At 47.4% G+C, this 57671-nt stretch carries 48 protein-coding genes (2 of these 48 cut by a window edge); 27 read left to right on the forward strand and 21 right to left on the reverse strand.

The window, feature by feature from the left end; all coding sequences use genetic code 11:
• The 3 genes in view from leuB to leuD are tightly spaced (each overlapping or abutting the next) and all read left to right on the forward strand, a layout consistent with a single transcriptional unit that may run on beyond the window.
• Positions 1 to 380: the end of a 3-isopropylmalate dehydrogenase gene (gene leuB, locus JAO78_RS05850; RefSeq protein ID WP_226750429.1), read on the forward strand. Its footprint begins 697 nt before the window's first position; the window shows 380 of its 1077 coding nt (coding positions 698–1077); its start codon lies beyond the left edge, outside the window; its stop codon occupies positions 378 to 380.
• On the forward strand, positions 380 to 1786 hold the full coding sequence (leuC, locus tag JAO78_RS05855; RefSeq protein ID WP_226750430.1) for a 3-isopropylmalate dehydratase large subunit: 1407 nt from the start codon (positions 380 to 382) through the stop codon (positions 1784 to 1786). The genes leuB and leuC overlap by 1 nt, the downstream gene beginning before the upstream one ends.
• Positions 1783 to 2385 carry a 3-isopropylmalate dehydratase small subunit gene (gene leuD, locus JAO78_RS05860; protein WP_226750431.1) on the forward strand — a complete coding sequence of 201 codons (603 nt, stop codon included), beginning with the start codon at positions 1783 to 1785 and terminating at the stop codon, positions 2383 to 2385. The genes leuC and leuD overlap by 4 nt, the downstream gene beginning before the upstream one ends.
• 45 nt (positions 2386 to 2430) lie before the next feature.
• Here the strand turns inward: leuD and JAO78_RS05865 are convergent, their stop codons facing one another.
• The gene (locus tag JAO78_RS05865) at positions 2431 to 3396 is read right to left on the reverse strand and encodes an aq_1923 C-terminal domain (RefSeq protein WP_226750432.1); all 966 of its coding nucleotides are present in this window, start codon (positions 3394 to 3396) and stop codon (positions 2431 to 2433) included.
• Between the two features lie 196 nt (positions 3397 to 3592).
• Between JAO78_RS05865 and JAO78_RS05870 the strand changes: the two genes are divergently transcribed.
• The 7 genes from JAO78_RS05870 to JAO78_RS05900 all read left to right on the forward strand — a co-directional run bounded on the left by JAO78_RS05870 (position 3593) and on the right by JAO78_RS05900 (position 12878).
• Positions 3593 to 4225: a trimeric intracellular cation channel family protein gene (locus JAO78_RS05870; protein WP_226750713.1), complete on the forward strand. Its 633-nt coding sequence runs from the start codon at positions 3593 to 3595 to the stop codon at positions 4223 to 4225.
• A gap of 128 nt (positions 4226 to 4353) precedes the next feature.
• Entirely contained in the window at positions 4354 to 5724 is a 1371-nt protein-coding gene (locus JAO78_RS05875) for a class II fumarate hydratase (RefSeq protein WP_226750433.1), read from the forward strand.
• Between the two features lie 227 nt (positions 5725 to 5951).
• The gene (locus tag JAO78_RS05880; RefSeq protein ID WP_439647503.1) at positions 5952 to 6401 is read left to right on the forward strand and encodes an IMPACT family protein; all 450 of its coding nucleotides are present in this window, start codon (positions 5952 to 5954) and stop codon (positions 6399 to 6401) included.
• Between the two features lie 90 nt (positions 6402 to 6491).
• Positions 6492 to 10157, forward strand: a complete 3666-nt coding sequence (locus JAO78_RS05885) for an ATP-binding protein (protein ID WP_226750434.1) — start codon at positions 6492 to 6494, stop codon at positions 10155 to 10157.
• Positions 10157 to 10777, forward strand: coding sequence for a hypothetical protein (locus JAO78_RS05890; protein ID WP_226750435.1), 621 nt, complete (start codon positions 10157 to 10159; stop codon positions 10775 to 10777). The genes JAO78_RS05885 and JAO78_RS05890 overlap by 1 nt, the downstream gene beginning before the upstream one ends.
• Complete coding sequence (locus JAO78_RS05895) at positions 10777 to 12018, forward strand: hypothetical protein (protein ID WP_226750436.1); 1242 nt, start codon at positions 10777 to 10779, stop codon at positions 12016 to 12018. The genes JAO78_RS05890 and JAO78_RS05895 overlap by 1 nt, the downstream gene beginning before the upstream one ends.
• Positions 12018 to 12878 (forward strand): DUF7281 domain-containing protein, encoded by an 861-nt coding sequence (locus JAO78_RS05900; RefSeq protein WP_226750437.1) that lies wholly within the window; start codon positions 12018 to 12020, stop codon positions 12876 to 12878. The genes JAO78_RS05895 and JAO78_RS05900 overlap by 1 nt, the downstream gene beginning before the upstream one ends.
• Positions 12879 to 12915: 37 nt before the next feature.
• Here JAO78_RS05900 and JAO78_RS05905 read toward each other — a convergent pair whose 3' ends face one another.
• Entirely contained in the window at positions 12916 to 13194 is a 279-nt protein-coding gene (locus JAO78_RS05905) for a superinfection immunity protein (RefSeq protein ID WP_226750438.1), read from the reverse strand.
• A gap of 11 nt (positions 13195 to 13205) precedes the next feature.
• Positions 13206 to 14660, reverse strand: coding sequence for an amidohydrolase family protein (locus JAO78_RS05910; RefSeq protein ID WP_226750439.1), 1455 nt, complete (start codon positions 14658 to 14660; stop codon positions 13206 to 13208).
• A 205-nt stretch (positions 14661 to 14865) separates the two neighbouring features.
• Between JAO78_RS05910 and JAO78_RS05915 the strand changes: the two genes are divergently transcribed.
• The 4 genes from JAO78_RS05915 to glpD all read left to right on the forward strand — a co-directional run bounded on the left by JAO78_RS05915 (position 14866) and on the right by glpD (position 19192).
• Positions 14866 to 15369, forward strand: a complete 504-nt coding sequence (locus JAO78_RS05915; RefSeq protein ID WP_226750440.1) for an RNA polymerase sigma factor — start codon at positions 14866 to 14868, stop codon at positions 15367 to 15369.
• Positions 15353 to 15934: a hypothetical protein gene (locus JAO78_RS05920; RefSeq protein ID WP_226750441.1), complete on the forward strand. Its 582-nt coding sequence runs from the start codon at positions 15353 to 15355 to the stop codon at positions 15932 to 15934. The genes JAO78_RS05915 and JAO78_RS05920 overlap by 17 nt, the downstream gene beginning before the upstream one ends.
• A gap of 195 nt (positions 15935 to 16129) precedes the next feature.
• Positions 16130 to 17626, forward strand: coding sequence for a glycerol kinase GlpK (gene glpK, locus JAO78_RS05925; RefSeq protein ID WP_226750442.1), 1497 nt, complete (start codon positions 16130 to 16132; stop codon positions 17624 to 17626).
• A 78-nt stretch (positions 17627 to 17704) separates the two neighbouring features.
• The gene (gene glpD / locus JAO78_RS05930) at positions 17705 to 19192 is read left to right on the forward strand and encodes a glycerol-3-phosphate dehydrogenase (RefSeq protein WP_226750715.1); all 1488 of its coding nucleotides are present in this window, start codon (positions 17705 to 17707) and stop codon (positions 19190 to 19192) included.
• A gap of 16 nt (positions 19193 to 19208) precedes the next feature.
• Here glpD and JAO78_RS05935 read toward each other — a convergent pair whose 3' ends face one another.
• On the reverse strand, positions 19209 to 19760 hold the full coding sequence (locus tag JAO78_RS05935; protein ID WP_226750443.1) for a histidine phosphatase family protein: 552 nt from the start codon (positions 19758 to 19760) through the stop codon (positions 19209 to 19211).
• A 236-nt stretch (positions 19761 to 19996) separates the two neighbouring features.
• Between JAO78_RS05935 and JAO78_RS05940 the strand changes: the two genes are divergently transcribed.
• Positions 19997 to 22660, forward strand: coding sequence for a M14 family zinc carboxypeptidase (locus JAO78_RS05940; RefSeq protein ID WP_226750444.1), 2664 nt, complete (start codon positions 19997 to 19999; stop codon positions 22658 to 22660).
• A 66-nt stretch (positions 22661 to 22726) separates the two neighbouring features.
• Here the strand turns inward: JAO78_RS05940 and JAO78_RS05945 are convergent, their stop codons facing one another.
• The gene (locus JAO78_RS05945) at positions 22727 to 23422 is read right to left on the reverse strand and encodes a DUF4097 family beta strand repeat-containing protein (protein ID WP_226750445.1); all 696 of its coding nucleotides are present in this window, start codon (positions 23420 to 23422) and stop codon (positions 22727 to 22729) included.
• Positions 23423 to 23846: 424 nt separating this feature from the next.
• On the opposite strand from JAO78_RS05945, the gene JAO78_RS05950 reads away from it, so the two are divergent.
• The gene (locus tag JAO78_RS05950; protein ID WP_226750446.1) at positions 23847 to 24581 is read left to right on the forward strand and encodes a PEP-CTERM sorting domain-containing protein; all 735 of its coding nucleotides are present in this window, start codon (positions 23847 to 23849) and stop codon (positions 24579 to 24581) included.
• A 378-nt stretch (positions 24582 to 24959) separates the two neighbouring features.
• On the opposite strand, the gene JAO78_RS05955 is transcribed toward JAO78_RS05950, so the two are convergent.
• Positions 24960 to 25550 (reverse strand): hypothetical protein, encoded by a 591-nt coding sequence (locus JAO78_RS05955; RefSeq protein WP_226750447.1) that lies wholly within the window; start codon positions 25548 to 25550, stop codon positions 24960 to 24962.
• 345 nt (positions 25551 to 25895) lie between these two features.
• Between JAO78_RS05955 and JAO78_RS05960 the strand changes: the two genes are divergently transcribed.
• Positions 25896 to 26414: a DUF7482 domain-containing protein gene (locus JAO78_RS05960; protein ID WP_226750448.1), complete on the forward strand. Its 519-nt coding sequence runs from the start codon at positions 25896 to 25898 to the stop codon at positions 26412 to 26414.
• A gap of 107 nt (positions 26415 to 26521) precedes the next feature.
• On the opposite strand, the gene JAO78_RS05965 is transcribed toward JAO78_RS05960, so the two are convergent.
• Positions 26522 to 26752 carry a hypothetical protein gene (locus JAO78_RS05965; RefSeq protein ID WP_226750449.1) on the reverse strand — a complete coding sequence of 77 codons (231 nt, stop codon included), beginning with the start codon at positions 26750 to 26752 and terminating at the stop codon, positions 26522 to 26524.
• 279 nt (positions 26753 to 27031) lie between these two features.
• Between JAO78_RS05965 and JAO78_RS05970 the strand changes: the two genes are divergently transcribed.
• The 4 genes from JAO78_RS05970 (at position 27032) to JAO78_RS05985 (ending at position 30959) form a co-directional block, all read left to right on the forward strand.
• A complete protein-coding gene (locus JAO78_RS05970) occupies positions 27032 to 27844 on the forward strand; it encodes a PEP-CTERM sorting domain-containing protein (protein WP_226750450.1) in 813 nt (270 codons plus the stop codon).
• Positions 27845 to 28769: 925 nt separating this feature from the next.
• The gene (locus JAO78_RS05975) at positions 28770 to 29399 is read left to right on the forward strand and encodes a hypothetical protein (protein ID WP_226750451.1); all 630 of its coding nucleotides are present in this window, start codon (positions 28770 to 28772) and stop codon (positions 29397 to 29399) included.
• Between the two features lie 240 nt (positions 29400 to 29639).
• Entirely contained in the window at positions 29640 to 30434 is a 795-nt protein-coding gene (locus JAO78_RS05980; protein WP_226750452.1) for a hypothetical protein, read from the forward strand.
• Between the two features lie 153 nt (positions 30435 to 30587).
• Positions 30588 to 30959 carry a c-type cytochrome gene (locus JAO78_RS05985; RefSeq protein WP_226750453.1) on the forward strand — a complete coding sequence of 124 codons (372 nt, stop codon included), beginning with the start codon at positions 30588 to 30590 and terminating at the stop codon, positions 30957 to 30959.
• 3 nt (positions 30960 to 30962) lie between these two features.
• On the opposite strand, the gene JAO78_RS05990 is transcribed toward JAO78_RS05985, so the two are convergent.
• From JAO78_RS05990 to JAO78_RS06005, 4 genes are all read right to left on the reverse strand, one after another.
• Positions 30963 to 34181, reverse strand: coding sequence for a DEAD/DEAH box helicase (locus JAO78_RS05990; protein WP_226750454.1), 3219 nt, complete (start codon positions 34179 to 34181; stop codon positions 30963 to 30965).
• A 163-nt stretch (positions 34182 to 34344) separates the two neighbouring features.
• Positions 34345 to 35994: a type IV pilus assembly protein FimV gene (locus JAO78_RS05995; RefSeq protein ID WP_226750455.1), complete on the reverse strand. Its 1650-nt coding sequence runs from the start codon at positions 35992 to 35994 to the stop codon at positions 34345 to 34347.
• Positions 35995 to 36043: 49 nt separating this feature from the next.
• Positions 36044 to 36847, reverse strand: coding sequence for an outer membrane lipoprotein-sorting protein (locus tag JAO78_RS06000; protein WP_226750456.1), 804 nt, complete (start codon positions 36845 to 36847; stop codon positions 36044 to 36046).
• The gene (locus JAO78_RS06005) at positions 36837 to 39131 is read right to left on the reverse strand and encodes an efflux RND transporter permease subunit (RefSeq protein ID WP_226750457.1); all 2295 of its coding nucleotides are present in this window, start codon (positions 39129 to 39131) and stop codon (positions 36837 to 36839) included. The genes JAO78_RS06000 and JAO78_RS06005 overlap by 11 nt, the downstream gene beginning before the upstream one ends.
• Positions 39132 to 39297: 166 nt before the next feature.
• Here JAO78_RS06005 and JAO78_RS06010 point away from each other — a divergent pair, with 166 nt between their 5' ends.
• A complete protein-coding gene (locus JAO78_RS06010; protein ID WP_226750458.1) occupies positions 39298 to 40800 on the forward strand; it encodes a YifB family Mg chelatase-like AAA ATPase in 1503 nt (500 codons plus the stop codon).
• Positions 40801 to 40836: 36 nt separating this feature from the next.
• On the opposite strand, the gene pyrC is transcribed toward JAO78_RS06010, so the two are convergent.
• Positions 40837 to 41868, reverse strand: a complete 1032-nt coding sequence (gene pyrC / locus JAO78_RS06015) for a dihydroorotase (protein ID WP_226750459.1) — start codon at positions 41866 to 41868, stop codon at positions 40837 to 40839.
• 167 nt (positions 41869 to 42035) lie between these two features.
• Here pyrC and JAO78_RS06020 point away from each other — a divergent pair, with 167 nt between their 5' ends.
• A complete protein-coding gene (locus tag JAO78_RS06020) occupies positions 42036 to 42188 on the forward strand; it encodes a hypothetical protein (RefSeq protein WP_226750460.1) in 153 nt (50 codons plus the stop codon).
• On the opposite strand, the gene JAO78_RS06025 is transcribed toward JAO78_RS06020, so the two are convergent.
• The gene (locus tag JAO78_RS06025; RefSeq protein WP_226750461.1) at positions 42185 to 43369 is read right to left on the reverse strand and encodes a multidrug effflux MFS transporter; all 1185 of its coding nucleotides are present in this window, start codon (positions 43367 to 43369) and stop codon (positions 42185 to 42187) included. The genes JAO78_RS06020 and JAO78_RS06025 overlap by 4 nt on opposite strands.
• Positions 43370 to 43582: 213 nt before the next feature.
• On the opposite strand from JAO78_RS06025, the gene JAO78_RS06030 reads away from it, so the two are divergent.
• Positions 43583 to 44614 carry a LacI family DNA-binding transcriptional regulator gene (locus JAO78_RS06030; RefSeq protein WP_226750462.1) on the forward strand — a complete coding sequence of 344 codons (1032 nt, stop codon included), beginning with the start codon at positions 43583 to 43585 and terminating at the stop codon, positions 44612 to 44614.
• Here the strand turns inward: JAO78_RS06030 and dauA are convergent.
• From dauA to JAO78_RS06045, 3 genes are all read right to left on the reverse strand, one after another.
• Positions 44587 to 46347, reverse strand: coding sequence for a C4-dicarboxylic acid transporter DauA (dauA, locus tag JAO78_RS06035; protein WP_226750463.1), 1761 nt, complete (start codon positions 46345 to 46347; stop codon positions 44587 to 44589). The two genes, JAO78_RS06030 and dauA, sit on opposite strands and share 28 nt — an antisense overlap.
• Positions 46348 to 46526: 179 nt before the next feature.
• Positions 46527 to 47060 (reverse strand): cytochrome b, encoded by a 534-nt coding sequence (locus JAO78_RS06040; protein ID WP_226750464.1) that lies wholly within the window; start codon positions 47058 to 47060, stop codon positions 46527 to 46529.
• The gene (locus JAO78_RS06045; protein WP_226750465.1) at positions 47053 to 48054 is read right to left on the reverse strand and encodes a catalase family peroxidase; all 1002 of its coding nucleotides are present in this window, start codon (positions 48052 to 48054) and stop codon (positions 47053 to 47055) included. Before JAO78_RS06045 ends, JAO78_RS06040 begins: the two co-directional genes overlap by 8 nt.
• Positions 48055 to 48140: 86 nt before the next feature.
• On the opposite strand from JAO78_RS06045, the gene JAO78_RS06050 reads away from it, so the two are divergent.
• Positions 48141 to 48635: a MarR family winged helix-turn-helix transcriptional regulator gene (locus tag JAO78_RS06050; protein WP_226750466.1), complete on the forward strand. Its 495-nt coding sequence runs from the start codon at positions 48141 to 48143 to the stop codon at positions 48633 to 48635.
• A gap of 102 nt (positions 48636 to 48737) precedes the next feature.
• On the opposite strand, the gene JAO78_RS06055 is transcribed toward JAO78_RS06050, so the two are convergent.
• From JAO78_RS06055 to JAO78_RS06070, 4 genes are all read right to left on the reverse strand, one after another.
• Positions 48738 to 50012: a hypothetical protein gene (locus tag JAO78_RS06055; protein WP_226750467.1), complete on the reverse strand. Its 1275-nt coding sequence runs from the start codon at positions 50010 to 50012 to the stop codon at positions 48738 to 48740.
• Positions 50013 to 50366: 354 nt separating this feature from the next.
• Positions 50367 to 52082 carry an alpha-amylase family glycosyl hydrolase gene (locus JAO78_RS06060; RefSeq protein WP_226750468.1) on the reverse strand — a complete coding sequence of 572 codons (1716 nt, stop codon included), beginning with the start codon at positions 52080 to 52082 and terminating at the stop codon, positions 50367 to 50369.
• 3 nt (positions 52083 to 52085) lie between these two features.
• On the reverse strand, positions 52086 to 53582 hold the full coding sequence (locus JAO78_RS06065; RefSeq protein WP_226750469.1) for an MFS transporter: 1497 nt from the start codon (positions 53580 to 53582) through the stop codon (positions 52086 to 52088).
• A 171-nt stretch (positions 53583 to 53753) separates the two neighbouring features.
• A complete protein-coding gene (locus JAO78_RS06070; protein ID WP_226750470.1) occupies positions 53754 to 54611 on the reverse strand; it encodes a LysR substrate-binding domain-containing protein in 858 nt (285 codons plus the stop codon).
• A 96-nt stretch (positions 54612 to 54707) separates the two neighbouring features.
• Between JAO78_RS06070 and JAO78_RS06075 the strand changes: the two genes are divergently transcribed.
• Both JAO78_RS06075 and JAO78_RS06080 read left to right on the forward strand, forming a co-directional pair.
• Positions 54708 to 55712 carry a TDT family transporter gene (locus JAO78_RS06075; RefSeq protein WP_226750471.1) on the forward strand — a complete coding sequence of 335 codons (1005 nt, stop codon included), beginning with the start codon at positions 54708 to 54710 and terminating at the stop codon, positions 55710 to 55712.
• Between the two features lie 51 nt (positions 55713 to 55763).
• Positions 55764 to 56564 carry a sulfite exporter TauE/SafE family protein gene (locus JAO78_RS06080; RefSeq protein WP_226750472.1) on the forward strand — a complete coding sequence of 267 codons (801 nt, stop codon included), beginning with the start codon at positions 55764 to 55766 and terminating at the stop codon, positions 56562 to 56564.
• Positions 56565 to 56606: 42 nt separating this feature from the next.
• On the opposite strand, the gene JAO78_RS06085 is transcribed toward JAO78_RS06080, so the two are convergent.
• Positions 56607 to 57671: the 3' portion of a glycoside hydrolase family 13 protein gene (locus JAO78_RS06085; protein ID WP_226750473.1), read on the reverse strand. Its footprint extends 798 nt past the window's final position; only the last 1065 of its 1863 coding nucleotides appear in the window; the start codon falls outside the window, past its right edge — the gene reads right to left on this strand; it ends in the stop codon at positions 56607 to 56609.

The following is a 57671-nucleotide window of genomic DNA, read 5'->3' on the forward strand; positions in this document are numbered from 1 at the left end:
AACAATTTGACGTGATGCTGTGCGACAACTTGTTTGGCGATATTTTATCGGACGAAATTGCGGCCATTGCCGGTTCATTGGGTCTATTACCCTCTGCCAGCTTAAACGGCAGTGGTTTCGGTTTATATGAGCCCGCGGGCGGCAGCGCCCCAGATATTGCCGGCAAAGGTATTGCTAACCCTATCGCACAAATTCTCAGTGTCGCCTTAATGCTGCGTTACAGCTTTGCGGAAGAAGCCGCGGCGCAAGCTATTGAGAAAGCAGTGCAGTCTTGCTTAGAGCAACACATTGTTACCCGCGATATTAACCCGAAATCGACTTATGGAACGGCCGCCGTTGGCGCTGCCATTGTTGCCACTTTACGCCAGGAGAACAACTGATGGGCCAAACGCTATATCAGAAGATTTATCAAAGCCATGTTGTGGGTAAAATTAATGCCAGCACCGATTTATTGTATGTCGATCGGCATTTAATCCACGAAGTGACCTCACCTCAAGCTTTCTCCGGTTTAAAATTGGCTGGGCGTCATGTTCGACGTACCGATCTGACTTTTGCTACCATGGATCACAACGTATCCACGCAAAAGCGCAGTTTAGATGCCGCCGGTGAAACCTCGCGCAAACAACTTGAAGCGCTAGCCGAAAACTGTGCCGAAAACCAGATCCCGATTTTGGATTTAACCCATCCTGATCAAGGCATTGTGCATGTCATTGGCCCTGAGCAAGGCTTAACGCAGCCGGGTATGATCATTGTGTGTGGCGACTCGCACACTTCAACGCATGGCGCTTTTGGTGCCTTAGCCTTTGGCATCGGTACTTCAGAAGTGGAACATGTGTTAGCCACACAAACACTGCCACAACAACAAGCTAAAACCCTGAAAGTCGAGATCAATGGTCAATTATCTGCGCATGTCACTGCAAAAGACGTCGCCTTAGCGGTCATTGGTAAGCTCGGCACTGCCGGGGGTAATGGTTATGTTGCCGAATTTACTGGCGATACCATTAGCGCTATGAGCATGGAAAGCCGTATGACACTGTGCAATATGAGCATTGAGATGGGCGCAAAAGCCGGCTTGATCGCACCAGATGACGTTACTTTTGCTTATTTAAAAGATAAAGCCAATGCGCCTCAAGGTGAACATTGGCCTGCCGCTGTCAGTTATTGGCAAAGCCTGCATTCAGATAGCGATGCCGTGTTTGATCACACCGTGCAAATTAATGCTGCCGATATCACACCGCAAGTGACTTGGGGCACCAACCCTGAGCAAGTCATTTCCGTAGATACGCCTGTGCCTGCCCCAGAAAGCTTTGCGGACGAAACGAAACGTGATGCCGCAGCACGAGCGCTGCAGTATATGGGGTTAAGTGCCGGTCAAAAATTAACGGATTGCCAAGTGGATGTGGTGTTTATTGGTAGCTGTACCAACAGCCGCATTGAGGATTTACGTGCCGCTGCCAGTGTGATTAAGGGCAAAACCGTTGCAGCGGGCGTGCGCGCTTTAGTCGTACCTGGCTCAGGTATTGTGAAACGCCAAGCCGAAGCTGAAGGCTTAGCCGATATCTTTAAAGCTGCTGGTTTTGAATGGCGTGAACCCGGTTGCTCTATGTGCTTAGGCATGAATGACGATCGCGTAGAAGCCGGTCAACGTTGTGCTTCTACGAGCAACCGTAATTTTGAAGGCCGCCAAGGTCGTGGCGCACGCACCCATTTAGTTAGCCCTGCCATGGCAGCGGCCGCGGCGATTGCCGGTAAATTTGTTAATATCACACAAGGAGACTGGGCATGAGTCAGATTTTTAAAGCCGGGTTAGTCTGCCCATTAGATAAAAACAATGTGGATACGGATCAGATCATCCCAAAACAGTTTTTAACCTCAGTCAGCCGTGATGGTTTTGCCGAAGCGCTATTTTATGATTGGCGCTATGTGGCAGACGGCGTCCCGAATACCGACTTTGTGCTGAACTTCCCACAATACCAAGGCGCGTCTATTTTGTTAACCCGAGCAAACTTTGGCTGTGGTTCAAGCCGCGAACATGCGCCTTGGGCACTGCAACAGTATGGTTTTCAAGTGATTATCGCCGAGAGCTTTGCCGATATTTTCTTTAATAACAGCGTGAATAACGGCATGTTATTAATTCAGTTAAGCAAAACCAATATTGAACTGCTGTTTAAACGCTGCGCCCAAGGGCCGCAACAATGGCAGATCGATTTAGCTAGCCAAGAAATTATGTTTGGTAATAACGCCGCAATGGGATTTAGTATTGATCCTGATATTAAACAACGCTTATTAAGTGGCTTAGACTTTATCGGCTCCAGCGAACAACTCGCTGCAGAAATTTCTGCCTTTGAAGCGCAGCGCAAAGCCCGTTTACCCTGGTTAGGCTAAAACGGTATTGGTCACAAGCAGCTCACCATAACGCTGCTTGTGACACTATTCTGGATTGACCTGTAATAGCATATTGCCAAACTCTAACATCTGCTCAGCGCTTTGCACCTGCTCTGGCCACTCACCTTGCTGTAACTGCACAAAACTTAACGGTTGTTCTAATTTAAATTGAAAGGTTAACGTGCGCGGATCGGCCAAAAAAACTAATAGCGGCTGGCTAATGGCACTCGGTAAGCTGGGATGCTGCGTTAAAAACTGCTCTAACTGCCCTTTTAACGCTTCCACTTGCGCCGTTTGCTCAGTTTGACGAAGCGCCTGATACAAGGCTTGTAAAAAACCCGCATTAACGATACTTAACTGCCCCTCTGCCACTAAACCTTCGGTTAAGGCTTGTGTCAGCTGCTGACTATAAGCATCCGACTGACTAAATACTTGCTGCGTTTCAGCGTCCATCGCAGTCCACTGTTTGGCAAACTGCCAAAAACGCTGCATCTTTTGCATCTGCAATTGAAAATTTACCGAGAGGCCCTCACCGATATACAATTGCTGCGTTAAACGCAAATTGCCGCTTTTCCCCGAGTAATGATATTGATAATCCGTATTGATTAATAAGCCTTTGGCGAGTTTAGCCAACTCGGGCGGCAAAAACACCTGCATCCCGTCAGAGAGTTTTAATCCCACAATCGATACCTGACCATTATCGGCTAAGGTACCCGGCTCAAAGCCACGTACTTTTAGCTGCGCAACTTCCGCCAAAACACCGACGGCCGCCACATCAACTTGAACACCTTCAATCCGGTAATCATCTTGCCAATAATTGGCTTTAATTCGCTGATAGCTCAAACTTAGCCTAGGCATCAAGCCAGCAGACGCCATTTCAGCATAAGATTGGTTAATATAGTCAATTTGCTGGCCAATGATCTTAGCCGCTTTGTAATTGACATACTGATAGATAGCCACGCAAACCACTGCGGCTAAGCCAATGCCCAATAACAGTTTACTCTTTCGCATACTCAAACCAACCCCAAAAAAATCTTGCCTACCATAGGCGATGTGCCGCGAAAAGTCATGCGCTTTGTCGACACAGGTTCGACCTTTATGTATTTGTTAGATTAACACGCTGCGATCTGCTGCAAAGGATGTTGCCACAGCACCATCAATGTTAAAATACGTGCCGCAGGCCATACCAGACAGGACGGATAACGCAGTGACAGACTATTTCCATTGGTTCGATTTATTAGGCATCGCTGTATTTGCTGTATCGGGTACTTTGGCAGCATGGCGTAATCACATGGATGGCTTCGGCGTGATTGTATTAGCCACCGTTACCGCCATTGGCGGCGGAACACTGCGCGATCTCATTTTAGACGTGCCCGTGATCTGGATGAACAACAACAGCTACTTTTTTGCCATCTTTGCCGCAGCTGGCGCCACCATCTTACTGGTACGTAATCGTCTGACCATTCCCAATAATACGTTACAAATTGCCGATGCCATTGGGCTGGCTTTTTTTGTGATTATGGGTACGCAAAAAGCGTTGGATCACGGCACCTCGACCATGGTGGCCATTATGCTCGGCACCATGAGCGGCGTGTGTGGTGGCATGATCCGGGATGTACTATGCCGGGAGATCCCGATGGTGTTTCGCGGCGAGCTGTATGCTTTTACCTGTATTTTTGGTGGTGCGGTGTATACCAGCCTATTGGCGCTGCATATCGCCCCTATTTATGCCATGCTCGCCGGCATGGCAAGCCTGCTATTACTGCGCTTAGCCGCCATTAAATGGCAACTGACCATTCCGGTATTTAGCCGCAACTCTCAGGAATTGAACGAGCCTTAACCTGATTATTACAGCGCTTCCCAAACGCCTGAGGTATCACGCTTGTGCTAAACCCTACTCAGGCCAACCTGGCATCTTCAGCACACTACAGCTAGGCTAAAAGGCATCCTTGATAAACAGGAGTGACTATGTCTACCCGCACCGAACGCGATTCCATGGGCGAGTTACAAGTGCCAAGCAGCGCGCTTTACCAAGCGCAAACACAACGCGCCGTGCAAAACTTTCAAATCAGTCCAAAAACGCTGCCGCTCAGATTTATTCAAGCGTTGCTGCAAATTAAACAAGCCGCAGCCCACAGCAATGCCCAATTGGGATTGTTAAACACCGCTCAGGCCAATGCCATTGTCAAGGCGGCTGGAAAGCTACTCAGTAACACTGATTTAAGCCAGTTCCCCGTCAGTGTCTATCAAACCGGCTCGGGCACCAGTAGCAATATGAACGTGAATGAAGTGCTGGCGACCTTGGCGAGCCAATTAGCTGGTGAGCACATTCATCCCAATGATCAGGTCAATTTAGGCCAAAGCAGTAACGACACTATCCCCACGGCGATACAATTGAGTAGCTTATTGGCGTTAGAGCAGCAGCTATTTCCAGCAATACAGACCTTAAAACAGGCAATTAACACAAAATCTGCAGAGATAGGTCATATTGTTAAAACCGGTCGCACCCATTTAATGGATGCCATGCCGGTGACCTTTGCGCAAGTGCTCGGCGGCTGGCACAGTCAGCTAAGTCATGCGCAAACCCAGTTACAGCAGCAAGTGCCGCTGCTAAGCCAATTAGCGCAAGGCGGCACCGCCGTGGGTTCAGGTATTAATGCGCATAAAGATTTCGCAGTATTGTTTGCACAACAACTCAGCCAACAAACCGGCTTACACTTAACGCCCAGCGCTAATTTCTTTTTTAATTTAAGCTCGCAAGATGGTGCGCTCGCCTTATCAGGCAGTTTAAAAACGTTGGCCGCAGCGCTGTTAAAAATTGCCAATGATTTACGTTGGATGAATTCTGGCCCGTTAGCGGGCTTAAGCGAAATTAGTTTAGCGGCGTTGCAACCGGGTTCGTCGATTATGCCGGGTAAAGTCAACCCGGTGATCCCCGAAGCGGTGGCGATGGCTTCTGTGCAAGTGTTTGCCTGTGATACCGCCATTAGCATGGCGGCGCAATCGGGTAATTTTGAGTTAAACGTGATGCTGCCACTGGTGGCCGATAATCTCTTAGAAGCCATCAGTTTACTCAGTGGCAGTTGCCAAGCATTGGCCACACAAGCCATAGCGGATTTTACGGTTAATGAGCAGCATATTGCGCAAACGGTGGCGAAAAACCCGATCTTGGTGACCGCACTCAACAGTAAAATTGGCTATGACCAAGCCGCTGCGATTGCCAAACAGGCTTATCAGCAGCAACGCCCCATTATTGATGTGGCGGCGGAACTGACTGAGTTAAGCAGGGATGAGCTGAAGGAGCTATTAGATCCAAAGCAATTAACGGGAGAATCGTAGCAACAAGATCCGATATAATCTTTTCACCTGAGCACAAGAAGTTAGCTTAAGCAAACATGACCACCTACACTACCCTGGCCGCGCCGGTTGAGCATCGGCTCACTGAAAAGAACAGTGATTTTCTGACCTTTTTGCAGCCGGTCACTGATCGTGAGCAGGCCTAGCAGTGGCTGCAGCATTATCGTGAACGCTACAAAGATGCTAATCACGTATGCTGGGCATATATTATAGGCAATACTCGCCAGCCTTTAACCCAAGCCTTTAGCGATGATGGTGAGCCCAGCGGCACCGCCGGTAAACCGATGTTGCATGTACTAACTGAGCGCGAATTGGGGAATACGCTTGCTGTGGTCGTGCGTTATTTTGGTGGGGTGAAACTGGGTGCGGGTGGCCTGGTGCGCGCTTACTCAGCTGCAGTGTCGCAAGCCACAGCGTTGGCAAGCTTCACCACGATAAGCCCACAGCGCGAACTGACACTTAGCCTAGCCTTTGCCGATGAAGCAAGGCTGCGACAACTGTTGCAACAATGCGCCGGCGAAGTGCTCACACAGCACTACTCGCACCAAGTTGAGCTTAGTGTGCGCCTACCTGAGCCGGCTGTAAGCGATTTTATCGAGCAAATGAATAATGTGACTGCAGGTCAGGCACAGATCCTGTCGCCACTTGGCACGAATTGAAACTGGTATTTAGCCCTATTCCGTGGATAATAAGCCGCAATAACTTGCAGATAGCGGCGCAGTATTCTCGCGCCGCCGACAGGATGCGCTATGTCTCAATTACTTCGTATTGTGTTAATCCATACCCACCTGCCCGGTGTGGTCGAATTACAGTTGGATCAACACACCAATATTTGTGGTACCAATGCCTCAGGCAAAACCACCTTACAACGCTTAGTGCCGGTATTTTATGGTGAGCAACCCAACCGCGTAGTACCGAAAACCCGTAAAAAATTCGATGAGTTTTACCTGCCGTTTTCTAACAGCTACTTAATTTATGAATATCAGCGCGAGAGCGGTGATATTTGCCAAGTGGTACTGACCCGAAAAAGCGAAGGCGGTGTTGACTATCGCTTAGTGGCCGCGGCTTATCAAAGCGACTTTTACCTAACTCAAAGCGATGAAGGCGTAAAAGCACTCAGTTACAGCGATTGGGCCAGCGCCATGCGTGCTCGGCCGGATGTGCAAGTGTCAGCCAAAATCAGTGCCACCAGCGAGTACCGCAGTATTATTCAAAATGATGCGGCGGCATTGCGTGGTAACAACGCCGATAGCGTAAAGCTAAGGCGCTTAGCTGCCACCTTTAGTTTGGTTAGCAGTGGCCATAAATTGCGCCACATTGAAAAGCTGGTGAGTGCCGTGCATGCCAAAGAAGGCAAAATGGATACACTAAAAGCCATGCTAGCCGCCATTTTTGAGGAAGATGGCGTCACCTTACCTACCACTAAGGTTAAAAACACCAAGGCGCGCGAGTGGATCCAACAAATGCGTCAGTCGATGCGGTTGGACAAGCTACAACAAGATTTTGAGCGCTTAAAGCAATTAGCACTGCAGTTAGATGGCGCCGAAGGGCAGCTCAGTGCATTGTTACCGCTGTTACAACAAGATGAGCAACAGCAGAAACTGCGTAAGGCCGATGCCGAACAGCAGGTTAATCAGTTACGGGGTGAACTGCTGTTATTAAAAGAACACTTTAATGCACAGCAACTTGAGCACAATGGCAAACTGAGTAAAACCGAAGCCGATTTGCATGAAACCAGTGCGCGTTTAGATCAGTTACAACAGCGTTTCGATGATTATGACGCCAAAGATATGCCTAAGCTGCAACGTGATACTGATGCCCTACCCCTGTGGCGCGACACCTTGCAAGAAGTGGTCGAGCAGTATCAATTAATGGTGGAACAGCATGGTGATTTAGAACGGCAATTAGAACAGCGCAAAGCCAAACTGGCCGAAGCATTTAATCGCTTAAGTGAGCAGCATCGTGCCAAAGCACGGCAATTACAGCAGCAAAAAGACCAGACTCGGGAGCAGCAAGAAAACAAACTGGCGCTACTCGAGCAAAGCTTTCAAAGCCGCCTACAACAAGCCCAACAACAATTTGCTGAACAACTAACGCAACTGAGCAGTACCATTGCAGTACTTCAAAGCCAGTTAAATACTTCCCCCCTCACCGAAGTTGAACACGATGAATTGCGTGCGGCCGAACTGCGTTTAGAACAAGCCCAGCAGCAAGCCCAGCAACAAGCTCGGCAACTCCAGCAGTTGCAACAACAGCATCAAAAGGCTCGGCAAGAGCGTGAACAGGCTAATCAGCAGTTAGAGCAAAGCCGCAAGGGGCTGCATAGCGCCGAGCAACAATTACAGCAACTCAACCGACAACTGACGCCGGAACAAGGTAGTTTGCGCCACTACTTGCGCTTGCACTATAACGGCTGGGAGCAAAAGCTAGGCAAGGTGATCGATGAGCGCTTACTAGAACGCCAAGACTTACAGCCGCATTTGGCGGAATTGAGCGACAGCCTCTATGGTTTAAAGGTCGATCTCAGCGCCATTGATACCCCTGATTATGCGCAAGATGAAGCGGCCATTCGCCACCATATTCAAACGGCGGAGCAACAGCTACAACAAGCCCAGGCCAGCAAACTGCAAGCCGAAAAGCTATTAAAAGAGCGTTTCGAACAGGCCGAGTTGTGTCGTGCTCAAGTGGAGCAAGCCGAGTGGCAACTCACTCAATCTGAGCAAAACATTGACTATGCCCGTGACGCTCGCAATCGTTTACAAGCACAGCAACGCGAATTAACCAAACAACGGCAAAGCAGTGTGCGCGATACGTTGCAGAGCCAGCAGCAACAACTGGAAAAATTAAAGCAGCAGCAACAAGCTGATTTAGGCGCGCTAAAAGAAGATCATCAAAGCCAAAAGCTTGAATTAAAAACCGACTGGCAAGCAGAGTTATACGTTTTTGATGAACAAATTGACGAATTAGAGCGTCAACTTGAGCACAAACGCGACGATAACAAAAACCAAATTAAAGATCTGCAACAAGCCTTTAATGAAGAGTTATCGGCAAAAGGCATTGATCCGCGTCGTTTAACTGAGCTGAAGCAAAAACAAGATCAGCTAAAAACTGACATCAAAGCCACAGAGAATCGTCATGATGAACTGAATAATTGGCAAAAATTTATGGCGCTGGATTGGCAACAATTGCGGCCCCAGTTGCTCGCTCAAGAAACCGAATTAAAACAACAACAACGCAGCGGTAAACAAGCTTTAGAGCAGTTAAAAGCAGAATACAGTGCTCGCCAAAAGCAGCTGGAAGAACAAAAACGCCAGCAACAAGAGTTGATGAGCCAAGCAGAGCAGTTACTTAACCAATTAAAACCGGTACTCACTAAACTGCAAGAACTGCATTTAGCCAGTATTACCCCTTCATCCATGGCACCGTCTGCCGACAGTGTTGAGCGCTTAGCTCGCGCCAATGAAGCCTTAGAGCAGCGAAGCAAATTGGATAGCGCTTTAAAATTTGCCTTCGAGCAATTTGAAACCGTGCTGAGCAAAGATGCTGGCCCAGAGTTTTTAGACCGGCTCGAGCATGAAAAACGCAAATTGCCGGATTACGCCGGTAAACGCCAACAACTGCCTATTTTGCAAAACCTGCTAGAAATCTTAAAAGGCGCGCAACAGCAGTTACTTGAAATGGGCGAGAACATTGGCGGCGATTTAAAGAAATTCTTCACGGTGTTTAGTGATATTAACCGCCGTATTGCGCTGCAAAGCCGCCGTTTAAGTGAAGCGGTGGCGGATGATCTGGTACTAGAAGGTATTAGCCGCTCTGAAGTACGTATTTTATCAACCATTGACGAGTTGGGCTTTTGGCAGCCATTGAAACAGTTCGCCAAATTGTATGATGATTGGGCGGCGTCAGGTAAGGCTTTGCCATCAGAACATTATTTGAATGCCTTAGCTGATGTGGTCGATTTACTGCGCGCTGACGAGCAATACAGCATCGAATCGCTGCTCAGGTTAGAGCTACATTTAAGCGAAGGGGGCTCGGAATTAGTCATTAAAAACGATCGGCAACTGCTTGAATCGTCTAGTCATGGTATGGCTTACCTGATTTTATGTAAGTACTTATTAGCGTTCACCCGTCTCTTACGTGGCGAAGCTAAAGTGATGATCCACTGGCCTATTGATGAAATTGGCACCTTGGCCTATCACAACGTCGAAAAACTGTTTGCGGCCTGTAGCAGCAACGATATTGTCATTGTGGGTGCTTTCCCTAATCCAGAATCCGACGTGTTAATGCTGTTTCAACATCGCTATTTAATTGAGCCGAGCCAACAAGATCCAAGCCAGCGCCAGCTTAAACGCATTCAGCCGAAAGTCAGTCGTTTAGCCGAGCGATTAGCCCAGAAACAGCAGGAGGTAAGCTAATGTTACAACATGGACCTTTATTAGAGCGCCTGCTGGCCGGTGATTTTATTTGTCAGATCACTGATGAAGATGCTTATCGACATTTAAGCCAGGAACAAACGCAGCAAGAGATTAATCATTATTTGCGCCCACTGAATCGCCGCTTAGTCAGTAACGATGATCACAGTGTGTATTTCTTGGGGTTTCATGAGCTAACTAAAGAGGCACGTGAACACTTAAGCAGCCAATTTTCTTTAACCGTACAATCTTTGCTGCCGTTATTAGAGTGGCTACAACTGGTGCAAGAAACCTTAGGCCGCGACAGTGCGCTGACCGCCGGTGATACAATTAAATTGCAAGAGTTTGTGCTGCGCACCGAAGATAACCAAAGCTTGCGCCAGCGTTTAAATACGCTTGCCAGCGATCGCTTTTTCAATAGCCAAAGCGAGCAGTTAGATAACCAGGTTAAACTGATTTTCCGCCGCTTAAAAGAGCACGGTTACTTATTACAACCTCACGCTGAACGCCAATACTATGTGGTTACCGGTAAAATTGATTACCTTATTGATCTCATTCGTTTTATCCGCGATGAAGAGCATTTACCGGTTGATGACACCCCCACTCAAGAGGCGCTGATCTAATGGCGCCTTTAGAACCGGCAATCGCCTCGAACCTATTTAGCATCGGCGCTGAACGTTTAGCGTTATTGGGCAAGCATCATAAAGCCTTGATGCAAGGTTATGTCGATGGCTTTATTGACGAAAGTGCTTTTAGCGAAGGGGCGTTAAAAAAACTGATTGCCGCGCGCATCTTATGGCGCCCAGATGAACAGCAACCGTTGGCGCTACGGCCATTAGTTAGTGAATTAATTGCCAGTATGGTGGCTGATGAAAACCGCCGTCAGATCAATGCCGACGTTGCTGAAAAGCTAGAGCAGATCCGCAACCGAGTACAAGCCTATCGTGATGCCCAGTTTAAAGGCGATTACAGCGTGGCCGAGCTACAACTGCAACGCTTAACCGAACATGTGCATGACTTAAGTGGCCAGTTTGAAGAAGCCATCGACAGCTTATGGCATCGGCTTAACAGCGACTTTGGCTTTGTCAGTAGCCTCGATGATAAAATTCGTGAAAACGAACGCGCGCAAAAACAATTACGCCGCTTGCTCGATGGTTTAGATTTACTCGACTTTCACGAACTGATTGAGTTGTCGGAAGGGAATAATCACCTGCGAAAACTGCTGGTCAGTCAATTGCAAAACCAACTCAGCTCGCATCACAGCAGCTTGTTAGAAGTACAAAAACGCTTGGTCGAATTGCTGGCAAAATTCCGCCAACAGCAAGCACGCTCGTTGTTAATTGCCAATATGGCCGCGTTTTTACGGCAGCACCCTAAATATCAGCCTGCTGATTATCCTCATCGCAGTGACGTGCCTAGCTTGTTTAACCAAGCTGCCAGTATTAAACCGCAAGCCGCCATTGCGCTAGATAAGGCCACAGAGCGACAAGTGCTGGCAGAATTAGTCAGAGCGCTACCACGCCCAAGCAGCGTGATCATAACCGATACACAAAGCGCCAGCTTTAGCTTGCTGCTGCAAGACGAAGAAATTGCTGCGCGTCAGCAAGCGCTAAAAACGGATGTTGAAAACTTCTATCTGAGGGTGATTGATCAAGGCGGCAAGATCAGTGCCTTAGATTATCTGAGCACTCAGCAATTAAGCTGGGATAGCGAGATCTGGCTGTATCAGATCATAGCCGAATATCAGGCGTTACCGCTAGATGAAAAACAGATGTTTAGCATCACACGCGAAGAAGCCCCAGCCAGTGCCTTTAACGGCCTGTTGCTGATCCGCGATATTAATATTGGTTTAAAGGCAGCCTAATGCAGGCGGCACTCGGCTTACAGGCGCTGAACTGGCTGGCACAGCTAGAGCAGCGCCTTAAGCGCGATGGTCAGGTTGCCATTAGCAGCAAGGGCAAAGTCGCTCGACAGGTTATTGCTTGGTGTATCGAGCAACAGTTACTGCCAAGCCACAGCGCCAACTTACCCGTTGTGCAGTTTACTCTGCCGCTATTGGCACACATTGCCGAAGCACAATTGCAATTACAGCAAGTCTGTTTTCGCGCTAAGGTCTGTGAGCAAGATCGGCTGCAGCAAGCTCAGTACGCTAACCAAGAGCTGAAAAGTGCCGGGGCAAGCCCGCGACAAAACAGAGTATTGCTGAGGCTGAATACTGCCATCTCGCAAACGGGGTTAACCATAGCAACCGTTGATCTTGATTGGCGTGAGCTGCAGCTAAGCGAGTATGACGCCTTAGTCATCGTCGAAAACCTCGATTGTTTTTATCAGCTCACGCGCTTTCGCTTACACCACCGCTACCCAAACCCGTTGGTGATCTATCGGGGCGATAGCCACTATAGTACCGGTGGCAAAGCCCTGAACGACGCATGGCAACACACCGGTAAACCTAGCCTGTATTTTGGTGATGCCGATTTAGCGGGGTTAGCTATTGCCTTTAGTCTGCACTGCCAAAGCATCCTGTTACCTGAGTTTGCACAGTTTAAACAATGTGCTAGCTTCGACATGCAGGCTGATCAGCAACTAAAGTATCAAGATCAGCTGTTACGCGTAGAGGTTCATTCTGCATTTAAACCCTATCAACAACTTATTTGTCAGCAATTAAAGGGCTTGCGCCAGCAGCAAATGCAAGGCTTGGCGCTTTATGCCATTAACTTGCGCTAACACAGCGGCTTTATCGTCAGCCGCTGTGTCACTTGGTTTATGACTCGACTTTACTCACAGGGGCTAACTTTGCTTTTGCGGCGAGCTTATGACTCAGTTTGCCCGTTACCGCCCAAGCGAGCAGAGCAAACCACGCTATCCAAGACATGCCTGCCGGAATGTTTAACAGCGCAATCTTACCCAAATGCTGCCGATTAAAGATGGCCGCTAACACGCTGGGTAAAAACCAGACGGCCAGAAACACCAAACCAAAACCCACTAACCCAAGGGTGTTCATTTGTTGTAGTTCAGCGATGAAGGCATTAATGGTATCCATGATGGGGCTCCTTACTTGGTGGTGGTGTTAGCCGCAATGCCGGCTGTGGGTAAAAATGGGTTAGCCGCGTTTTGTAACGAGGCCACAGTGTGCAGTTTGCCGCCTTGCACCACGCTCTGAATACGTTGTAATGCGCTTAAATCCTGCAAGGGGTTATCTGCCAACACGATAAAGTCTGCCGCATAGCCTGCACTCAACTGGCCAATTTCTTGGCCCAAACCCAAGTGGCGTGCTGCATCACTGGTGGTTAATTGCAGTACCTGCCAAGAGGTTAGGCCTGCTTGTTGATGTAATTGCATTTCACGCAATAAAAATGGGCCACTACTGACCGCATCGGTGCCCAGTAATAAAGGTACACCAGCTTCATACAGGCGGCGGATCAACTCCAGTACTTTGGGTAGTTGCTGTTGTGCAGCTGCGAAATCTTGCTCGGTCCAGTTGTATACCAACATGCCCATATTGGCGCGCCAGCTTTGCCGCACATCAGGATGCAATACGCTGAGCGCTTGCTCTGGATATAATTGGTTTGAATCCGCAAAGTGATAGAGCAATTCATTGAAGGTCGCAGTCAGATCCACCCGAATCTGTTTCTCAGCCAAAGTACGAAACAACCTTTGTAAGGCTGGGCTGTCAAAATCGACATACTCAAACCACTGATAAACATAGCGGGTGTCGTAAGGGTTCTTGCGCAGTGCTAAATACTCGGTACGCGCAGGCTCAGCTAACAACTCGGCACTAGTCGGTAAAGCATGCGTTAAAGCATCAATACCCAAATCGGCCGCATATTGCCAGCTCACGCCATCTAAATGCGCGATGGTTTTTAAGCCCGCCGCTTTTGCTAACTTAATGCCTTGTGCCAGTTCGGCTCGCGTTAAGCCCTGATATAACTTTATAAAGTTGACACCCAGTGCTTGCTGCCGTGCGATCTCGGTTTGCCAACTGGCCTCAGTACTCGGATAAACTGAACCGCCAATAATGGGGGTTGGCTCAAACACTTCACCGGCGTATAGCATTCTAGGCCCTAGCCAAGCCCCATGTTGCTGCTTGGCAACATAATGCGCATTGGCGGCCGCTTCACCGGCAGGATTAAAAATGGTGGTCACACCCGCCGCTAAGGTGGTTAAAGCATGGTACTGCGTAAGCTCTGGCGTGCCCGTCACCGCTAACACCGGTTGGCCGTTACGCATTTCTACCCGATGCGGCCCTGCGGTCATATGCAAATGAGCATCCACCAGCCCCGGCAACACATACTGCTGTTGTAAATCGATCTGCGTGACTGCGTTAGGTAACGCACCTTGCCCGGTTTGCACAATGCGCCCATCTGCGACTAACAACCAAGCATCACGGGTTTGTTGCTGTGTGGCCGGCTCGATGACCGTTGCATTGTGGTAAAGCACCGTTTCAGCCAGCACACTTTGACTCAGTAGTGCCGAAAACAATAACGGCTTGATAATATCCTTCCTCATTACGCGCTCCTGTTGTTGCGTGAGTCTTTTGTCGGTTATCTGTTAAGTCGTGCGAGTTGAAAAAACTGTTACAAAAAAAATTATTTTTATTTTTGTAACAGTTAGCACGTTGCGGCAGACTAGAACTAAAAATGGCTCACGCGCGATCAGGCGATGCAGAGCCGAATCATTTAAGGATAAGTCGCTATGGTTTTAGTAAGGCATTATGACTGTTGATCTCGCACTTCAACTTTGGCTGCAGTATCAAGCAGCAATTAGCCGCACCTTAATGAGCTATGAGGCCGATCCGTCTTTACGCCAAGATTTAGCACAAGAAGCCTATCTGGCCTTACATCGATCCGCAGAGAAATTAAGCCAAGTAGATAACAAACGCGCCTATTTGTTTCGAATTGTGCATAACGTAGTGGTCGACCATATCGCCGGCGCAACCCGCATGGCTTGGCAGCCGCTAGAAGAGCAGCATCTCAATGAGTTACAAAGCGACTGCCCCTCAGTGGCATTTTCCTCACAGCAACAAAACAATGTGTTGTTACAAGCCGTGCGGCAATTGGCACTATCCCATCGGCAAGTACTTACCTTGGCGATGGAAGATATTGATGAGAAAGAGATCGCCGATATTCTCGGCATCAGTTACGGTGCCGTGCGAGTAAGAATGAATCGCGCCAAAACGGCTTTACAGGAGATCTTGCAACATGCAACCGCCCTTTGATTTTAAGCAGCTCAGCAAAGCGTGGCAGCAACAACCAACGCAGCCACTGGCCACGGATTTACGTGCCGCAAAACGCCAGCAAAATTATCAACGTTGGCAATATTGGGCCGAACTCACTGCTGCGGGGCTACTGCTAATAATGGGCAGCAGCCAATTGTTCGGTGAACGAACACTTTTGGATATGTTCGCAGCGCTATTTTTGTTTGCCGGCGCCATAAGTATCGTACTGACCAGCGTGAGCCTGCACCGCCCCTTACTCAATTATTCTGACTGGAGTAGCCAAGGCTTGCTGCAATTTCGCTTAAAAAAATGCCGCACGTCAGTGTGCTATTTGCGTTACAACCAATACAGTTGCTTTGCGTTGCTATTGTTTGTGATAACGCTGTGGGGCCTAGCCTGGTGGCAGCCAGCGCAAGTTCCAAACATCTTGCTACAAGTATATAGCTTCTTAGTGCTCCCAGGCTGCGCTATAGGTTGGTGGCTATTCGGCAGGAAACGGCAACAAGCAAAGAAGCAACTGGCGCATCTAGAGTTGTTGTATACGGAGTTTCAAGAAAGCGAATAAAAAAGGTGCCAAGCGACCGAATAAGAAATTTAAAGCAGTTAAATACTCAGTTTCACTTACGGTTATAGCCAATTTGTGTTTATATTAAAGTCACTTATCTTATTTCTAGCATGAGTCGACGTAGCTGTTAGTGGCACTAACTCTAAAGCGCTAGCAGCGATGTGGCTATGCTCAGATCCATGCGACGGGAACCCCATGGCAGAGTATTTACTGGCAATCGACCAAGGTACGACCAGCTCTAGAGCCGTTCTGTTCAACTTACAAGGCCAACTACTGGCCAGTGCCAGTGAGACCTTGGAGCAACATTTTCCAAAAAATGGCTGGGTAGAACACAAACCCGAGGATCTGTGGGGGTCGGTGCTGCGTTGTTGCCAACAGGTACTCGCTAAGCAACAAATCACGGCGGCTCAGGTCAAAGCCTTGGGCATTACCAATCAACGCGAAACCACGCTGGTGTGGCACAAAAGCACCGGCAAAACCCTTTATCCGGCCATCGTCTGGCAAGATCGACGCACCAATGACTATTGTGAACAATTGCGCACGCCCGAATTTGTCGAGCTGATCAGTAGCAAAACCGGTTTATTACTCGACCCTTATTTTTCTGCCAGCAAAATCCGCTGGATCTTAGATAACGTCCCCGGCGCCCAACAACAAGCCGCACGCGGCGAGCTCGCTTTTGGCACCGTAGACAGCTTTTTACTCTGGCAACTGACCGCAGGTAAAGTGCATCGCACCGATGCCACTAATGCCTCTCGCACCCTGCTATTTAATATTCATAACCAGCAATGGGACCCTGAGCTACTCGAGGTCTTTGACATCCCAGCCAGTATGCTACCCGAAGTCATGGATAGTGCAGCCTATTTTGGCGAAACTGAGGCCGCCTTGTTTGGTCAGCCTATTGTGATTGGCGGCATGGCAGGTGATCAACAAGCAGCGCTGATTGGTCAAGCCTGTTTTGAGCCCGGTATGGCTAAAAGTACCTATGGCACAGGCTGCTTTTTAATGCTTAACACCGGCGAAAAGCCTCTAAAATCGGCCAATAAGCTGCTCACCACTATCGCGTATCGCTTAGATGGCAAGGTCACCTATGCCATCGAAGGCAGCATTTTTATGGCCGGAGCCACCATGCAGTGGATTGTGGAAGGCTTAAAATTATTACGCAACGCGGGCGAGAGTGAAACCATGGTGCAACATGTATCCCATGACCATGGCGTGTTCTTAGTTCCCTCATTCACCGGTTTAGGCGCTCCGTATTGGGATGCCAACGCCAGAGGCGCTATTCTTGGTTTAACCCGCGATACCGGCATCGATAAAATTGTAGCCGCTGCGTTACAATCAGTGGGGTATCAAACCAAAGACCTCCAAAAAGCCATGGAAAAAGACGGCCTGCGACCAACCGTGTTGCGGGTCGATGGCGGTATGGTCAGCAATAACTGGGTATTAGCCTTTTTGGCCGATATTTTAGGTGCTATTGTTGAGCGGCCCGACAACACCGAAACCACCGCGCTGGGCGCCGCCTATTTAGCCGGCTTGCACTGTGGGGTTTTTAGCTCTACTGCAGAACTAGCTAAGTTATGGCATTGTGAGCGACGCTTTGAACCCACCATTAGCGCCAGCGAACGGCAGCAACTGTATGCCAAATGGCAACATGCAGTGGCACAAGTTCGTTTACCAAGCAACGATTTAACTTAGTAATCAGTCTATTATTTAGAGAAGCCTCAGCGTAGCTATTAAACCTCATCAGCAAACAGAAGGAAGTCTAACTTGATCATGAAAGTAGATGTGGTGGTGATAGGCGGTGGCGTTAACGGTACCGGTATTGCTAACGACGCCGCCGGGCGCGGTTTAAAGGTCTTGCTGTGCGAACAAGCCGATTTAGCTTCTGCTACGTCATCTAAAAGCAGTAAATTGATCCATGGTGGCTTACGCTATTTGGAGCATTTTGAATTTAACTTGGTCAGAAAAGCGCTCGCCGAACGGGAGATTCTATTAAAAAATGCACCGCATATTATGTGGCCTTTGACCTTTTATTTACCTTACCAAGCCCATTTGCGCCCAGTATGGATGATTTGGCTAGGGCTATTTCTATATGACCATTTGACCACTCGCCGTAAATTACCGGCATCGCGCAAAGTAACATTCGACGCCACTAGCCCGCTCGAATCGAGTATCAAAGTTGGCTTTGAATACGCCGATGGTTGGGTTGATGATGCCCGCTTAGTGATTTTGAATGCCTGTGCCGCGCGCAACAGAGGTGCTAGCATTTATACCCATATGCGCTGCATTCAAGCCCAACGACAAGATGATTATTGGTGTTTAACTTTACGCCATAAAGATAACGGTGATGTATTTACCGTGCACAGTAAAGCCGTGGTAAATTCCACCGGGCCATGGGTTAACCAACTGTTTAGTGAGGCTTTCGCACAGCCTAGCCCGCAAGCAATTCGCTTGGTCAAAGGCAGCCATATTGTGGTGCCTCGCTTACATTCGCAGCCACAAGCTTATATTTTGCAGAATGAAGATCAGCGTATTGTTTTTGCTATTCCTTATGAAGATCAGTTTACGCTGATTGGCACTACCGACGTCGAATATCAAGGGGATCCAGCAGATGCCAGTATCAGCTCTGAAGAAACAGACTATTTGCTCGCGGTGATTAATCACTACTTTAAACAAAAAATTACCACAGCAGACATTGTGCATAGTTTTGCTGGCGTACGGCCATTGCTCGAAGATGAGTCCAGTTCGGCGCAAAGCGTCACCCGTGACTATAAGTTAGCACTGGATACCGTGGATGATCGCCTACCCTTAATTTCAGTTTTTGGCGGTAAAATCACCACCTATCGCACCTTGGCTGAATCCGTAGTCGATCAACTGGCGCCTTTTTTCCCGCAACAAGGGCCACGTTGGACCGCAGACAGTGCCTTACCGGGCGGCGACTTCGCTGATCAAGCCTCACTAAAGCAGCATTTGCTGCAACATTACCCTTGGCTTGCGCCAAGTTTTTGCCAACGCTTGGTTCGCACCTATGGCACCTTAAGCTTTCACATACTGGCAGAAGCACAAACCGAAACCGATCTAGGCCAGCATTTCTTTGCTGATCTATGGCAAGCCGAAGTGGATTACTTGCGCAGCGTCGAATGGGCACACTGTGCCGAGGATATTTTATGGCGTCGCACCAAACTGGGTTTACAGGCCACACCCGAGCAAGTGCAAGCCTTAACCGATTACTTGCAACATAACACCTCCACGACGGCTTAGCGAATAAACAGTGGCGTTAAGGCGCTACACGCGCTAACACCTTTACGGGCTTTTTTAGTGGCAGGGCGATAATCAGCGCTTCGGCCGATTTCGGAAAAATGCCGGTGAGCTCGGTAAGGTTAACTTGATGAGTCACTAAAACAGTAGGTTGCGTCACGGTACTGCTGGCAAAATACTCTATTAAAGCTGCAGTTTGCTGGTTACGACTACCGCGACCAGCGAAAAAAGAATTGAGTATCGGTAATGGCTTCACCTCGCCCACTGCCATGTAGGATGCGGTGTCTAAACAACGACACCACTGACTACTATAAACGCTGATCTGAGCAGTAGTCCGTTGCCGCAAACGTTGCCCCCAAACCACCGCCTGCTGCTGTCCTTGGCTATTGAGGTTACGCTGCGTACTGCAATCTGCCAGCTGAAAATTAGCTGGATCGCCAATACCTGGCGCAAGGGCATGGCGCATCACTAACAGTGCTTTACCCTTTTGCCAAGCCTGCCAAGCGGCCTCGGTATCTGCCAACACGTTAGCACTGAACATTAACAACACAAGCCATTTGACAAGTTTCATTAGAGTATCCTTTTCGGGGCGACACATCATAGTTGCAAGCCATGACGCATGCTGCATAACCCTTGTTCACAACACCTGATATAGGCTACGCATTAAAGCGCTAAAACGATTAATCTGAATCTATTTCGCCATTTACCGAGGCCTATAGCAACTTGAGCGAAACTCTAGCAGGTGCGGCTTGCCTTTACCCTTACGAGCTTCTACATTAGTTTTTTTCGTTTTTAGGATGCTAATTTATGCGCGCCTTATATCTCGCAAGTTGCCTTGCGTTTCCGACATTAGCCATGGCGGCTTCGCCAACAACAGTGCCGTTTTTTCCCGATAGTCAATATCAAAACGATGTTGTCTCAATTGAGCAACGCTTAGGGCATGCGCTGGGCGAGCGCATTTCAGCGCCAGCTGAGATTTTAAGTTATTTTGAAACCCTGGCCAGCAGTTACCCAGAGCGCATCAAATTAGTGAAGTATGGCGAAAGTTGGCAAGGTCGGCCGTTATTTTATGCGGTGATTGGTAGTGCTGATAACCTGGCCAAGTTAGACCGTTTAGAAAGTGATATGCGCCGTTTGGCCGATCCACGTAACTTAAACAAAGCCTCTGCAGATGCGCTAATTAATAGCTTACCCGCCAATGTGTGGCTTGCCGGCGGCGTGCATGGTAACGAAATTAGCCCACCGGAAGCGCTGATGGGCCTAGCCTATCATTTACTCGCAGACCAAAGCGCTCAAACCCAAGCCATCTTGACCAATACCCTGGTGTATATCGAGCCTATGCAAAACCCGGATGGCCGCAACCGCTTTGTTAGCCGTTATTACGCCACAGTCGGTATCGCGCACTCCGCAGATCGTTTCTCAGCAGAGCAAAACGAACCTTGGCCAAATGGCCGCACCAATCATTATCTGTTTGATATGAACCGCGATTGGATCTCGCTGACCCAACCTGAAATCAAAAATCAGGTAAGAGTGTTACAGCAGATGTTTCCGCTGATCTTTGTCGATTCGCATGAAATGGGCGGCGATCAAAGTTTTTACTTCAGCCCAGAAGCAGAACCTTACAACCCACTGGTCACCGGTGCACAGCGTGAAAGCTTAGATTGGTTAGGCCAAAACAACGCCAAATGGTTTGATCAGCTTGGCTATGATTATTTTACTCGGGAAATTTTTGATGCCATGTATCCTGGCTACGGTGCCAGCTGGCCACTGTACTATGGCGGCATCGCCACAACCTACGAAATGGGCTCAGCTCGCGGCCATAACTATCGCCGTACCGATGGCAGCATTTTAACGTATGCCGATGGCGTACAACGTAACTTTATCGCTTATATGTCTACGCTTGAAACCGCCAGTAAGCGCGCCAAAGACCTATTACAGCGCTTTTACAGCTATCGGCAAACATCGCTCACTCAGGGTGAGAAAGATGGCATCCGCAGCTATATTTTCCCTGCCACCCGTGATGCCGCTGGCCACCAAAAATTAATGGGCGTGCTCACCCAACACGGCATTACCGTTAACCAAGCCACGGTCGATTTTCGGGCTTGTGGTAACAGTTATCAGCAAGGCGCTTACGTGGTTAATGCCGCGCAGTCAACTTATCAGTTAATTCGCAATCTGCTAGATGACGACGTCAAAATGGCTGAAGCCTTTATTGCTCGCCAGCAAGACCGTCGCTCGAAAAACCTGCCTGATGAAATTTATGACGTGACCGCCTGGTCATTACCGTTGATGTATAACCTGGAAGTAAACCGTTGTAACCGCGCGGTAGACGTTGCCAACACAATCGTGGGCCCAGAGACCACCTTAGCCGGTAAAGTCACGAATACCGATGCCAGTTATGGCTTCATTGTACCTTGGGGCGATATGGCGGCTGCGCGCTTGTTAAGCCACGCACTGCAGCAAGGTTTAACGGTTAAAAGCAGTGACTTACCATTTACGCACAGCAATGGTGTACGTTATCCCGCTGGCAGTTTAATTTTAAGCCATGCCGATAACCCGCAGTTAGCTAGTAAAATTCAACAGCTTGCACAGAGCAGCGGCGCTAATGTTACCGGCATTAATAGTAGCTGGATTAAAGATGGGCCAAATTTTGGTTCAGGCAATGTGCAGAACATCCCTAATGCTAGAGTGGCCCTGTTATGGGATGAACCGGCGAACCCATTAAGTGCCGGTAGCGCGCGTTTTGTCTTAGAAAAAGGCATTGATTACCCGGTAACGGCTATTCGCCCGGCACAACTGTTACGTGCTGAACTGCGCCATTACGACGTACTGATCTTGCCAGCAAGCCAAGGCAATTATAATCAAGCTTTGGGAGCTCAAGCTCAACAAAAAATTCACGACTTTGTTAGTCGCGGCGGTGTGTTAGTGGCGCTGGGTAATGCAACCGATTGGTTGATCCAAGGTGATAAGCCGCTGTTGAATAGCAAGCGGGAATTTAAAGTCAGTGAGCAAAAGAAACCTGAAGCTGAAGCGCAAGTCGCCGGTATGCTACTAGAAAACCGTGAACTGTATCAGCAGCGCTTAGAAGCATTTCAAGCGCAGCCTGATAGCGTGTCTGGATTTTTAGCGCGAGCCGAAGTAGACCAAGATCATTGGCTAACCGCTGGGGTGCCAGCGAATGTGAACAGCATCTTTGTTGGCAATTATATCTATCAGCCACTAACGCTGGCACATGGTCGCAATGTACTGACTTTCGCATCACCAGAAAAGCTTGTTGCCGGGGGTTTTGTTTGGGAAGAAAATCGCCAGCAAATTGCGCATAAACCGTTGTTAATGGTGCAAGCGCAAGGTCGTGGCCAGGTTATTGCGTTTACACAAGAGCCTAATTTCCGTGCCTATGTCGACGGCATGCATCTGTTGTATATCAACGCGGTATTCCGCGGTGCGGCGCACGCCACTCCACTGCGTTAAGGCTTTACACGTTTCATGATTCGCTAAAAACGGCAGGCTGGAAAACCTGCCGCTTTTTTTGGCCCGCTACTCGGTGTATTGCTTTACCACGCGTGCTGCCAGTGCGGCATTTTCTAATTTCAAATTCACCTCTTGTTTTAAGATGATCTGCCCCTGCACGTTTGAATCGGCACTGATGGTTAAGGTTGCCGGTTTATGCTTATCATTACCAAACCAGCTAAACCAACTTTTGCGGGCAGTGCGCTCGGCATAAACCAGATCGCCCTGTACTACTGAGCCTGCCAGTAAACTAACATTACCGTTTAACGTCGTTAGATTTCCAGCGATTTGGCTGCCTTCAATTTTCAAGGTGCCATTCACCGTACTAACATCGCCCGCTACGGTACTGCCGTTGATCACCATGTCGCCATTCACCGTACTCAGTTCGCCCATCACCTTGCTACCTGAGGCCAGTTTAATACTGCCATTTACTGTTGAGGTATCTCCGGTAACCTGCGCTCGCTCTGCCAAAGTAATACTGCCATTTACCGTAGATGCCGATTGTACCTGACTATCCTCCGCTAAATTGATGCTGCCATTAACGGTGCTAACCTCGCCCGCTACGCTGCCGGCGGCCACTTTAATACTGCCATTCACTTTGGAAATATCTTCCGCATTTTGCGTGGCAGTTTCTGCCGCCTCCGCGGAAAAAGGCATAACACCGCCAACATAACAGGCAGCTAAAGTAAGGCTAACAGCCAGGGTTAAGGTGCTCAGTTTCATAAATAGTGCTCACAAGTAATTACGTTATATGGAACATTGCAAAAATACAGCCAACTTAATAAGTCTATAAATAACAGCATGTTAAAAAATCGCACTGAAACTAAGTTAGTCGTTTTCACTAAAAAATAGTCGAGAAATTTACGTTCAGCGAATTAATTCGCTCTTTTTTGGCGCATCAGCTGAGGCAAAATGTCACCTTGCGGTGAAACACTTTTTTTTGCAAAAAGAAAGTGTCGCGATAAAAAATTAAAGTAATAGTATCCTCTAACTTAGTTTTCCATTTCAAACTAATGAATACGCTACACCGTCAGAAAAATTTACACATTAAATTGATGTTTAAAATATTACTCAATAAAAACAATGACATGAAATTTGGCGCGAAAAATGCTTAAAAACTTGCAATTTTTACTTAATGGAATAAATTATGAGACTAATCAAATATTTAATTGCAGCTATAGCTATATCAGGATCTACTGCTAGCAACGCAGCAATAATCACAGTACAAGGATCTAATGTTTTAAATAATGGTGTAACTATGTCAGTTACTGAAGCAAGGTCTGCTTGGGAAGCTCTATTATTTTCGCATACATTAGACACTATTATCGGCGCAACTGGCACAGGTGCAAACGGTATTACAACCACTGCAGGTAATGTGTATAAAAACATAGGTAACGGAAGTAGTATTAGCATTTCAAACTCTAGCGCTCTTGGCAGCGGACCAGCGATAGGCGGGTCGAGAAATGGCGCATCAAGAATTAGTTTTGATGTCTTTTTCACAAGCCCTGTAAATGCAGTAGCTTTTGATGTTTATGATAATGATGGTGGTGGTATGCAGTTAATATTAACTGATGCTAACACTGGTTTAGAAACCCTCTTCGATTTCAACTCTACATTAGGGTCCGGCCATAGTGAATTCTTTGGCGTGGTTTTTGACCCAACAACTTTTGTTTCTTCCTTAAGAGTCGGCGGAACAGATCCTGGTGGTGTCACTACTTGGGATAACTTTTCATTTGGTATCGGCCAACAAGCTGTTGATTCCTGTACTTTGAACCCTAACCAACCACAATGTACTAACGTTAGTGTTTCTGAACCTGTATCACTAGCATTATTTGGCTTCGGACTAGCAGGTTTAGCTCTAAGACGCAGAATCAAAAAGTAAAACATTCATATTACTGGTGCATTTTGCTTAAAACGCACCAGTAATTATTAATAGTTAACCAATTTTTAGGTATTCTCACAACTACTGTGCAGATATGTCATACGGATATATTAATATTAAACGTCATAGTTCCGAATTCAGTACACTATCTCTTTAAAATTTTTTTATGGAAACTTATTTAATCGCTTGCCCCTATTAAACGACACCGCTGTATCAAGCCAAATCAATATAAAATCTAAGCCATTTTTTGCAATAATCTAACATCATTAAATGAATGTAAAAAATATTACTAACACTATTAGAATCAGAGTGTAGCAACTTCACGCTCACACTTAAATTGAATGTACAAACGCACTGCAATACAGATTAAAACGGCTTTTAATTGATATTTTGCAATGGCGCCTGCCAGCCTTGCGCTACTTTAGCCGCACATACCGGATTACCTTCAGCAACCAGTGACTCGGCAAAAAACCATTCTTTAAATACTTGCCACTCATCATTGATGGGGCTTTGGCACTTACCATTCGCCTGCTCAGCAAATACTGCATCACTACATTGCGGCGTGTTATCCAATTTGCCGTGATAAGCATACGCATAGACGACCTGACAATGGCTACTGACGTAGGTACGAAACACCACTAACCAACCTTGCTGATAACGCACCACACTAAAACTGGGAATATTGTGTTTTACCGCAGTCGCAATAATCTCAGGGGCTTGCACGTCCTTTAACAGCGTTAACTCACCGTTTTGGCGCTGGCGAATTTGAATAGTCTCGCCCCGCCGCCAGGCGAAGCCATCATACTCGGTTTCATCTGCCGCCTGAGTTAGCGCAGTTAACCCCGTAACATCGCGCTTCACCTCTTGGCGGATAGTGCGCTCCACTTGCGCCGCTTCAGAAAGGGTTTGCATTTTATCGCAGGCCACAAGTAGCCCTAACATGAATATAACTAACGTCGTTTTACGCACATTGTTCACCTTAATTTAATCCCACAGACATTATTGGCATAGCTGCCCTGTTTTTAACCATTAAACCATAATGGCGACTATTTATCAGGCTGTGCGGGCCAGAAGAAAGCAAACGGGCATAAAGCCAGTTTCCGCAGATATAAAGGGGTTATGAGTGAATATGGACGCTAAGTATCTAGCGGTTAATCTCTAATCTCAAACACTTACCATAAAAAATACGTTCACTTTCACCTTATTAAGTCAGCGCCATGCTAGGCTTACCTAAAACAAATCATCATCGCGCCTTAGAAGTAGCGCTTTGCTAACTCTTGCAGCGCCAAGCAGCAAATCAAATAGAGGTCAGTCATGAAATTCGCCATTTTTTCTACCATCGTTATTGCACTACTCTCTGCTTGTACCTCACCTGTATTCGATGCCGGACGCAGCGAAACCGTGTTACCGCTTAGCAGAGCGTGGATCGATGGCCGAGTCGTCGAGTACATCACAACTGACATCTCTGACTTGGCAATGGCTCAAATGATGGGAGCAAACCATGTACCTAAACTTGCCTCAGCAATCAACATGCCCAGAGGCTCTTCTATTGTAGAACGCGTGTACAAATTTCCTAACGAAGAACAAATCAGCGTTTTTCAGTCTGCACCGGATCCGGTTGGTGCCGAGAACAAAGACCGCAGTTACAGCCCACTTTGGCGAGTCGTAATGGTTAGATGGTCCACGCAAGCAACCCCGCGCGAACTAAAGTCTGAAGAAGACGTACTGGCTGCAGAGGAGAATAAAGAAGTCGTGCTAGAGATGACAAATATTGTGGTGAACTGCCCCGTGACACGCAGCGAAAATGGCCAAGCGCTTCGGGGGGTGCGCTAAGCATGTTTCGTCTTTGTTACAAACACTGAGTGGCATTCGTTTGTAACGTACATAGCACTTCTAACTCTCGGTAACTCTCGGGGTTCAAATACCCAGCTCTCAGAGTTTTACGTTTTCACCTTTGGCGAGATACTTTCTTTTGCATCGCCAAAAGAAAGTATCCAAAGAAAATACCCCACTTCCGCTCGAAAGCCCAACTGCTCATGCGTCGTCCAAGGCGAAAACGTAACTCGCGCGGCGCTACCGTCGCCGCACTCAAACACCCGTTTTCTTAAACCTTGGTCAACGATGAACAGTCGGCTCGCTGCAAAGGGGGATAAATACTGCGAGGGTGTCATTTTTTGTCAGCTTGGTGCCAAAACTAGCCGTTTGGACCGTTCAATATTTGTCCACCACACACTATTTATTTTAACGCTTAACGTCTTATTACAAATGACACTTAGATATAAACCGTAAGCAATGATGGCTAACACCATCGTCAGAAATTTTTACACTAGCGAGAGTGAATAAAAGTTAATACTACATAATTACCTGTTATTTAAATTAATTATTTTATGGCGCAGTTATTGCTAATTTTTGATTGCATAAAAAATAATAACCAATAAAGAGGTTGCTTTATGAACAGTAAAACTAAGCTTGGCTCGTTGTTGAATTCAATTTTTTTGTTATTCCCCATGCTTTTTTTTGTATCTACAGTAAAAGCTGACATTATTCGTTTTAATTTTGATACAGAATCCTTTTTTAATCGAACGGCTGTATCAAATGGTTTCACGCACAACTCAGATGGCTCAGGCAATGCATTTGGTAGTACTGGCTTGAATGGTTCGGTGACTGGCTCAATTGATATTAATCGCTCAGCCACTGGTGAAAGCACTATCAGTAATTATTTGTTACAAGTTATTATGCCCCACGGTATTGCGCCAGGATTTAACTTTCCTCAGTGGACTATCCAATATTCATCTTCAACGCTAATGCAGCCCGGCGCTGGTGCAACAGCGCTTTTATACAGCAATGGTTACATGTTCATTCAACAAGAATTTATGTTTGACCCGTTCTATGGTCCTGCCACCCCGCAAAATACGTGGTACAACCCCTTAGTAAGGCAAGAGTATTTGTTTCGCGTAGATCTTATGATGAGTGGTGTTCCTGGAGCTGGCCCTAACGGTGGCTTAGGATTAGCAGTCGACAGAGTTGATGTGCGTTGCGCCGTGCCAGGCGATGCCCGCTTAACGTGCAATGGGTTTGGTTCAGTAGGTGAGTCAAACTACTCTGACTGGGATTCGACGGAAGGGCTAGCCTCTTCTTTTGAAATCTTACCTTCTAATCCACAAGACCCGGCCGCTCCTGTGCCAGCTCCCTCGACCTTATCAATGATGTTGCTGGCTTTTGCTGGTTTGTTGGTATCGCGTCGTCGAACGCTTAGTCGCTGATCCCAAACGCTTCATTCGCCAGGATGTATGTAGGGCAAGTTAAGATAAAAGTAAACTTTGGCTGGAGATGTCTTTTGCAGGGATGAAAAAGAGGAGCGTGAAGGGAGGGATTTACCGCGAGCTCCAGCCGAAGCTTTACGCAGCGGTTAACCTTTTCGCCATGGGCGAGAGACTTTTTTTCGTCGCCAAAAGAAAGTATCTAAAGAAAATGCGGCTCAATTTCGCTCGAAAGCCCGACTGTACCTGCGATGTCCAAGGCGAAAACATCACTTGCGCAGTGCTACCGTCGCTGCACTCAACCACCCGTTTTCTTAAAACCTTGGCCAACGATGATCAGTCGGCTCGCTGCAAAGGAGGAGATTTTTCGTAGCGGTATGTACTTGGCTGAACAACCGATGTGTGCCAAAAGCGGACTTAATATAAAGCATCTACGGATAGTGATTCATCACAAAAAAATGTATACATGTAACCTAAATGTTGTACTGAGTCATAGCGACAATCTGGTGTAAAAAGCATCAAGGCGTTATAGCCTGTTGATAGTAATGAATCTGAATGATCCTGGTTTTTATTCTTGAGGATGGCGAACTTGAGATAATTACTAAGGAAATTATCGAGCACGGACATATAGCAATACAAGCGCGATAAAAATTCTTAAGCAAGAGCTGTTGTAATGAAGGCGAATGTCCGGGTAACGTCATAAGTGAAACTTATATAATGTGCCTTACTTGTGGGCAGCACTAGCAATCAGCTGCAACGTCCCCATTTACGCTGCGCATGACAACATGATACAGGGACTAGGGCAATATTTTGTCTGACGCAGGCATAGCAACGCCTTATACATTGGGCTTTTGCCTTAACTACAAAGCCGCCCGTGCTGCGGGCTTTGTGTGAAAATTTGATCTTACTGGTTAATATAAGGATGTTTATGAAAAATGTATTTTTTAGACCTTGGGTCGGAAGTGAGTATGGGTTAGATGGTTCTGTTTTTAATCAAAAAATTTTAGTTTTAGGTGATTCCCACTACACAGATGAATCTGAAATTATGAATTGGGTTGAAGATCTTGAACAATCATGTGATTTCACTACAGGTGTTATGAATGATTATTTAAACCCAGAGTTAGGTGGGAATTGGAAGTCAACCTTTACAAAGTTCATGAATAGCCTAGTACTAAAAAGTGTTCACAGTGAACGTAGCCCCATCGAATTATGGAATTCCGTAGCATTCTATAACTATTTACAAATTCCAGCAGGGACAACTAGTCGTCTTACTCAGCATTTTAATTATTCAAAAGAAAAAGATAGGAATGCACTACTAGAAGTTATCGAGGAGCTAAATCCTGACATAATAATCAGTTGGGGTAATAAAGTCTGGGATGCATTACCTGAAAACTTTGGATATGGACATTATGTCGCTAGTGAAGATTTTAGTAATTTTTACTATAAATATCCTTACAAAAATAGAGAACTAAAACTTCTTGGCGTTACTCACCCATCGACCTCTTATAAATCATCTTATTGGGCAGATGTATTCTCTAAAGTAGGTGTAAATATTTAGTTTTCACATTGATGAAGAGGGCACTTGGCATATTCTGGAAAATAAGTGCCTAGAATCTTATTGTGAGGCCAAACTTTCTGTCAGCCATGTTGATGAAGGTGATATTGTATTTTTCTTACACAAGTGGTGTGGTAGCCGCAGCTAAAGTAAAAGGTAAAGCATGTAATTCAACGTTGTTAAATCTAAATGGAGCAGAAGGTCAACCCTTGCTCCATAAGATTAAATAAATTAAGGCTCAATATGAATGATGGTAAATTTTTAAAGAATATCTTTACTATTGGCGACTCATCAGCCTCAAATGCGGAGGTTTTTGTTAGAAATTGGGGGGTTGGCTGGGTTGAGCATAACCGACTGTCAGATCAGCTAAGCTCCTTAAATCTAGATGATATTTTCAGTCTTTTGGTCGTTGACTCAGATGTGTCATCGTTAAGTTTAACTAAATCCGTTTCAGGTCAATTTAAAAATCCGGATGGTTTTGAAGTTATTATTCTGGCTGAGACCCCGCTAAAGTCTGAACAACTTGAGATTATAGCGGAAATCGATAAAGGTCTCTCAAATTCGAATGTTAAGGTTGTTTGTCAGGACTCATTAAGCAATATTCTTGAATGTTATGCTCATATCCTATGCGGTTTTTCGTATACCAGCCTCGACTTTAATGACATTCATGAATGGCTACATGCAGGAACAACTTTTCTTTCTGCCGGAGTATATATAGACGAAGCTGTTAAAAACGAATTGCCATACATGTTGTATTTGCAGCTTACTGATCTTCAAGCTCAATATAAAAAATTAGAACTGAAAGTTGCTGCTATTAATGTCGTTTTTTTAGGTGAATATATTTCTCAAGACTTATTTTCGGCATCATTGGCCATGATATCGGGCAGTTTTTCTCATGACTTAAACCTCACTGTACACAGCAATATTCATGACACACATCAAAATGGGAAGGTGGGTTTCAAAATATTTGCATCTTTGAAAAAGAAAGAATCTGTCACCATCGATAAAAATGAGATACCAGTTTTCCTTTTGAGGTAATGACCGCTATTCGCTCAAAGCGGCAACAAAAGTACTTAACTGATATTACTCTTCAACATCTATACTCTCAACGCTCTTTATGTTGCATGCCATAGAAAAAATAGGCTTAACCAGCAAGTTGTGGCAAGCTACATGAATAATAAGGAGAAGTGTATGCGTAAAGCCATGTTCATTTTCGCCGCCATGCTCTTAGTGGCTTGCGATAACAATATGACGCAACCACCCGCACCTAGCCGAGACTATACGCCAGCAGAGCAGCAAACGTTAGCCGCGGGTAGTGCACGGGCACGCACCTGTGCAGCGTGTCATGGGCCGCGAGGTATCTCTCGCAATGCCATGTACCCACATCTTGCGGGGCGCTCGGCTAACGAGCTGAGTGCGGCACTAACGGCTTATCGTGATGGTGAGCGAAAGCATGCCATTATGAGCCCGCAAGCACGCGGTCTTACTGATGATGACATTACCCTACTAAGCAAATATTTCGCGTTACTGCCTGCGGCTGCCACAGCAACCACGGCAGAATAAGGCTTAATCGGCCGTAAACAGCGCCAGCAAGTCTTCGGCTTGGCCTTGCCATACTTGGCCTTTGCCACCACCCAGTAACTGATCCGATAAGCCCTGCTTATACTGCTGTAATTTTTGTACTTTTTCTTCAACGGTATTACGGGCAATCAGCTTGTATACAAACACCACTTTGTCTTGACCAATGCGATGCGCCCGATCGGTCGCTTGGTTTTCAGCAGCGGGGTTCCACCATGGATCGTAATGAATCACCGTATCGGCGGCGGTTAAATTCAACCCTGTGCCACCGGCTTTTAGGCTGATTAAAAATACTTCCGTTTCACCGTTTTGGAAGGCATCAATTTGTTGTTGTCGTTGTTTGGTTTGCCCCGTTAATTTACTGTAGCTAATGCCCATGTATTGCAGTTCTTGCTCGATTAAATGCAGCATGCTGGCAAATTGACTAAACAGTAGCACCCGCCGCCCTTCTTCAATCATTTCGGGCAGGTTTTCTCTTAACCAGCTGAGCTTGGCGTTGTGCTTCACTAATTGCGCTTGTTCAATGGGTACTAAACGCGCATCACAACAGGCTTGGCGCAGTTTTAGTAACGCATCTAAGAACTCAATTTGGCTGGCCGCCACACCTTTGCGCAAAAACAGCTCTCGTACCTTGGTTTCCATAATTAAGCGAATGCTTTCGTACAGATTACGTTGATCGGCTTCTAACTCAAGTAACTGCAAAATCTCGTTTTTTTCAGGCAGCTCAGTGGCCACTTGGCTTTTACTGCGGCGCAGCATAAAGGGCGCGATTTTTTGTTTTAACACCTGAGCACGTTCGGTATCCGCATGCTTTTCTATCGGCTTACGATACACCTGATTAAAATGCGCTTCGGTACCCAGTAAGCCCGGTAACACAAAATCAAATAACGACTTTAACTCGCCTAAATGGTTCTCTAACGGCGTACCCGATAACGCTAAACTAAATTCACGTTTTAACGCCCGCACACTTTGCGCCGCCTGACTGCCCGCATTTTTAATATGCTGCGCCTCATCCAGTATCACTAAACTAAATTCGCGCTGGCGATATAAATGCAGATCGCGCACTAACAATGGGTAGCTAGTAACAATAACGTCAAAGTCATCCATTTGCTCGAACAACGGCCGACGTTTAGCGCCGTAAAGCTGCAGCAAAGATAAGTCAGGTGTAAAGCGAGCGGCTTCGTTTTGCCAATTGCCTAATAACGACGTGGGGCAAACAATTAATGCCGGCTTTTTTAAACGCCCTTGTTGTTTTTCATACAACATAAAGCTGAGCGCTTGTAAGGTTTTACCCAGGCCCATATCATCGGCTAACACGCCACCTAAACCAAAGCAGCGTAAAAACACCAGCCAGTTAAAACCCTGCTGCTGATAAGCGCGCAACACGGCATTTAAGCCGCTAGGCAAGGCCACTTCTTCTATACCTTGGAAATTATGCAGTTGCTCACTTAACCGAGTTAAACGGTTAGCATTTAAATATTGAATCTCAGCTGCACCAGGCGGGGGTAAGATGGCGGCCTTATAATCGGGTAACTCCAAGGTTAACGGCGACTTTTGTAAATTGAGTAATTCAACGATGGTATCAATCAGCGGCTGAATTAATTGCATCGGCAGGGCTAATTTGCCCTGTGGCAAACTAAGCCAAATGGTTTGGCCACTCACCGGTAAACCATATTGCCGCAACCATTGGCTGATTAACGGTAATAACGGCACTTGCTGGCCATTCACATCAACTTGGATACCTAATTCAAAGCCACTTTGCTTACCATCTTGTACTTGCAAATACGGCGTGGCATCGAGGATCTGCAAATTAAAATCGGCAGCTTTCTCTACCTGCCAGCCTTGCTGTTGCAAGGTATCAAGCTCTGCCAATAACGGCTGCCATAACTCTGGGTTATCTGGGCCATCGCCAACATCAAAAGCAGCTAAACGTTCAGCAGGCGGGGCAAGCTCGCAACTAACTAATCCCAGTGCTAACAATTGCTCTAGTGCTGCCACTTCGTTTTCACGTTGGCGTTTAATAAACAAGGTTTGATCTGGCAAGCTGATTTCGGTTTGCGCTTGTTTTAAATCGAGTGGTAACCGCTGCCCAGCATAATCAAAATACAATAAGGCGGTGGGTCGTGCCGCTGCATTTGCTTGTTGCACACGCATTTGTAACGCTAACACCGGAGTGGGGGCAACCGTCACTTGCTGCACGGCAACACCCTTAGGTACAGGCAAGCTCACTTCTTTAAATAACTGCTGTAATTGCCCCAACCGCGATGATAATTGTTTAAGTGGGATCACCGGCATTTTGGCTAAGAGTTTAAGCTCGCGCGCACTTAAAGGCGTGTTAACTTCGCCTAGCGAATAATGATCGGTATTTAAGTAACACAGCGGTTCAGTAAAAATAAGATGGTTGGCTTCATCATCAGCAATTTGCCAGTGCAGTCGCTGGCCATTTTCGTGCTCTTGCCAATATAGCGACAAATCCTTTGGCTCTTGCCAGGTTAATTCATGCCGAGCCTCACCAAAAAAACAGCGGCCGGTGGCGAAAAAGGCCTGCAGTAACTCATAGCCCCAACGACCTTCTAACACATGCTGATCTTGTGGGTTATGCGAGCGAAACACCGTAAGCAAACGATAGTCTTCGGCACTGAGCCAGCTTGGCGGTTGCGGTGCCACCAGATCGTATTTTCCTAAAGGCTGACCTTTACTATAGCCACCCTTTTTCAAAATTTTCACCCGCCGCGGATACAATTGTAAGCCACTGTGACCGTAGCTCAGCAGATACAGCATGGTATCTTCAACTATTTCTTTGTTGGGTGCTTGCTGTTGTTCCACCTCGGCAAACCAATTATCGACCTGCAGCATAGGTAATTGCTTAACCCGTAATTGTTGCTGCGCATAATCACGCTTTAAGCGTAATAACACCGCCAACACATGCTTGCAGCGAAAACCAACAGGGCAGCTACAACGCGCTTCTAATTGCCAACGACCATGATGCTGTTCTAAAGACAAATGTTGCCGATAAGGCGCAAAGCCCGCTCCCCATACTTGGGCACTGATCTCACTTAAATCATCATTGTATTCGAGCTTCAACACCTTACCGGCCTGCAAATAGGCTTTCGCGCGGTGCATAGTGGCAGTGTCAAACCATTGCGTCAGGTTCGCATCGCTTAGCGGGAATAAATTGGTGTCTTCACCTTTGGTGTGATCAGTCAAATTGCTCGGCTCACTTTACATTGCACTTAGGCAACACGCCCAAAAGATGGGCGCAAACAAAAGCTCTATGCTACCGCAAACGCCGAGCAGACCAAAGCACTGCCGACAGAAATAGGCACTTTTTCAATGTTCTGTTAGCAGGCAGGCTTGGTTGAGGTCTGTTTTAGAAGTAATAGCTCAATTGCAGAGATAAATAGTCATCGCGTTGTAACCAATACAGCGGATCGTTGATTTGCTCACTTTGAAATAACCAGGCATTAATGCTTAAGCGCAGGCTATCGGTTAAACGCCGTGAACCTTCCAGTTTTATACTGCGGCTTTGACGTTCATCTAAATCTTGTAAAACGCCGACCAAGAAACTAGAACCGGCCACATCATTCAGCGCTAAGCGCCAGCCGATGAACAGATCATTTTGCCCCGGCATACTGGCTGTTTGGCCGCGACTGTCATACTGATATTCGACAATCCAGCCGAGATCCCACACCTGTTGTAGCACACCATATTGGGTAAACTCAAAACCCGCAGTGGCAGCGGCATATTCATCCACTCCTAAGCGCCGATAAATCGACTCCATTTTCCATATCCAATCGCCCTGCACCCATTGCAAATCGAGCCCATACTGCTCCATTTGATAATACAATGGCTGTAACTCACCGCTTACAGTGGGTTGCAATAAGGGTTCGCGGCTGGTGCCGCTAAAAAAGCTTAAACCGACATCTAAACCCGAAAAACGATGGGCGTATCGTAAGGCAACGTCGAGGTTATTTTGAGCTTTGGACGACTCATACCAGGCTAAATCATGATTTACCGCTAACGGCGCAGCTAAACGGCCCGCTAAACCGGGAAATTGCCGCTCACGAAAGTAAGGTAAAACGTAGATATCTAAGGTACCCGCGCCAGCACTGCGACGCAGGGCAAGCATCGGTTGCCCTAACTTAGCCTCTAGCTCAACGCCGGCGGTCACATCCGTTTGGTTAATTACGTCAACTAAATGCTGTGACTCACTAACGCCCCAAAAAATGGTGTCTAAACCTACTTTTACTTCCCAACCCTCTTGCACATATCGCCAATAGGCTTGTTGAAAATCAATAAGATGGCTTTCACTGTCGCGTTGATGCCAACGTAAGTAAGGCTCTAAATTAACACTGTGCTGCCGACTGGCGTCTTCATAAGACCATTGGCCACGATAACTCAGCATGCTGTGCTGTTTGCTACTGGGCTGCAAGCCGCTTTGGCTAAACATGCGCTGCGTAAAGTCCAGTTCATGTTGCCAACGCCAACTACCCTGTGACTTGGGCGCAGGGGCTATTGCTGCAGTTCGAGCAGAAGTATTAGCCGTAGCACTGCTGTTATTTGTGGGTAAGGTGGCGCGAGCAGGCGCTGCGCTGCTCACCGCTGTAGCGGATGGTATTGTGGCCGTAGGGGGGCTTACTGGGCTAACAGCAGCACGGCTAGTACTTGCCATAACCTCAGGGTTAGCCGCAGTGGCAGCGCGTTTCGGTTCAGCTATCGCTTTGCCTGGCAACGCTTGACGGGCTAATTGTTGTTGATACCACTGCGCGGCAAAGGTCACGTCGGTGGCTAACATTTGTGCTTTGTTAGGCACGGTTAATTCCGCACCTTTTAAAAGATAATTAACATTGTTATCGCGAAACGCTTTTGGATTTTGCTGCCATAAAGCATACATCACTTGCGCCATGCTAACTTGCTCATCCGGCCTAGCCGCAAGCGCCAAACGCCATAGTGTGCTCTCAGCCGTTATGGCATCTGGTGTCGCTGCGTGTAGCGTTAAGCTACCCGTAAGTAAGGCCACAGCGCAGCAAAGGTTTGCGATGGTATGTTTCATAGGCAATAACGCACGCTTAACGCGCTCGCTCCAAAGCACTTACATCAAAATCGGCAGCAGTACGGCCGGTTTGAAAACGCATACTTTCTAACAACAACTCGGTGCTTTTACCGGTTTGTTGGTTCTCCATTACCAAGCGATGTGGCCGCCAAAACTTATCTAAATACAGCTGATAATCGTAGGTGGTTAAGGTTTTTAATAGACTATCTTTACGATCATAATATTCTGCGCGCTGTACCCGATAATGCTCAGTATCTACCCAAACCAAAATTTTGCTGTAACCCGAAAAACTGTCTGTTGGTGTTTGCTCTACCACAAAACACTGTAATTGCTCAGCACAGGCTTCGTCACGCAGATAACGGAAACTGAATTTCTCTAATTCAAAACTGGTCATATCTTCATAAGCAAACTCACTGGCCATAAAAGGGCCAGATTTATTACGACTGGCAATACGCCGCGTGCGTTTAACGCTGGGTAAATATAACCACTGTTCATCTTCAGCCGTGGGGTGAGCATGGGTTAAAAAAGCGGAACCGCGCACATCCATGGGTTCATCAAAAATGGTCAGCGACTTATCACCATCACCTTGCACTTCAAGGGCTAAAGCCCGCATCCGCCTTACACTTTCACGGCCTTGGGCATTACGTAAGGTCATCTGCAGTTCGCTTTCACTGTCACCCCAGCCGCGATCACGCATTTTTTGTTCTTTTGCAATTTGTAAGCCTTTGGCTTGCGCTTCATCTTGCGCCGCCACCGGCGTCCAAGGTGCACACAGCATCGCAGCGAACAACAGGCTGCGAGATGTTAGATTATTTAGCATGCTTAGCTCTCCCAAATTTGCCAACTTGTAACAGGACGGCGGGTAAAAATAATAAATCGATGATCAGTGCCACCAAAATAATGCTAGATGTCAGCAAGCCCATATCGAAATTCAAACGGAAGCTCGACAACATCAACACCGCAAAACCACTGACCAGTACCAAGGTGGTGATCCAGAGCGCGCGGCCAACACTGTGAAAAGCAAAGCGCACGGCTTGTTCGTTATCTTGGCCCTCTTTGCGGGCATAGCGATACTTGGTTAAGAAGTGCACCGTATCATCAACAATAATACCGAGGCTCATACCGGCGACCACTGACAACGCCAAGTTCACTTCGCCAACTAATAAACCCCACAAACCAAAACCAATTATTGCCGGCACTAAGTTTGTTAATAAACTTATTAAACCTAGCCGCCAAGAACGCAACGTAAACAGCAATAATAACGAAATTAACACCAACGCTGCCGGTAAGGTTTTCAGCATAGACGCCATATTGCGCTCGCCAATATGAGCGAACATTAGGGCTGCACTGGCAGCCGATAGCTGGTATTCCGGCCATTGCTCGGCAAAATGCGCTAAGGCACGCTCTTCTAAAGCAATTAACTCTTTGCTGCCTAAATTGTATAAGGTGGCACTTAACCGCGTGGCACTTTTATCAATGTTTAACTGGTTATTTAAATCAAGACCAAAAGGTAAGGACATTTCATACAATAAGATATATTGCGCCGCTTCTTCGGTGGAATGGGGTAAACGGTAATAGGCCGGGTCATCCTGATGCATATTCCGATTGAGCTTTTTCAGAATATCGGTGAAAGTGTTTACGTGCATCACTTCCGGTTGCTCAACTAACCAGTCACTAAACTGTGCCACGGCCAACAGCATTTCTGGTTGATAAACCGCGCCTTCCCCGTCGCCCTTCACTTCAAAATCCATCAAAGTAAAGCCACTGAGGTTCTCTTCTAAAAAGTCATTCGATTGACGAAATGACGTACTGGTAGAGAAATACTCATTGGGCTCGTCATTCACTTTATTTAAGGTTAATAAACCTGAACACACGATAGTAATGGCAATAAAGCCAAACATGATCGGCCGCTGCCAGCGGATCACGAACAGCGCCAGTTTATCCATGGCATTCAGGCCGCTTTCAACATGGTCCGGCTCATGAAACGGTAAGGCATTCATTAATAATGGTAGTAAGGTCAGGCTGAAAATACACGCCAATACCACACCAATGGCGGTTAAATTACCCAGATCACGTAAGATCGGCACTTCCGAGAAATTCAGGGTTAAAAAACCAATAGCGGTCGTGACACTGGTTATCACTACCGGTAACCAATTACGCTCTAAACTGTACTGAATGGCTTGCTGCTTACTTTTCCCTTCGCTCATCGCAAATTGCATTCCGGCCAGTAAATGCACCGAATCAGCCACCGCTAAAGTCATTAAAATGGTCGGCACGTTCACCGTGGCGGTACTCATAAAAATACCGAGCCAACCGGCTATACCTAAGGTACTGACTACCGAAACAATCAAGATGATGATGGTCACTAATGAGGCATAAAACGAGCGGAAAAGCCAAGCCAGCATTAACGCGATCACCAACAACATCATGGGTACTAAGCGCTTCACATCGGCTTCAGCTTCTGAGGCAAAAGCATAGTTCATGGCAATAATGCCAGTGTGGTAAAACTCGACGTCGGGATACTGTGCAGCAAATTGGTCCGTCAGCGCCATCACCGCCGACCAAATTTCATCTACCTGCGCTTGCCCAGTAGGTTCGGGTAATTGCACCGTAATATTGATTGCTGTCACTGCCCCATCGGCGGCAATTAATCGATCACGAATAATCGGCTCGTTTAAGGCAATGTCGCGAATACGAGCTAACTCGGCATCATCCAAGGTGCGTTCGGCACTCACCAGATCCTGCACCCGCAAATCATCATCTTCAGCTTCGGTATGTTGAAAATTACTAATTGAATCAATACGAATAGAGTAAGGTGTTTGCCAAGCGGCATTGGTAAAGTCTTGCACTAATTGCAGCACATCGGCTTGAAACACATTACGATCTTTTGGTGCAATACCAATCAGCACATTGTCACTTTTATTAAACTCTTGCTGCATTTGTTCAAAGGCTTGCAGCTGCGGATTATCCGGCCCAAAGAAAATGCGGTAATCGCCACGAAAATACAGTTGATTTAAACCGGCACTAAACAGAGCAATAATCAACAACAGCGCAGATAACACCGACCAAGGATGGCGTAAAACAAAAGGACGGGATGAGGTCATGCAGCGAGCTCCGAGGCTTTTTTATTTTAAATGTTGTACTTCAGTGTACACCCTAATTATCGGCCGATGATTACAAGCCATGAATATTTTTCTTTTTGCACACCTCGCTTGCAAATAATTTACAATTAAATAAACTTATTTTATGTCTGCTTGCTCTGGGTGCATTATGTCACTGGCCATTATTTATAGTCGGGCACGTTATGCCTTAGCCGCGCCGTTGGTAACGGTCGAGGTTCATCTCAGTAATGGTTTACCGGCTTTTCAATTAGTCGGCTTGCCGGAAACCTCGGTGAAAGAAGCCAAAGATCGGGTTCGTAGCGCGTTAATTAACAGCGGCTTCAACTTTCCAGATAAACGCATTACCGTTAATTTAGCCCCTGCCGACTTACCCAAAGAAGGTGGCCGTTTTGATTTAGCTATTGCGCTGGGCATTATTGTCGCCTCGGCGCAATTGCCTGAAAACTGCACCGCGAATTACGAGTTTTGTGGTGAATTAGCCCTTTCGGGTGAGATCAGACCGGTGCTGGGCGAGATCCCGTTAGCCATCGCTTGTCGTGATGCAGGCCGTGCCGCCGTGTTACCCATGGCCAATGCCCAACAAGCTTGTTTAATCCCTGATGCACAAATTCATGGCGCTGAGCACCTATTGCAAGTACATAGTTTTTTATTAGCACAACAACCGCTGCCCGCCATACCGCCTCTGCCGCCGCAACCACTTAAAACGCAAGCTGATATGGCCGATGTTAAAGGTCAGTCTCAAGCCAAACGTGTGCTAGAAATTGCCGCGGCAGGTGAGCATAACTTATTGATGTTTGGCCCTGCTGGCACCGGAAAATCGATGTTGGCACAACGTCTCGCCAGTATTTTACCGCCACTCACCGAACAAGAAGCGCTAGCCACCGCGGCGCTTTATTCTATTGCCGGTCAACCGCGTGACCAACAAAGCTGGCTACAACGGCCCTATCGCGCGCCGCATCATACCGCCTCAGCCGTGGCTTTAGTGGGCGGCGGCTCAGTACCGCGACCTGGCGAGATTTCTTTAGCGCATCATGGTGTGTTATTTTTGGATGAGCTGACCGAGTTTCCCAGAAAAGTGTTAGATGTATTACGCGAACCCCTAGAAACCGCGCATATTCATGTTTCCCGCGCTGCACGCCAAGCGGAATTTCCAGCTCAATTTCAATTAGTCAGCGCTTTAAACCCCAGCCCCACCGGCCATCACGAAGATGGTCGCAGTAGCCATGAACAAGTATTACGGTATCTGAACCGTTTATCTGGGCCTTTTTTAGAGCGAATCGAATTACAAATTGAAGTACCGCTGCTGCCCGCCGGCACGCTCAGTAACCAACACGCTGAAGAAAGCAGTGAGCAAGTACGGCAGCGAGTGATTGCGGCCAGAAATATTCAACTAACCCGTCAAGGCAAAGCGAATGCGCGGCTACAAGGCGGCGAATTAATGCAGCATTGTCGGCTTAGCGACGTAGATAGTCAGTTTTTAGAAGAGACATTACAGCGCTTAAAGTTGTCAGCACGTAGCTTTCATAAGCTACTTAAGGTGGCAAGGACCATTGCCGACTTACAACAAAGCCCACAGATTAGCCGACCGCATTTGTTAGAGGCGATCAGCTATCGGGCACTGGAGAGATTAATCCAATATCTAAAACAGTAGCCCGGTAGGCTAAAACGTTATGCCAAAAATAGCGGTTTAAACTAAACGCCAATGCAGCATTTCACCGGCAAAAAATGGCACGATCGGCTGGCCATTCGCCAAGGTTATTTCGGTCGGTACCTGCCACTGTTGTTTTTGTAAGGTGATGCTGCCGCTATTGCGCGGTAAACCGTAAAAATCTGCGCCATAATGGCTGGCAAAACCTTCTAGCTTGTCTAGGCAACCCAATTCATCAAACACCTGGGCATACAACTCAATGGCGCTGTGAGCACTGTAACAACCGGCACAGCCACAAGCTGACTCTTTGCGATGCTTTTCATGCGGCGCAGAGTCTGTACCCAGGAAAAACTTACTCGAGCCACTCGCCACCGCAGCGCGCAAGGCTTCTTGATGGGTACGACGCTTTAAAACCGGTAAGCAATAATTATGCGGTCGCACGCCACCTACTAATAAATCGTTGCGGTTTAATAATAAATGTTGTGGTGTGATGGTCGCGGCCACATTTGCAGAAGCTTCCGCTACAAAGGTTGCGGCATCAGCCGTGGTAATATGCTCGAACACCACCTTTAATTGTGGTAAACGTGTAACGATATGTTGCAAATAGCGGTCAATAAACACTTTTTCACGGTCGAAAATATCAATATCGTGATCAGTCACCTCACCGTGGATCAACAGCAACATGCCCACTTCGGCCATGGCTTCAAACACCGGATAAAGCGCATCAAGTGCTGCGACACCCGAGGTAGAGTTAGTTGTTGCTCCAGCCGGATATAATTTAGCCGCCACCACGCCCGCCGCTTTCGCTTCAATAATATCTTGCTTGCTGGTTTTATCGGTTAAATACAATGTCACTAAGGGTTGAAACTCACTGCCCGCAGGTCTTGCCGCGAGAATACGCTCGCGATAAGCCATCGCTTGCGCTGCGGTGGTCACGGGCGGTACTAAGTTAGGCATAACAATAGCGCGACGAAAGACCCGAGCCGTGGCCGGAACAGTTTCTAACAGCATATCACCGTCGCGAAAATGCAGATGCCAATCATCAGGGGTTTGAATGGTTAAAGTGGTCATTAGAATGCTCCGGCAGGATGTCAAAAGTGCCTTATGATAGCAGGGAAGCAGAAATGAAGAAATTACCCAGGTGGTTTTTCAAGCCGCACTGCGACTTTTCTCAGGCATTGCTTTAGTCACTGCGTCGGCTCTGCTACACTATTTTTTAGCAAATGAAGGAGCCCACCATGTCAGAATTTGATTTCGATTTAGATCATTTAGATTTCGCAGCCGCCGAAGACTCTGTCGCAGCCACGCAAGCCGCCGTAGCCGCTGCCGAAAGCGAGCCACAATTTGGCGATGACGATGACGAGTGCAGTGGCGGTGCTTGTAAAATTTAAGCTCCCTGTAGGCGCAATTGATAAAAACGCGTTAATTGCGCCACTAAGATACACATCGTGCCCGCCAGCATCAACAATGAAAACGGCAATGCCGTACCATTGTAAAATACCCCTAATAAAGGCCCTGCCAGTGCGCCTATGCCAAAACGCAACGTACCAATCACCGCAGTGGCGGTGCCGCTATGCTCTGGAAACTTCATTAAAATCATCGCATCGGCATTAGTGGCCATTAGCCCTAAACTGGCCATTAACGGGGCAATACTCAGTACCGTGTACCACAGCCCTAAACCCAGATAATTAAATACACTAAGCAGCGACGCACAGCACAAAGCCAACACCAAACCGACACCTAACATGCGTTGCGGCCCTTGCCGGGTAACCAGGCGGCTGTTAATAAAGTTGGCAAGCATTAACGCCGACACATTAAGCGCAAATAACACCGCGAATAGCTGCTCACTCACGCCAAAGTAACTGATATAAATAAAGGATACAGCCGTTAAAAACGTAAAAAAGCTAAAAGAGGCAAACATCGAAGTCGCAATATCTGGCCATGCTGCTTTATTAGCAAAAACTTGCCGATAACCACTAAAAAAAGCAGGTTTTACCACATCGTCTGGCCGTGTAATCTCAGGCAAAAAACGCCAACTTAAGCCCACCAATAACAACGCATAACCGGCTAACACCGCAAAAATAACTTGCCAGTTTGCCAACACCATAATGCCACTGCCCAGCGCTGGAGCAATTAATGGCGCCAGCATCATAATCATAGATACATAAGACATACCCTTAGCAGTATTTTGCTGATATAAATGCCGCACGATGCCAGGGATCACCACGGTTGCAGCCGCACCACAAAAAGCTTGAGCAGCGCGCCAGACTAAAAAGCTTTCGATACTGCTAACAATACTGAGCATAATACTACTCAGTAAAAACCCACAAAGCCCCGCTAGCGCTAAAGGGCGACGCCCCAGCATGTCGGCTAAGGGCCCAAACAGCAGCATGCCTAAGGCATAAGCAGCCAAATAGATACTGAGCGATTGCTGTACCAAGGCCATAGAGGTGTTGAGATCGGTCACCATGGTTTGCATAGCGGGCAAATACATGTCGATTGCTAAAGGGGTAATAGCAATTACGGACGCGAGTAGCATAATCAGCCACAGCGAAGGGGTTGGCGCTTTCATTTGAGGTACCTCCAGAGGAGTGGCATAGTACCTTTACAACACGATGCTGACTAGCAGGTTTTTTCGTAAGAACAAGCGCTTATTCACCTAAAATACCGTATTGTCGACAGATTTAGACTGCGTTGAATCTTCTGCCAATAAGCTCTATTATGATGGGGGTTTGTTGAATCTGACACGCTGCAGTGTTTTGACGGTAACCGCATTGAGTAACGCATGAAAGAAAAAGCTACGTCTTTTGATATCGCCTATTTAGCTGGAGTGTCGCAATCTACCGTTTCTCGGGCATTACGCAATAGCCCGCAAGTGAATCAAGAAACGCGCGAAAAGGTACAGGCGATTGCCCGCCAGCTTAATTATAAGGTCGATAAAAACGCCAGCAACCTGCGTAAACAACGCAGTAGCACGCTCGCGTTGCTGTTATTTGAAGATCCCACCACCGATGAATCCCTGATTAATCCGTTTTTTCTGTCAATGCTGGGTAGCATCACCCGTGCCTGTGCCAAACGCGGCCAAGATCTGCTCGTGTCTTTTCAACAACTCAGTAACGACTGGCATGCCGATTATGAAGACAGTAAAAAAGCCGATGGCATTATATTGCTTGGTTACGGCGACTATGTAGATTACGAAGAAAAATTAGCCAAGCTGTTAGCGCAAGAAACCCACTTTGTTTGCTGGGGTGCCGAAGTATTGGGCCATCCGGAATTTACTATTCGCAGTAACAATTGGCAGGGCGGCAAATTAGCCGGCGCGCATTTAATTTCCACCGGCCATCGTAACTTTGCCTTTATTGGTAACGCCTCTGAAGGCAGCCCAGAGTTTAGTGCTCGTTATCAAGGTTTTATTGAGGCGTTAGGCAGTGCTGGCATTAACGCTGCGGATGTGCCGCACCATGATGCGATCTCCACCGAAAGCGCCGGTGACCTCGCCACCGAGCAACTGTTAAAAAGTGGTCAGCCGGTCGATGCCATTTTTTGCGCGAGCGATTTAATCGCCATTGGTGTGATCCGCTGCTTAAAACGCAACGGCATTCGTGTTCCGGAACAAATTGCCGTGATGGGCTTTGATGATATCCCTGCCGCCTCTTTTGCCTCGCCCGGTTTAAGTACGATCCAGCAAGACACCAGCAAAGCCGGAGAAATGCTCGTCAATAACCTGATGAACCTGATTACCAACCAACCGATCACCGATAACCTGATTGAACCTAAGCTGGTGATCCGTCAATCTTGCGGTGCCACGTCGGCTTGAGTTGCCCGCTCAGCAGATGGCGGCAACGCCTCTAGCGCTTCACGTAACGTGGCATAAAAGGTTAGCCGACCGGGTTCTGCCACTATCCCCGCTTTCGCTAAGGTTTTTAATGGCTGAAATTGCAAGTCGGCAATAAGCAATTCAATATTGTTCGTCTGACAACTGTGTCGCAGTTTTTCTAAAGCCGCCAAGCCACCGGCATCTAATAACGTAACGCCATCCATATACAACACTAAACCACACTGCTTTTCAGCTAACAGCGCAATTTCTGCAAAAATACGATCGGCGGCGGCAAAAAACAGTGGGCCACTAATTTTTAAGACTTTCCAACCCGCGGGTAAGGGTTGGCTAATATGCTTACGACTTGCCGAGATGTCCGTGACTTTGGTCATGGCGGCGATATCTTTCATAAACAAGATTGTTGCTAACAGGATGCCCGTGGTAATAGCCAGCACCATATCAAAAATAACGGTTAGCGACAGACACACCAAGAAAACCCAAACATCACTGCGCGGCGCAGTTTTTAATAAATGCAGTGCCTTGGGTGCTTCACTCATGCCCCACGCCACCATCACCAATAATGCGGCCAAAGCCGCCATGGGCATATAAGCCAGCACAGGGGTTAACAATAATAAAGCCAGTAATACCACCAGCGCATGGATCATCGCAGAGATGGGTGATTGCGCGCCAGCATTAAAGTTCGCGGCCGAGCGAGCCAGCGCCGCTGTCGCGGTAATCCCCCCGAAAAAAGGTGTAATAATATTACCGATACCTTGCCCCATTAATTCGCTATTTGCACTATGCCGTTGGCCACTACTGTTATCCAATACCACCGCACACAATAACGACTCAATCGCGCCAAGCATGGCAATGGCAAAGGCGGCGGCCAGCAGATCTTTTGCCAATTGCCAACTAAAACTCAGCGCTACACCCTCAGGCCCTGGGCGATCCCAAGGCCAATCAAAATAAGGTAAATACGCCGGCACGCCGGCAGCGACAGCACCATCTTCTGCTATATAAGTAAACCGCGAGGCAATAGTGGGCACATCTGCGCCGAATTGCAGCAATAACAACCCTAGCAAGGTGCCGATAAACAATGCTGGTAAATGGGGTGGAATGGGTGTGTGAAGTCGGCGCCAACCTAGCATAACGGCTAAGGTCACTACCGCCACCAGCAAGCTAGGCCAAGCGGTTTGGGGTAAGGCTTGTGCTAACACTAAAATTTTATCGCCAAAATGCTCGGGTAAAGCGGCTAACGGTAACCCCAAAAAGTCTTTGACCTGCAAAATGACAATAACAATGGCAATACCCGAGGTAAAACCTAAGGTGACTGATTCAGGGATATATTCAATTAAACGGCCTAAGCGCAGTAAGGCCATAGCGACCAGCAACAAGCCAGATAGCACAGAGGCGATTAGTAGCCCGCTTAAACCGTATTTTACGGCAATGGGGTATAGGATCACCACAAAGGCGGCGGTGGGTCCAGAAATGCTATAACGCGAGCCACCGGTTAGCGCAATCACAAAACCAGCGATAATAGCCGTATACAGGCCGTATTGCGGCGGCACACCCGATGCGATCGCCAACGCCATAGCCAGTGGAATGGCAATAATGCCCACGGTAACGCCGGCTAACAGATCTTTGAATAATTTTTGCCGCGTGTAACCTTCAGCCAAACTCTCGCGTAGCGCATGACCAATACGCAAAGAAAACAAATGGGCGCGATGAGACAAAACAGACTCCGCTGATCTGGCCTAAACAATACATCACTATAGCGCAGCAATTTTGCTTAACCTATGCACTTTTAGTCTCAGATGGCATAGTAAAAAACACTTTTAACTGCCGCTTAACGCAAAAACGCTGTTCGAAAACAGCGTTTAGATTCAATTAGGTGCATTGAGTCGCGATGGCTTTATGTTGATTTTTTTAGCATGCTCGCCAGTACCCCATCGCGTTTAATGAAACCATGCTGCAATGCTGCGCTGATATGCAGAGTAATTAACAGCATCAGTAGCAAACTGGCCCAGCCATGCAGTTCGCGTAAAAAGCCATAATGGGCTAAATCAGTTGCTAACAGCATCGGCAAACTGACATCGAACAGCACCACCGGCAATCCAGCAGCATTTTGCATTAAATAACCCGACAGCGGCATTAACACCAACAACAAATAAAAAGCCAAATGGGTGAATTTCGCGGCCCACTTTTGCCACAAAGGCAGTGAGCTGGGTAAAGCCGGAACCTGCGTAGTCAACCGCAGATACATGCGCAGCAATACGGCACAAGCCGCGACTAAACCAGCCATTTTATGCCACGTAAGCAATTGTTGCTGCCAAGCCCCTAATGCACTGACCATCGTTAAGCCAGCCAACAATAAAGATAAGACTAATGCGGCCATCAGCCAGTGCATCAAGCGCATAGCTAACGAGTACATTGCCGGATTATTCATGCTGATCCCCTACTACTGATTGCACTAATACTTCTCGCGCTCGGCGCCGATGTGACTCGGCATAAGCAGCAGCGCGCGCACGTAAAATTGGATCGGCAGTTGGCGCAACACCACGAGGTAACACTAAAGGGTCAAAATTAAGCGCATTACAATTCCCGTCTAACTGCTCTGTCGCCTGATGGATCTGCAGTGTTCCCGCACTTATTTGTACATTACTGTCAGGCCATAATACCGTCGCGTTATTTTCATCATCCGCGTCAGTACCAAGGGTAAATTGCCAGTCAAAGCTCACCATGCCCGCATTTAAGCGCGCAAAAAATTCTTTTTGCAGGGCATCAGCATCTGTTTCATCTAACTCACTACTGATTGTCGACGTTAACATCGGCACTGCAGCCCATTTCACGGCTTGCTGCTGACCTGCCGCCTTCTGCAAATAAAAGGCGTTAATACTGTGATAGCGTTCACTGGCAAAGCTACTGCTGGCTTGATAGGTTGAGCGCCATTTTACAAACGCCTGACTCTCTGGATGCTCGGCAAAAAATTGCGGTACACTATTATTTTGAATGGCTTGCAGCTGCAGATAAAACTTCTCTGGTGTTCCTACCGCTAGCACCGGTGGGGTGTTCATTGCTATGCGCCATTGCTGTGCGGTTTCGGGCAACAAGGTGATGGCAAAACTGCGTACCGGTGCTTTTAAATCAGGCGCCAGCGGATTATTACCAGCAATCGAAAATCGACCAATAAACGGATAACGCCCGGCTTGCAACACCGCAGCACTTGAAAAAGGCGCTAACGCGCCGCTGGAAATAAAATCACCGGCTACACAAAACCCTTTCGCATGCGCGCGGCGAAAACCGGCATGCGCTGTTGAACCTTGCTGTAAATCAACAAAATCTTGCGCACTGAGTGCATTACCCGTGCCCAAATTAGCGGCCAATAAAAATGCCGCGCTAACACTGCCCACTAGCGCGGCCACCATAAAATAAGCTCGCATATTGTCACGTCCCCAACATTTATCTTGAACTCAAGATAAAGCAAAGGTATCTTGAACTCAAGATAAATTTAACATAGCGATACATAATGGACGAACTCGATCGGATCCAGCAGGCTTGGGCCACTGAAATGCCCACATTGAATACCGACAGCATGGCGCTGATTGGTCGTTTGCAGATTCTGCATAAACGTTTAACCAACGCCATGTCACCGAATTTCCGGCAGTACGGCTTAACAGATGCTGGCTTTGATGTGCTGGCCACCTTACGTCGTAGCGGTATACCCTATCAACTCACACCCAATCAGCTACTTGGGCAAACTTTAATTACCTCAGGTTCATTAACTAGCCGCTTACAGTCATTAGAAAAACAAGGATTTGTCAGCCGTCACCCTGCCGCAGCAGACAAACGCAGTATTGTGGTAAGCCTAACGGAAAGCGGTAAAAAAGTGATCGAGCAACTGCTGGTCAAGCATGTCGAGACGCAACAGCAGCTGCTCAGCGGTTTAAGTGCGCACGAACAACAGCAGCTAATTTCGTTAATGCGCAACTGGCTTAATGTGACTACCGAGCAAGATCTCTGAGTCTGGTCCAACCTGTACCGGAGTGTGGTCGGACTAGTAGTCGGTAAAAAATGAGCATCTGCGCTGTTATCAACAACAATGCGCAGTTACCCACTCTGCTCGTTAGGGATTAGAGCAAGGTTTTAACGTTGTAAAAGTGAGATTGTGACAAACTTCATCGGTTCCGCCACCCGTATTTGTACAAGCTCGATAGGTTATCTGTTGCTCACACAAGGTGGCCATGCCAGAACCAAAATCATAATCGTATGGCATACCTTGCGGTCCCTCGCCTACAAAGTCAGTATCTCCTGGTGACAAATCGTTTATATATTTAGCTAAGCAACTATCCTGTATATATTGGATATTTAATGATGAACCGCCACTGGCATGCCCTGTAATATCACGAACGGAATAGCCATCGATCACAGAGGTTGCTGGGTTTAAATCGAAGATCAAATCCAACTGGTTCAACTGTGTACCTTTAGTGTTAAAGTTACCTGCATAGCTAACCTTGTATTGAATGTAGTTGTTTGGATTTGCCGGTTCACAACGCTCACCAAACCAAGAAGAACTGCAAATCTGCGCCCCAACTGGGCTAATGTATGGCGTCTGTTCAATATAGGTTTTATCCACTGTGACAGAGTGGGTGCTTTGTACATTAAAACCTGTGCCTATACTGATCGTCATGCCTCTAGTGATTGAGTTTCCTGTTGTTTCAAGCGTCGTTGTATATTGACGCCAACTCTTCCTGCCCATACTGTCTATGATTGCATTTCGCATGTCATCTTTAAGCCTTTTCTTATTTTCGAGAGAACTAAATAAATGCGCTGCAGCAGAGTTTTTGCAGGTTGCGTCTGGGGAACTTACGGTATTGTTTGTTAACATCGAGTATTGATTTGAACTAGCCGCACTTGATTCAGCCGCATTGAATAGCCCACTCGCTGGGTCTAATGAAGAAGACAAGCCACTTGCCATGTAGGTATTGTTGAACTCTTCAACAGCGGAATAAAAAGTGCTGTGGATATCAAAATAAGCTGTTATGATTTCGTGATCTAAATCAGATAAAGGCAAGCTCATCACATAGCCAGACTCACCCGCATTGGGATTATGTGTTTTTACTCTGAATTTAAAGGCAACTCGAGTCTCTGGATTAGCAACGAGTAACTCTTTAGTGGGGGCATAACAATTTGAATTATTCAACCAATACTCAACATCAGCCACGCCTGTCTCTGGATTAATCCCACTTTCACACTGCAGTAAAGGTGCCTGTGACTCGGCAATTTGTTGCATACCCAATACACTGCAAGTATCACAAGCAAATAGTTTCATAGCCTCACTGGCAGAGACTGCTGCAGAACTTACTGCAAAAAATACGACAAAGAATACATATTTGAACATTTGAATTTCCCTATAAAAACTTGTTCAAAAGACAAGCTACCCCCCCCTCACATAAAGTCAACTATTTATTACATAAAAAACATTTAAGTTAAATCTTTATAATTTCCTTGTTTTAATAAATAAAAGTCCGAGCCGTCTTCGAGTGTGGCCAAACCAGTGTCTAAGTGCGGTCATACCAGTACCGGAGTGTGGTCGGACCGGTGTCTGAGTGCGGTCGGACCAGTACCAGAGTGTGGTCTGACCGGTGTTGGTTGGTTGAGTACGAAGATCAGCAGCGATGTGGCATAGCGGGTAGTGACAAAAAACCACGGTATGCTTTTTGATACCGTGGTTGCTAAGGTTTGACAATACGGGTTAGGGTGTTTGCAAAATCAGCAGGCCATACGCTGCCAGCATGTTGCCTTGCAAATCAAAAGCCCAATTGGCGGTTTGCTCGGTGTTTAACAGCATACTGATGTCTTGTGCAGAGTCGCTAAGATTAAACACAAAACGGGTTTTGCTGCCGTTTAACTCGCGCTCTATGTGCAATATACCATTAGCCAATTCAGTGACCTGATAACTGCCGGCCAGCTTCAGCTCTGGCCGCTGTTTTTTCTGGGCGATGAGCCACTGATATAAACTCCACACAGAGTCAGGCTGCGCTTGTTGCTCGGCAACGGTGCTGCCGCCTTGTGCTAATTGCTGTTGTAAAAACGCCGGCCACCAATTTTCAAATTGTTGGGTAAATAACTCGGCTTGCTCTACCCAGCTCAGGGTCGCTGGCGTAAAACCGCCTTGCGTTTGCGTTGACCAAAGCATTGGCGCGCGTTTATAAACATCGTGGCCAGTATCCGCCTGCGTTAAACCAATTTCTTCGCCGTAATAAATATACTTAGTACCTGGTGAGCTAAACAACATCGCCGCGGCTAACTTGGCTTTTTGCTGGGTAATTTTTGGCTCTGCTGCCAGCTGATAGGCTACTCGCTCTTGATCATGATTGGTTAAAAACGGCGAGAAAAACGCCAGTGGTGCAGCAGATTGCTGACGGCGTTGCAGATTTTCTTGTAAAGGATGCAACTCGCCGCTTTGTGTACCACTGATGGTGCCAAATTGCGCCTCATTACCGGTAGTAGGCAGCAACTGCCCTAAGATTTTATAACCCACTTCAAAATCAAAGCCTTGATCTAAGCCCTCGCCATTGCCCCAATATTCGGCGGCCACCGGAATATCGACCCAAGCTTCACCCACTAGGTAGGCTTCCGGGTTCACGCTTTTCACATAAGCATTAAAGTCGCGCCAATAATCGATAGTCTCAGGCAGATCGGCTTGACCTTCAGGGCCAGTTTCCATCACAAAGCGCACTGCATCTAACCGAAAACCGGCTACGCCTTTATCCAGCCAAAACTTCGCCATCTTTTTCATTTCAGCCACCACATCGGGGTGCTGCAAATTTAAATCAGGCTGCGTTGCACCAAAGGCCGCATAGTAATATTCACCCCGGCGCGCGTCGAAATGCCACACGGCTTCGGGTTTATCCGACTGATCCCAGGCATAGCCCCAGCCTTCACCTTTGGCGGGTAAGTCTTTACGCCAGACAAAGTAATCACGATAAGGCGCAACACCTTCAGCCGATAACCGGAACCATTCGTGCTCACGCGAGATATGGTTAATCACCAAATCGAGAATCACCTTCATGCCTTTGTCATCGGCCGCTTGAATAAAGGTTTCAAACTCGGCCATCGAGCCGTAATCAGTTTCTACCTGGTAAAACTCGGTAAAGTCATAACCATGATAAGACGGCGCTTCAAACATGGGCGTTAACCAAATGGCATCGATACCGAGTTCTTGTAGATAAGGCAGTTTGGCAGTCATGCCATTAAAATCGCCATGGCCATCGCCATTGGTATCGTAAAAGCTGCGGGGCCAAATTTGATAGAACACCGCATCTTGCCACCAGGGCGCGTCTGCTGTTGCTGGGCTTAGCGTGGTGGCGGCTGGCACAGCACTGTCGTGACTCGCTTGCTGAGGAGCTGGCTTACAACCGCTTAGCGCCAGCGCTAACATCAAACAACTTAAGGACGTTTTAAGCATCAGTTACTCCTGTACCAAATCAGTTTTCACACGTAGCACATACAGCGCCGCAATAATGTAACTTACCCCGCCAATCGCCAACGCATAAATAGCTTGCCCTTGGAAAAAGTAGCCGACCAAACTTCCCAAAATGGCCGCAGCCAGCAGCTGTGGTAGCACGATAAAGATATTAAACATGCCCATATACACCCCCATTTTATTGGCTGGCAGGCAGTTGGAGAGCATCGCATAAGGAAGTGATAATATGGATGCCCAAGCGATACCAATACCAATCATCGGGATCCAGAGTAAGGCCGGATCCTTAATAAAGAAAAAGGCGAATAGCCCTAAAGCGCCACAGCATAAATTAATCGCGTGTGCCTTTTGTGTGCTGGTAGCTTTAACTAACAGCGGGATCAGTAGGGCCGCAATTGCCGCAAAACCGTTGTAAACCGCAAATAGCACACCAACCCAATCGGCACCATCGTTATAAGCGACCGATGTGGTGTCCGTGGTGCCATAGTGATAACTGGTGACCGCCGCCGTGGTATAGATCCACATGGCAAATAACGGAAACCATGAGAAAAACTGCACTATCGCCAATTGCCGCATGGTGCTTGGCATAGTAAATAAATCATCGACCAGTTGTACCAGCATATTGCGATTTTGCTGTTGCTTAAACCAGCTCGCCAGCCACTGTAATACCCCAAAGCTGGCGATAAGTGCGCCCAGTAAATACAGTTGCTTATCTAACTGTGCAGAAGCGACAGCAATCATTGCTGCCACACCCACTACCACCGCCACTGCGCCACTACGCCAGTAGTTTGCGGCAGGCGTTGCACGCTCAGCGACCGGCTGAGCCGCTTGTTCAGCCGCATCGAAGGCAGCTAATTGCGCAGGGCTATATTCTTTTGAGGAAATAATCGTCCAGCCAACTGAAAGAAATAATACGGCACCACCGGCATAGAACGAAAACACCACCGAGTCAGGGATCAACCCCTCTGCCGCCGTATTCGACACACCAAACCAATTGCTCATCATCCAGGGCAGCGCCGACGCCACCACGGCACCGACACCGATAAAGAACGATTGCATAGCAAAGCCGGTGGGGCGCTGCTGTTTATTGAGGTTGTCGCCGACAAAAGCGCGAAACGGTTCCATCGTGACATTGATGGCCGCATCTAATAGCCACAACATCCCTGCAGCAATCCACAAGCTTGGTGAATTGGGCATAAAAAACAATGCCGCGGTGGTGGCCAGTGCACCGTATAAAAAGAAGGGCCGACGCCGACCTAATTTAGTCCACGTTTTATCACTGAAATGGCCGATAATCGGTTGTACCAACAAGCCCGTTAACGGTGCGGCAATCCACAGGATAGGAATTTGATCCATATCTGCGCCCAACGTTTGGAAAATTCGGCTAACATTGCCATTTTGTAAGGCAAAACCGAATTGGATACCGAAAAATCCAAAACACATGTTCCAGATCTGCCAAAAGCTGAGGTTCGGCTTAGTTTGCATAAGTATGTTCTCTATCGTCGCGGTTGTTATTATTGTTACCCACTCGGTTGGCCACAGCCGCCAAAATGGGTAGAAAACCTGTCAGCCTGATTGATACCGCCATTTGTTTGCGACTACAAGATGAATACGTATTCAATGCGCCAAAAGTGTGCAAGCCAACCCATCCGTTATTCAAGGCTGACACAGCGCAATAAATTGCCGTGCTAACACCGAATGGTACTTTTGTTTATGCCAAACTAACTGCAATTGTCGCGTAAAAGGCGTCGGTAAGGTAATTTTCGCCAGCCGTCCATAGTGCAAACGATCAGCGGCCGCGGCGGCAGAAATAAAGCTCAACCCCAGCCCAGCTTCAACAGCCTGCATGATCGCCTCTGGCGAGTTAAATTCGGTAATCGCCGTGATCGTCGGCAAATGTGGGGCAAGATAGCGGTCAAACTGCGCTCGACTGCCCGAGTGCGCCTCGCGTAACACCCAGCTTTGCTGTTGTAAGGCGTGATAGTGGTGCACTGTTGTTCCGGCGAGCGGATGGTCGGCTTTGGCAATAATATACATTTCGTCTTGCCGCCACGGTTGGGTGATCAGATCTGGGAAAGGGTTATCTCCTTCGATCAGCGCTAAATCAAGTTCAAACTGCAGCACTTGCTGACACAGCGTATAGGTATTATCGATACTGACTTTAAATTGCCCTGGCGCTAATTGGCTCAATAAGCGGGGTAATAAATAATTACCAATGGTTTGGCTTGCCCCTAAGCTCAGTTGGCCTTGTGGTGTGTTTTGCTGGAATAAATGTTCAATGTCTGACACTCTGGCCAAAATTTCATCGGCTAACGGCTGTAATAAGCGCCCTTGTTCATTGAGTTTTAAGCGCGGGTGTACCCGATCAAACAGCGGCGCACCTAGTTGCGCTTCTAATTCACTTAAGGCCTGCGAAACCGCCGCCTTACTTAAATACAGTACGTTCGCCGCACTGCTTAAATTCCCCAACCGAGCAATACAACTAAATACCTGCAGCTTTCGAATAGCAATCATGTTCGGTTTATCCTAACGCTATGTTAAAAACGTTCAGATATGCTAAAGCAAAAGTGAGCGCTATCCTAGCGTCATTCTGTAAATTGGAACCATGACATGTCAAACGATCGCACTGATCTCACTCGCGCCATTCCAACCCCCTTGGCCGCGTTAGCATTAGGCATAGCCAGTTTGGGCTGGTGCTGGGATAAAGCATTGCAATTACAAGGCGCGCTGCAAACCGCAGCGGCATTGTTCGCCTTGGTATGCCTTAGTTTGTTACTGTTTAAGTTTATCCGTCAACCGGCGCTGCTACGCCAAGATTTAGCGAACCCGATACTCGGTGCTGTACTACCTGCGTCAGCCATGGCGTTAATGGTGATCGCCACTGCGCTACCGAGCAGCCTAGGGCGTTGGCTTTGGTCCATTGCTGTGGTGTTGCATTTATGGTTACTGGTGGCGTTTATCTGGCATCGCGTAGGCGCTTTACAGTTTAATCAGCTGTTACCCGGTTGGTTTGTGCCGCCTATTGGTATTGTCACTGCCGTGGTAACCTGCCCTGCAGCCGTTTCAGAAAATGTCATACAGGGTATTTTTTGGTTTGGGCTGCTCTGTTATGCCGTATTACTGCCTTTAGTGATCATTCGTTTGCTGTTCGCCGGTAGCGTCCCGTTAGCGGCAAGGCCGAGTTTAGCGGTTTTAGCGGCTCCGGCCAGTTTATGCTTAACCGGCTATCTCAATTTAACCAGCCCAGCACAACCAATGATCGTTCTGAGCTTGCTAATATTAGCACTGGTGATGACCAGCATTATTTATGTGGCCATGCTATATTTATTAAGGTTACCGTTTTCGCCCGGCTTTGCTGCTTTTACCTTTCCCTTAGTAATTGGCGCAACGGCGCTGTTTAAAGCCAGCGAACAATTTGCGCTATGGCAACAGCCTGAAAGCGCAGCATTACTGCAGCAGCTCGCTTATCTAGAATTAGTTATCGCAACTCTGGTAACCTTATATGTGTGTTTTCGCTTTGCCGGTTATCTCTGGCAACAAAGTGCAGCGCTGCGGCCAGATACGCTAGCCAAGCAAACACACAGACTGGTTGAATCTGCTAGCAGCAAAAATTAATGAATAAAAACAGGTCGGTTCGCAACCTTTAACCTAAATAAGGCTTAATACATGGCAATTGAATGGATACTGGCTTTTGTATCCTTGGGAGTGTTTGCTGGCTTTATGGCTGGTTTACTCGGTATTGGCGGCGGCGGCATTATGGTGCCTATGCTCACCAGTATTTTTGTCGCACAAGGGATCTCACCCGATTACGTGGTGCACTTGGCCCTTGGTACTTCTATGACATCTATTATGATGACGTCGCTTTCAAGCCTGCGCGTGCATCACGCCAAAGGCGGTGTACTTTGGCCAATCGTAAAAGTGATGGCTCCTTGGCTGATTATCGGCTCTTTTGCCGCCACCTTTGTCGCAGCACGGATCAGTGGCTACGCTCTCGCCGTGTTCTTTGCCATTTTTATGAGTTACATTGGGATAAAAATGCTGCGGCCGAAAAAAGCCATTGTGGCTGAAAGTAGAAACCCCAGAAAACTGGAGTTAGCGGCAGTAGGTACGGGTGTTGGCGCTATTTCAGCCTTGGTATCCATTGGCGGTGGCACCCTCACCGTACCCTATTTAAGTTGGCGCAATATCACGTTAAAGTATGCCATTGGCACCTCAGCGGCGATTGGTTTACCTATCTCGTTAGCCGGTGCCTCGGGTTATTTACTGAACGCCCAACCACAGCTGGATTTACCCTACACTGTGGGTTTAGTGTATTTACCTGGCGTTGTTTTAATCTCTGCAGCCAGTTTTTTTACTGCTCGCATTGGCGCAAAACTGGCGCACAAATTACCCGTGAACACCTTGCGAAAAATCTTCGCTATTTTGTTGATCTTACTCAGCTTAAAAATGCTCTGGTACGTTCTATAGGCTATCTATAGCTGGGTGTATAAATAGCTGTTTTTCAGCGCTTTATCTTATATCTAAGATAACACTCCCGCGCGCCGGAATACTTAGTGGCTGTTGCAAACTCACGACGTTACCGGTCAGCACATTGATGGCGGCTTTATCTGTCGCTAGCACTTCACGAAAACGCGCTAAATCCAGTGTCACTGCCTCGTTTTGCTTATTCAGCACCACCATCACCGTCTGCTGCTCGTTGTAGCGAAAATAAGTATAAGTGCCGCGATCCGGCGCAAAATGTTTTAATTTACCGTTATGTACCGCACTCGCAGTTTTGCGCCAATTCAGTAAGGTTGTTACCAGCTGCTGCGCCTGACGCTGCGTTGCGTTTAAACCTTTACCGGTAAACGCATTCACCTGATCGCCGGCCCAGCCGCCCGGAAAGTCAGCGCGCACTTTGCCATCGTCACGCTGCTTAGGGCTAGTCATCGCTAATTCTGTGCCGTAAAACAGCTGTGGAATACCGCGCATCGTTACCAGATAACTCAGTGCCATCCGATACAGGTCCATATCTTCGTTGAGCACTGAAAATAGCCGCGCTGTGTCATGATTACCTTCAAAAATCACCAAGTTAAAGGGATCGGCATACACATGATCATTACTGAGCATTTCATACAGCCTGATCCAACCACTGTTCCAGCTCTCTTGCTCCACTAAGGCATTTAATAAGGCATCGTAGAGCGGAAAATCCAACATGGCCGGCGTATGCGAGACATAACCGTCTTTATTTTGTTTACCGGCCTGCCAGTAAGACACGATCAACGGATTAGGACTCCACTCTTCGCCCACGATATTAAAGTGCGGGTATTCCTGCATAATACGCCGGCCCCATTCGCTTAAAAAGGCTTTGTCGGCATAAGAATAGGTGTCTTCACGAATGCCTGATAAACCGGCATATTCCACCCACCAAATACTATTTTGAATCAGGTAAGTGGCTAATTGTGGTTGCCGTTGATTTAAATCCGGCATGCTGTCGACAAACCAACCATCGGTAAATAATTGGCGATCACCTGCGGCAGCATAGGGGTCTTGAATGGTACTGCGGTTATGGTTGGTTGGTACAAAGCGCCCCTT

Origin of the sequence: Alishewanella maricola (assembly GCF_016343785.1) — a bacterium.
Lineage (GTDB): Bacteria > Pseudomonadota > Gammaproteobacteria > Enterobacterales > Alteromonadaceae > Alishewanella > Alishewanella maricola.

Excerpts from the sequence above, each read along its gene's own strand:
- leuC (WP_226750430.1), top strand. The coding sequence starts at position 380 with ATGGGCCAAACGCTATATCAGAAGATTTATCAAAGCCATGTTGTGGGT.
- leuD (WP_226750431.1), top strand. The coding sequence starts at position 1,783 with ATGAGTCAGATTTTTAAAGCCGGGTTAGTCTGCCCATTAGATAAAAAC.
- JAO78_RS05865 (WP_226750432.1), bottom strand. The coding sequence starts at position 3,396 with ATGCGAAAGAGTAAACTGTTATTGGGCATTGGCTTAGCCGCAGTGGTT.
- JAO78_RS05875 (WP_226750433.1), top strand. The coding sequence starts at position 4,354 with ATGTCTACCCGCACCGAACGCGATTCCATGGGCGAGTTACAAGTGCCA.
- JAO78_RS05885 (WP_226750434.1), top strand. The coding sequence starts at position 6,492 with ATGTCTCAATTACTTCGTATTGTGTTAATCCATACCCACCTGCCCGGT.
- JAO78_RS05890 (WP_226750435.1), top strand. The coding sequence starts at position 10,157 with ATGTTACAACATGGACCTTTATTAGAGCGCCTGCTGGCCGGTGATTTT.
- JAO78_RS05895 (WP_226750436.1), top strand. The coding sequence starts at position 10,777 with ATGGCGCCTTTAGAACCGGCAATCGCCTCGAACCTATTTAGCATCGGC.
- JAO78_RS05900 (WP_226750437.1), top strand. The coding sequence starts at position 12,018 with ATGCAGGCGGCACTCGGCTTACAGGCGCTGAACTGGCTGGCACAGCTA.
- JAO78_RS05905 (WP_226750438.1), bottom strand. The coding sequence starts at position 13,194 with ATGGATACCATTAATGCCTTCATCGCTGAACTACAACAAATGAACACC.
- JAO78_RS05910 (WP_226750439.1), bottom strand. The coding sequence starts at position 14,660 with ATGAGGAAGGATATTATCAAGCCGTTATTGTTTTCGGCACTACTGAGT.
- JAO78_RS05915 (WP_226750440.1), top strand. The coding sequence starts at position 14,866 with ATGACTGTTGATCTCGCACTTCAACTTTGGCTGCAGTATCAAGCAGCA.
- JAO78_RS05920 (WP_226750441.1), top strand. The coding sequence starts at position 15,353 with ATGCAACCGCCCTTTGATTTTAAGCAGCTCAGCAAAGCGTGGCAGCAA.
- glpK (WP_226750442.1), top strand. The coding sequence starts at position 16,130 with ATGGCAGAGTATTTACTGGCAATCGACCAAGGTACGACCAGCTCTAGA.
- glpD (WP_226750715.1), top strand. The coding sequence starts at position 17,705 with ATGAAAGTAGATGTGGTGGTGATAGGCGGTGGCGTTAACGGTACCGGT.
- JAO78_RS05935 (WP_226750443.1), bottom strand. The coding sequence starts at position 19,760 with ATGAAACTTGTCAAATGGCTTGTGTTGTTAATGTTCAGTGCTAACGTG.
- JAO78_RS05940 (WP_226750444.1), top strand. The coding sequence starts at position 19,997 with ATGCGCGCCTTATATCTCGCAAGTTGCCTTGCGTTTCCGACATTAGCC.
- JAO78_RS05945 (WP_226750445.1), bottom strand. The coding sequence starts at position 23,422 with ATGAAACTGAGCACCTTAACCCTGGCTGTTAGCCTTACTTTAGCTGCC.
- JAO78_RS05950 (WP_226750446.1), top strand. The coding sequence starts at position 23,847 with ATGAGACTAATCAAATATTTAATTGCAGCTATAGCTATATCAGGATCT.
- JAO78_RS05960 (WP_226750448.1), top strand. The coding sequence starts at position 25,896 with ATGAAATTCGCCATTTTTTCTACCATCGTTATTGCACTACTCTCTGCT.
- JAO78_RS05965 (WP_226750449.1), bottom strand. The coding sequence starts at position 26,752 with ATGACACCCTCGCAGTATTTATCCCCCTTTGCAGCGAGCCGACTGTTC.
- JAO78_RS05970 (WP_226750450.1), top strand. The coding sequence starts at position 27,032 with ATGAACAGTAAAACTAAGCTTGGCTCGTTGTTGAATTCAATTTTTTTG.
- JAO78_RS05975 (WP_226750451.1), top strand. The coding sequence starts at position 28,770 with ATGAAAAATGTATTTTTTAGACCTTGGGTCGGAAGTGAGTATGGGTTA.
- JAO78_RS05980 (WP_226750452.1), top strand. The coding sequence starts at position 29,640 with ATGAATGATGGTAAATTTTTAAAGAATATCTTTACTATTGGCGACTCA.
- JAO78_RS05985 (WP_226750453.1), top strand. The coding sequence starts at position 30,588 with ATGCGTAAAGCCATGTTCATTTTCGCCGCCATGCTCTTAGTGGCTTGC.
- JAO78_RS06000 (WP_226750456.1), bottom strand. The coding sequence starts at position 36,847 with ATGCTAAATAATCTAACATCTCGCAGCCTGTTGTTCGCTGCGATGCTG.
- JAO78_RS06005 (WP_226750457.1), bottom strand. The coding sequence starts at position 39,131 with ATGACCTCATCCCGTCCTTTTGTTTTACGCCATCCTTGGTCGGTGTTA.
- JAO78_RS06010 (WP_226750458.1), top strand. The coding sequence starts at position 39,298 with ATGTCACTGGCCATTATTTATAGTCGGGCACGTTATGCCTTAGCCGCG.
- pyrC (WP_226750459.1), bottom strand. The coding sequence starts at position 41,868 with ATGACCACTTTAACCATTCAAACCCCTGATGATTGGCATCTGCATTTT.
- JAO78_RS06020 (WP_226750460.1), top strand. The coding sequence starts at position 42,036 with ATGTCAGAATTTGATTTCGATTTAGATCATTTAGATTTCGCAGCCGCC.
- JAO78_RS06025 (WP_226750461.1), bottom strand. The coding sequence starts at position 43,369 with ATGAAAGCGCCAACCCCTTCGCTGTGGCTGATTATGCTACTCGCGTCC.
- JAO78_RS06030 (WP_226750462.1), top strand. The coding sequence starts at position 43,583 with ATGAAAGAAAAAGCTACGTCTTTTGATATCGCCTATTTAGCTGGAGTG.
- JAO78_RS06040 (WP_226750464.1), bottom strand. The coding sequence starts at position 47,060 with ATGAATAATCCGGCAATGTACTCGTTAGCTATGCGCTTGATGCACTGG.
- JAO78_RS06045 (WP_226750465.1), bottom strand. The coding sequence starts at position 48,054 with ATGCGAGCTTATTTTATGGTGGCCGCGCTAGTGGGCAGTGTTAGCGCG.
- JAO78_RS06050 (WP_226750466.1), top strand. The coding sequence starts at position 48,141 with ATGGACGAACTCGATCGGATCCAGCAGGCTTGGGCCACTGAAATGCCC.
- JAO78_RS06055 (WP_226750467.1), bottom strand. The coding sequence starts at position 50,012 with ATGTTCAAATATGTATTCTTTGTCGTATTTTTTGCAGTAAGTTCTGCA.
- JAO78_RS06060 (WP_226750468.1), bottom strand. The coding sequence starts at position 52,082 with ATGCTTAAAACGTCCTTAAGTTGTTTGATGTTAGCGCTGGCGCTAAGC.
- JAO78_RS06065 (WP_226750469.1), bottom strand. The coding sequence starts at position 53,582 with ATGCAAACTAAGCCGAACCTCAGCTTTTGGCAGATCTGGAACATGTGT.
- JAO78_RS06070 (WP_226750470.1), bottom strand. The coding sequence starts at position 54,611 with ATGATTGCTATTCGAAAGCTGCAGGTATTTAGTTGTATTGCTCGGTTG.
- JAO78_RS06075 (WP_226750471.1), top strand. The coding sequence starts at position 54,708 with ATGTCAAACGATCGCACTGATCTCACTCGCGCCATTCCAACCCCCTTG.
- JAO78_RS06080 (WP_226750472.1), top strand. The coding sequence starts at position 55,764 with ATGGCAATTGAATGGATACTGGCTTTTGTATCCTTGGGAGTGTTTGCT.